This is a genomic window from Bradyrhizobium sp. ARR65, assembly GCF_000472385.1.
Taxonomy (GTDB): Bacteria; Pseudomonadota; Alphaproteobacteria; order Rhizobiales; family Xanthobacteraceae; genus Bradyrhizobium.
In genome coordinates, this window is sequence record NZ_AWZU01000012.1 from 114,711 (window position 1) to 171,933 (window position 57,223).

At 63.2% G+C, this 57,223-nt stretch carries 50 protein-coding genes and 1 pseudogene (2 of these 51 only partly in view); 21 read left to right on the forward strand and 30 right to left on the reverse strand.

Annotation, left to right across the window (positions count from 1 at the left end; translation table 11 throughout):
- The 5 genes from F758_RS0115900 to F758_RS0115920 all read right to left on the reverse strand — a co-directional run.
- Positions 1-411, reverse strand: the 5' portion of a protein-coding gene (locus F758_RS0115900) for a hypothetical protein (protein WP_024508784.1). The gene continues 210 nt to the left of window position 1, outside the view; 411 of the gene's 621 nt are visible here — the first part of the coding sequence; its start codon is at positions 409-411; the stop codon falls past the left edge of the window.
- Positions 408-908 (reverse strand): c-type cytochrome, encoded by a 501-nt coding sequence (locus F758_RS0115905; RefSeq protein WP_024508785.1) that lies wholly within the window; start codon positions 906-908, stop codon positions 408-410. Before F758_RS0115905 ends, F758_RS0115900 begins: the two co-directional genes overlap by 4 nt.
- Before the next feature lie 106 nt (positions 909-1,014).
- A complete protein-coding gene (locus F758_RS0115910; RefSeq protein WP_024508786.1) occupies positions 1,015-2,796 on the reverse strand; it encodes a PQQ-dependent dehydrogenase, methanol/ethanol family in 1,782 nt (593 codons plus the stop codon).
- A gap of 82 nt (positions 2,797-2,878) precedes the next feature.
- The gene (locus F758_RS0115915; protein WP_245286508.1) at positions 2,879-3,613 is read right to left on the reverse strand and encodes a copper chaperone PCu(A)C; all 735 of its coding nucleotides are present in this window, start codon (positions 3,611-3,613) and stop codon (positions 2,879-2,881) included.
- A 663-nt stretch (positions 3,614-4,276) separates the two neighbouring features.
- Positions 4,277-5,338 carry a YncE family protein gene (locus F758_RS0115920; RefSeq protein WP_024508788.1) on the reverse strand — a complete coding sequence of 354 codons (1,062 nt, stop codon included), beginning with the start codon at positions 5,336-5,338 and terminating at the stop codon, positions 4,277-4,279.
- A 361-nt stretch (positions 5,339-5,699) separates the two neighbouring features.
- Here F758_RS0115920 and F758_RS0115925 point away from each other — a divergent pair, with 361 nt between their 5' ends.
- Both F758_RS0115925 and F758_RS46520 read left to right on the forward strand, forming a co-directional pair.
- Entirely contained in the window at positions 5,700-6,995 is a 1,296-nt protein-coding gene (locus tag F758_RS0115925) for a serine hydrolase domain-containing protein (protein ID WP_024508789.1), read from the forward strand.
- 688 nt (positions 6,996-7,683) lie between these two features.
- A complete protein-coding gene (locus F758_RS46520) occupies positions 7,684-8,919 on the forward strand; it encodes a sensor histidine kinase (protein ID WP_198026503.1) in 1,236 nt (411 codons plus the stop codon).
- A 24-nt stretch (positions 8,920-8,943) separates the two neighbouring features.
- Here F758_RS46520 and F758_RS0115935 read toward each other — a convergent pair whose 3' ends face one another.
- Positions 8,944-10,143 (reverse strand): adenylate/guanylate cyclase domain-containing protein, encoded by a 1,200-nt coding sequence (locus F758_RS0115935; RefSeq protein ID WP_024508791.1) that lies wholly within the window; start codon positions 10,141-10,143, stop codon positions 8,944-8,946.
- 310 nt (positions 10,144-10,453) lie between these two features.
- On the opposite strand from F758_RS0115935, the gene F758_RS0115940 reads away from it, so the two are divergent.
- Both F758_RS0115940 and F758_RS0115945 read left to right on the forward strand, forming a co-directional pair.
- Complete coding sequence (locus tag F758_RS0115940; protein WP_024508792.1) at positions 10,454-11,251, forward strand: DUF899 domain-containing protein; 798 nt, start codon at positions 10,454-10,456, stop codon at positions 11,249-11,251.
- Between the two features lie 348 nt (positions 11,252-11,599).
- Entirely contained in the window at positions 11,600-12,190 is a 591-nt protein-coding gene (locus tag F758_RS0115945) for a phasin family protein (RefSeq protein ID WP_024508793.1), read from the forward strand.
- Between the two features lie 253 nt (positions 12,191-12,443).
- On the opposite strand, the gene F758_RS0115955 is transcribed toward F758_RS0115945, so the two are convergent.
- Entirely contained in the window at positions 12,444-12,767 is a 324-nt protein-coding gene (locus F758_RS0115955; protein WP_024508794.1) for a 2Fe-2S iron-sulfur cluster-binding protein, read from the reverse strand.
- A gap of 9 nt (positions 12,768-12,776) precedes the next feature.
- Positions 12,777-14,009, reverse strand: coding sequence for a cytochrome P450 (locus tag F758_RS0115960; RefSeq protein WP_024508795.1), 1,233 nt, complete (start codon positions 14,007-14,009; stop codon positions 12,777-12,779).
- An 83-nt stretch (positions 14,010-14,092) separates the two neighbouring features.
- On the opposite strand from F758_RS0115960, the gene F758_RS0115965 reads away from it, so the two are divergent.
- From F758_RS0115965 to F758_RS0115975, 3 genes are all read left to right on the forward strand, one after another.
- Complete coding sequence (locus F758_RS0115965) at positions 14,093-14,590, forward strand: MarR family winged helix-turn-helix transcriptional regulator (protein WP_024508796.1); 498 nt, start codon at positions 14,093-14,095, stop codon at positions 14,588-14,590.
- 317 nt (positions 14,591-14,907) lie between these two features.
- Positions 14,908-15,915, forward strand: a complete 1,008-nt coding sequence (locus F758_RS0115970; RefSeq protein ID WP_024508797.1) for a ribonuclease Z — start codon at positions 14,908-14,910, stop codon at positions 15,913-15,915.
- 158 nt (positions 15,916-16,073) lie between these two features.
- Positions 16,074-18,446: a mechanosensitive ion channel domain-containing protein gene (locus F758_RS0115975; protein ID WP_024508798.1), complete on the forward strand. Its 2,373-nt coding sequence runs from the start codon at positions 16,074-16,076 to the stop codon at positions 18,444-18,446.
- Positions 18,447-18,938: 492 nt separating this feature from the next.
- On the opposite strand, the gene F758_RS0115985 is transcribed toward F758_RS0115975, so the two are convergent.
- A complete protein-coding gene (locus tag F758_RS0115985; RefSeq protein WP_024508799.1) occupies positions 18,939-19,124 on the reverse strand; it encodes a hypothetical protein in 186 nt (61 codons plus the stop codon).
- 201 nt (positions 19,125-19,325) lie between these two features.
- On the opposite strand from F758_RS0115985, the gene F758_RS47835 reads away from it, so the two are divergent.
- Positions 19,326-19,772 (forward strand): hypothetical protein, encoded by a 447-nt coding sequence (locus F758_RS47835; RefSeq protein ID WP_084305442.1) that lies wholly within the window; start codon positions 19,326-19,328, stop codon positions 19,770-19,772.
- A gap of 84 nt (positions 19,773-19,856) precedes the next feature.
- On the opposite strand, the gene F758_RS0115990 is transcribed toward F758_RS47835, so the two are convergent.
- From F758_RS0115990 to F758_RS0116005, 4 genes and pseudogenes are all read right to left on the reverse strand, one after another.
- A complete protein-coding gene (locus F758_RS0115990; RefSeq protein WP_024508800.1) occupies positions 19,857-21,458 on the reverse strand; it encodes an FAD-binding oxidoreductase in 1,602 nt (533 codons plus the stop codon).
- 125 nt (positions 21,459-21,583) lie between these two features.
- Positions 21,584-21,820: a hypothetical protein gene (locus F758_RS0115995; RefSeq protein ID WP_024508801.1), complete on the reverse strand. Its 237-nt coding sequence runs from the start codon at positions 21,818-21,820 to the stop codon at positions 21,584-21,586.
- Positions 21,821-21,989: 169 nt separating this feature from the next.
- On the reverse strand, positions 21,990-23,612 hold the full coding sequence (locus tag F758_RS0116000) for an inorganic phosphate transporter (protein WP_024508802.1): 1,623 nt from the start codon (positions 23,610-23,612) through the stop codon (positions 21,990-21,992).
- A 273-nt stretch (positions 23,613-23,885) separates the two neighbouring features.
- Positions 23,886-24,518: pseudogene (locus F758_RS0116005) on the reverse strand (UdgX family uracil-DNA binding protein); the annotation flags it as partial.
- 221 nt (positions 24,519-24,739) lie between these two features.
- Between F758_RS0116005 and F758_RS0116010 the strand changes: the two are divergent.
- The 4 genes from F758_RS0116010 (at position 24,740) to F758_RS0116025 (ending at position 32,134) form a co-directional block, all read left to right on the forward strand.
- Positions 24,740-25,546: an ImuA family protein gene (locus tag F758_RS0116010; protein ID WP_024508804.1), complete on the forward strand. Its 807-nt coding sequence runs from the start codon at positions 24,740-24,742 to the stop codon at positions 25,544-25,546.
- Complete coding sequence (locus F758_RS0116015) at positions 25,428-27,041, forward strand: Y-family DNA polymerase (protein ID WP_024508805.1); 1,614 nt, start codon at positions 25,428-25,430, stop codon at positions 27,039-27,041. The genes F758_RS0116010 and F758_RS0116015 overlap by 119 nt, the downstream gene beginning before the upstream one ends.
- Complete coding sequence (locus F758_RS0116020) at positions 27,038-30,535, forward strand: error-prone DNA polymerase (RefSeq protein ID WP_024508806.1); 3,498 nt, start codon at positions 27,038-27,040, stop codon at positions 30,533-30,535. The genes F758_RS0116015 and F758_RS0116020 overlap by 4 nt, the downstream gene beginning before the upstream one ends.
- Before the next feature lie 201 nt (positions 30,536-30,736).
- Complete coding sequence (locus F758_RS0116025; protein ID WP_024508807.1) at positions 30,737-32,134, forward strand: CoA transferase; 1,398 nt, start codon at positions 30,737-30,739, stop codon at positions 32,132-32,134.
- 99 nt (positions 32,135-32,233) lie between these two features.
- On the opposite strand, the gene F758_RS0116030 is transcribed toward F758_RS0116025, so the two are convergent.
- Complete coding sequence (locus F758_RS0116030; protein ID WP_024508808.1) at positions 32,234-32,860, reverse strand: TetR/AcrR family transcriptional regulator; 627 nt, start codon at positions 32,858-32,860, stop codon at positions 32,234-32,236.
- 91 nt (positions 32,861-32,951) lie between these two features.
- Here F758_RS0116030 and F758_RS0116035 point away from each other — a divergent pair, with 91 nt between their 5' ends.
- Positions 32,952-33,743 carry a crotonase/enoyl-CoA hydratase family protein gene (locus tag F758_RS0116035; RefSeq protein ID WP_024508809.1) on the forward strand — a complete coding sequence of 264 codons (792 nt, stop codon included), beginning with the start codon at positions 32,952-32,954 and terminating at the stop codon, positions 33,741-33,743.
- Between the two features lie 77 nt (positions 33,744-33,820).
- Here the strand turns inward: F758_RS0116035 and F758_RS0116040 are convergent, their stop codons facing one another.
- The 4 genes from F758_RS0116040 to F758_RS53000 all read right to left on the reverse strand — a co-directional run bounded on the left by F758_RS0116040 (position 33,821) and on the right by F758_RS53000 (position 37,100).
- Positions 33,821-34,786 carry an amidohydrolase family protein gene (locus F758_RS0116040; protein ID WP_024508810.1) on the reverse strand — a complete coding sequence of 322 codons (966 nt, stop codon included), beginning with the start codon at positions 34,784-34,786 and terminating at the stop codon, positions 33,821-33,823.
- Between the two features lie 222 nt (positions 34,787-35,008).
- A complete protein-coding gene (locus F758_RS0116045) occupies positions 35,009-35,557 on the reverse strand; it encodes an AAA family ATPase (RefSeq protein ID WP_024508811.1) in 549 nt (182 codons plus the stop codon).
- A 203-nt stretch (positions 35,558-35,760) separates the two neighbouring features.
- Entirely contained in the window at positions 35,761-36,540 is a 780-nt protein-coding gene (locus tag F758_RS0116050; protein ID WP_024508812.1) for an enoyl-CoA hydratase, read from the reverse strand.
- A gap of 125 nt (positions 36,541-36,665) precedes the next feature.
- Positions 36,666-37,100: a hypothetical protein gene (locus F758_RS53000; RefSeq protein WP_024508813.1), complete on the reverse strand. Its 435-nt coding sequence runs from the start codon at positions 37,098-37,100 to the stop codon at positions 36,666-36,668.
- Positions 37,101-37,403: 303 nt separating this feature from the next.
- On the opposite strand from F758_RS53000, the gene F758_RS0116060 reads away from it, so the two are divergent.
- Positions 37,404-37,949 carry a sigma-70 family RNA polymerase sigma factor gene (locus F758_RS0116060; RefSeq protein WP_024508814.1) on the forward strand — a complete coding sequence of 182 codons (546 nt, stop codon included), beginning with the start codon at positions 37,404-37,406 and terminating at the stop codon, positions 37,947-37,949.
- A 2-nt stretch (positions 37,950-37,951) separates the two neighbouring features.
- The gene (locus F758_RS0116065; protein WP_024508815.1) at positions 37,952-38,590 is read left to right on the forward strand and encodes an NrsF family protein; all 639 of its coding nucleotides are present in this window, start codon (positions 37,952-37,954) and stop codon (positions 38,588-38,590) included.
- A gap of 35 nt (positions 38,591-38,625) precedes the next feature.
- Here the strand turns inward: F758_RS0116065 and F758_RS0116070 are convergent, their stop codons facing one another.
- Entirely contained in the window at positions 38,626-39,738 is a 1,113-nt protein-coding gene (locus F758_RS0116070; protein WP_024508816.1) for a DUF2336 domain-containing protein, read from the reverse strand.
- Positions 39,739-40,239: 501 nt separating this feature from the next.
- Here F758_RS0116070 and F758_RS0116075 point away from each other — a divergent pair.
- The 3 genes from F758_RS0116075 (at position 40,240) to F758_RS0116095 (ending at position 42,625) form a co-directional block, all read left to right on the forward strand.
- A complete protein-coding gene (locus F758_RS0116075; protein WP_024508817.1) occupies positions 40,240-40,809 on the forward strand; it encodes a sigma-70 family RNA polymerase sigma factor in 570 nt (189 codons plus the stop codon).
- Complete coding sequence (locus tag F758_RS0116080) at positions 40,806-41,504, forward strand: zf-HC2 domain-containing protein (RefSeq protein WP_024508818.1); 699 nt, start codon at positions 40,806-40,808, stop codon at positions 41,502-41,504. Before F758_RS0116075 ends, F758_RS0116080 begins: the two co-directional genes overlap by 4 nt.
- 728 nt (positions 41,505-42,232) lie before the next feature.
- Entirely contained in the window at positions 42,233-42,625 is a 393-nt protein-coding gene (locus F758_RS0116095; RefSeq protein ID WP_245286509.1) for a TIGR03809 family protein, read from the forward strand.
- 4 nt (positions 42,626-42,629) lie between these two features.
- Here the strand turns inward: F758_RS0116095 and F758_RS0116100 are convergent, their stop codons facing one another.
- The 11 genes from F758_RS0116100 to F758_RS0116150 all read right to left on the reverse strand — a co-directional run bounded on the left by F758_RS0116100 (position 42,630) and on the right by F758_RS0116150 (position 53,413).
- Complete coding sequence (locus tag F758_RS0116100; protein WP_024508820.1) at positions 42,630-43,994, reverse strand: TIGR03808 family TAT-translocated repetitive protein; 1,365 nt, start codon at positions 43,992-43,994, stop codon at positions 42,630-42,632.
- Between the two features lie 213 nt (positions 43,995-44,207).
- Positions 44,208-44,873 carry a pyroglutamyl-peptidase I gene (locus tag F758_RS0116105; RefSeq protein ID WP_024508821.1) on the reverse strand — a complete coding sequence of 222 codons (666 nt, stop codon included), beginning with the start codon at positions 44,871-44,873 and terminating at the stop codon, positions 44,208-44,210.
- Complete coding sequence (gene meaB, locus F758_RS0116110) at positions 44,870-45,862, reverse strand: methylmalonyl Co-A mutase-associated GTPase MeaB (RefSeq protein ID WP_024508822.1); 993 nt, start codon at positions 45,860-45,862, stop codon at positions 44,870-44,872. Before meaB ends, F758_RS0116105 begins: the two co-directional genes overlap by 4 nt.
- A 177-nt stretch (positions 45,863-46,039) precedes the next feature.
- Positions 46,040-48,193, reverse strand: coding sequence for a methylmalonyl-CoA mutase (gene scpA, locus F758_RS0116115; RefSeq protein ID WP_024508823.1), 2,154 nt, complete (start codon positions 48,191-48,193; stop codon positions 46,040-46,042).
- A gap of 27 nt (positions 48,194-48,220) precedes the next feature.
- Positions 48,221-48,685, reverse strand: a complete 465-nt coding sequence (locus F758_RS0116120) for a GFA family protein (protein ID WP_024508824.1) — start codon at positions 48,683-48,685, stop codon at positions 48,221-48,223.
- Positions 48,682-50,544, reverse strand: coding sequence for a methylmalonyl-CoA mutase family protein (locus tag F758_RS0116125; protein ID WP_024508825.1), 1,863 nt, complete (start codon positions 50,542-50,544; stop codon positions 48,682-48,684). Before F758_RS0116125 ends, F758_RS0116120 begins: the two co-directional genes overlap by 4 nt.
- Before the next feature lie 62 nt (positions 50,545-50,606).
- Positions 50,607-51,146 carry a 2-amino-4-hydroxy-6-hydroxymethyldihydropteridine diphosphokinase gene (gene folK, locus F758_RS0116130; protein ID WP_024508826.1) on the reverse strand — a complete coding sequence of 180 codons (540 nt, stop codon included), beginning with the start codon at positions 51,144-51,146 and terminating at the stop codon, positions 50,607-50,609.
- 131 nt (positions 51,147-51,277) lie between these two features.
- Positions 51,278-51,652 carry a dihydroneopterin aldolase gene (folB, locus tag F758_RS0116135; protein WP_024508827.1) on the reverse strand — a complete coding sequence of 125 codons (375 nt, stop codon included), beginning with the start codon at positions 51,650-51,652 and terminating at the stop codon, positions 51,278-51,280.
- On the reverse strand, positions 51,649-52,509 hold the full coding sequence (gene folP, locus F758_RS0116140) for a dihydropteroate synthase (protein ID WP_024508828.1): 861 nt from the start codon (positions 52,507-52,509) through the stop codon (positions 51,649-51,651). Before folP ends, folB begins: the two co-directional genes overlap by 4 nt.
- A gap of 110 nt (positions 52,510-52,619) precedes the next feature.
- On the reverse strand, positions 52,620-53,027 hold the full coding sequence (locus F758_RS0116145) for a DUF4332 domain-containing protein (RefSeq protein ID WP_024508829.1): 408 nt from the start codon (positions 53,025-53,027) through the stop codon (positions 52,620-52,622).
- Between the two features lie 23 nt (positions 53,028-53,050).
- Entirely contained in the window at positions 53,051-53,413 is a 363-nt protein-coding gene (locus F758_RS0116150) for a hypothetical protein (protein WP_024508830.1), read from the reverse strand.
- Between the two features lie 351 nt (positions 53,414-53,764).
- Between F758_RS0116150 and F758_RS0116155 the strand changes: the two genes are divergently transcribed.
- The 3 genes in view from F758_RS0116155 to F758_RS0116165 are tightly spaced (at most 46 nt apart) and all read left to right on the forward strand, a layout consistent with a single transcriptional unit that may run on beyond the window.
- A complete protein-coding gene (locus tag F758_RS0116155; RefSeq protein WP_024508831.1) occupies positions 53,765-55,375 on the forward strand; it encodes a helicase HerA-like domain-containing protein in 1,611 nt (536 codons plus the stop codon).
- A gap of 46 nt (positions 55,376-55,421) precedes the next feature.
- The gene (locus F758_RS0116160; protein WP_245286510.1) at positions 55,422-56,732 is read left to right on the forward strand and encodes a glycosyltransferase family 87 protein; all 1,311 of its coding nucleotides are present in this window, start codon (positions 55,422-55,424) and stop codon (positions 56,730-56,732) included.
- Between the two features lie 15 nt (positions 56,733-56,747).
- Positions 56,748-57,223: the 5' portion of a M20/M25/M40 family metallo-hydrolase gene (locus F758_RS0116165; RefSeq protein WP_024508833.1), read on the forward strand. The gene runs 937 nt beyond the window's last position; 476 of the gene's 1,413 nt are visible here — the first part of the coding sequence; the start codon lies at positions 56,748-56,750; its stop codon lies beyond the right edge, outside the window.

A 57,223-nucleotide genomic window follows, 5' to 3' on the forward strand; every position in this document is an offset into this window, starting at 1 on the left:
CGCCTTCACCTGGGGACCGAACAGGAAGGCCTTCTTGCGCAGATAGAGCCTTGCCTTTGGATCGGTCTCGATCTTCAGGCCGGCAACGGTGCCGGCGTCGTCGATCAGCGCTGTCAGGTTAGCCGGATGGCCGGCTACGATGGTGCCGTCCTTGCTCGTCGCGGGGTCGTAGCCAAAGCGTAGCGACCGCAATTGATCCGTGCCGACCGGACAACTACGCCAGTCGGACCAGCCTGAAAGCTTGCGGCTGGCATCGGTCGCGCAAGCAAAATCCGTATAGCCAGTACCAGGAAGATCGGCGACGGCCATTCCGATCCTGATGTCGCGCAGATCGTTGCCGGAGAAGTCCTCGGCCGCTGCTTGCTGCAATGTCAGCACAATAGCTATCGCCAATGGGGTCCACGGCTTCATTTCGACTGCCCCGATGTGGCTGTATTCGTATCGGTCGATTGCTGCGCCTTGTAGACGTCGCAGACGCGAGATCCCTCGCCGAAAAACGCGATGCATTCGCCGTAGTTCGGTTCGCCTTTACCTTTGATATGGGAAATGACGTAATCCGCCACGGCTTCGATGTCCTTGGGACGTAAGAAGGTGTTGGCCTCCGGCGGCATCCGGCCGCCGACGTCCTGGCGCGTCATCTCGTAGCATTTGACGGTGTCATAGGCGCCGCGGGTGAAGAACGGCATGCCGGTTCCCGGCCTGCCGCATCCCACGGTTTCGATGATCTGTTCACGCGTCAGCTCGGTCTTTCGTAACGAGAGTGCATCGCCGCCATAGCCGCCGCCACCGTTACCGTGCCATTTGTGGCAGCCAACGCAATTGGCTCGCTTGAAGATGGCCTTGCCGGCGTCGGTGGGATCCGCCGACTGCGCCGCTGCCCCTGTCGTCATCGCCGCCGCTGCGACCATGACGAACGCCGCAGCAGCCCTGTTAAGTCCAATCATTTTCTCTTGCCGATCCGTTCTTGCGAAGAGGAGCGGGCGAAAGGACATCCAATCGCCCGCTCGCGATTGCCTAGAGCGAGAACACGTAGAGCATCGATCCCGGCTGCATCTTTTTCAGTTCAGGCGTGGCATCGATGAACCACTTGTCCCAGGCGCCGCCCAGCCCGACGAGGATCGCAACATATTGCTTGCCGTCGACGGAGAACGTGATCGGAGGCGCATTCACGCCGCCGCCCGTGTTGAACTCCCAGAGCTTCGCCAGCGTCTTGCCGTCCAGTGCCATCACCTCGCCGGAGGGCTGACCGGAGAAGACCAGATCCGGGGTTGCGAGAATGCCGCCCAGATTCGGGAACGGCGTCTCGAACTTGCCCGCGATCTTGCCGCTCGTCACGTCGATCGCGGTGACGCTGCCGGTGATGCGAACCGGCTGGCTCGGGCCACCGCCGGTCCAGAACTCGCGTTTTTTCAGCTTCGCCGGCGTTTCTTCCTCGACCGTGATGCGGTTGCAGCTTTCGATCACCGGGATGTACCAGAGTTTCAGCTCCGGATTGTAGGCCGTGGGCGGCCAGTTCTTGCCGCCCATATTGCCGGGGCAGATGTCGGTGACCTTGTTTTGCCGACTCGGCGTGACCGCGGCATTGTAGAGCTGCACCTGCTTGCTGGGGTCGTATTCGGCCGGCTTGCCGGTCTCGGGATCAAGGCCCTTGGTCCAGGTCACCTTCTTCACGAAGGGTAGGCCCCAGACGAACTTGCCGTTGGTGCGGTCGACCGCATAGGCAAAGCCGTTGCGGTCGGCCTCCAGCGCGAGCTTCTCGGTCGAGCCGTTGGGGCCGGGAACATCGACCAGTACGTTCTCAGCCACGCTGTCGTAGTCGTAAGGGTCGTTTGGCGTGTGCTGATAGTGCCATTTGATCTTGCCGGTATCGGCATCGAGCCCCAGCGAACTGTCCGTGTAGAGATTGTCGCCGGGCCGATATTCATTGTCCCAGTCCGGCCCGGGATTGCCGACACCCCAGACGATGGTGTTGCTTGCCGGATCATAGCTGCCGGTCACCCACGTTGAACCGCCGCCGCTCGCGGCTGCGTTCTGGTCGTCCTTCCAAGTCTCGTGCCCGGGCTGATCCTTGCCGGGGATCGTGTAGGTGCGCCACACCTCCTTCTGCGTGGTCAGATCGGTCGCCGCGATCCAGCCGCGGATGCCATATTCCGCGCCGGCGACGCCCGTGATCGCCATGTTCTTGACGATCAATGGCGCGCCGGTGACGACCTCGCCCTTGTCGGGATCGGCGACCTGCCGTTGCCAGGCGACTTGGCCGGTCTCCTTGTCGGTCGCGATCAGCCGGCCGTCGAGCGTATGCGAAATCACGAGATTGCCCCACAGCGCGACGCCGCGGTTGTCAACGCCGCAACAGGCCACCGCGCCCGCCCAGTCGTGGTCGGTCTTTGGATCCATCTTCCAGAGCAACGTGCCTTTGCCGCCATGGGTGTCGATCTTGTAGACCGAGCCCCATCCGTCGGTGACATACATCATGCCATTCTCGACGATCGGCGTCCCTTCGAGACCGCCATGGGTCCAGATGCCGCCGCCCTCGACGCCGCCAAGCTGCATGGTCCATGCAACCTTGAGGTCTTTCACATTGCCCTTGTTGATCTCGGAAAGGTTGGAGAAGCGGGTGGCGGAAAAATCCTTATGATGAAGAAGCCAGTTGCCGGGCTCCTTGTCTGCATTCAGCAGCCGCTCGGGCGTGACCTCATCCGCCTTGCCTGGCAGCGCGGCGATGGTCGCGACCGCCGCGACGGTTGCGAGCAATGCGGCCCGCAACGACAGCCTGTGCCTTGTGAAGTCCTTCATGTCGTTTCCTCCTTCTTTGTTCATCGACCATTTGCTTCATTGACCTCGTGCAGAGGTATCGCTGTTGCGCTTGCGAACGATCTTAGGGAAGTTGGCGGACGTTCACCTCCGTTTCGATTGTTCCTGCCTTCTGGAACGCGATTGAGCAAGTGAACCGTTCGCCCGTCACGAGCGGCTGCCGGGTCTGGAGAAGCATCACGTGATAGCCGTCCGGCTTGAGCACCGTGGTGCTGCCAGCGGCAAGCGGGATTTGCGGGATCATTCGCATCGCGGGCGCACCTTCGCCGCGATCTACTGTATGCCTTTCGGAGAAATTTGCGACGGGGCATCTGACGCGCAGAAGCGCATCTGCGGCATCGGCTTCGTTGCGGATGGTCAGCAGCAGCGGCACATCGCTGCCGATCCGATCTGTCGCCGGAACCCACGCATCGACGATCCGCAGCGCCTCGTCGCCGGCGAGTAAGATCGAATGGCTCGCTATCAAACCGACTGCAACGATGAGCAGCCCGCGTGCCGCAGCGGCAAGTGCCTTGCGCTTCACGATCGGCCACGTTGCCGACATTGGTTTGTCCTCAGCCTTTCCAAACGCGTCACGGGCGGACGTTGTGTCACAACAATCCTCGCGTCGCACGCCTGGACGTTTCCCCAAATACGCTTTGCTGAAGTTGAGTTGAAGTGACAATTGTGGCGGCACGTCGATGACGCACTGCGAAGCATGATCGCCGATCCGACATTTCTGCCTTGTCCGTCTCGCATCGTTAAATCCTCTGCATCCGTGATGCCAGTGGTGCGAACGGCGCTCGGGCTGGGATGCCAAGGCCCGGCATCGCAGGACCCGGCTGACATGCCTTCGTGTTCTCGCGGCGCGTGGCGTCCGAGCTGTGCCAGGAGCTTCGCCCTCTTAAGATCAGAGGGCGCAGGGAAGGCCGGGTGGCCGCTGCACCCGGGGCCCCCGCGCAAAGAAGGTTGCGCGAGCGCGCGTTGACCACAGGTACAGGCGGTGATCACACCGGCCTTCCCTGCGCGAGTGGTTTACGGCTTACTTCGTGCTCTTCCCGGTGAACCAGGCTGATTGCCACCGTCGCCGGCGCGATGCGTCAGCATCGTCCGCCAGCTTGACGCCTGCAAGGGCGCGTCAGAACCACACGACTTCGCCGTCCGCGAGAGAGGCCGCTCGTCCATCGGCCCCCCGCGTCCACCGCATTCCGCACCACGTTCGTGACGACGCGTAACGCCCCTCATGTCGGCGCGGAACGGAGAGGAGTAATCATCAATTTCTGAAAAAGCGAAAGGGGAATATTTTTGCGCTGGGATCTGGACGGCCCAAATCGGATTGAATTGCCTCGGCAAATTCGATTTTTCGCGCACGTGAAATTCGCAGGCTTTCGCGCCGTTCAGCGGGTGCGACAATCGAAAATTCAACTGGTTTGGCTGCCCGACGGGCGAATCGAGGGATCGCCGAGCGATATCCCCGCATCGATCAGTTCGTCGAACTGCGCATGATGCGTCCGACGCCATACTGATCTCCAACGCGGCTGACCTTGCCATCGGCAAAATCGATCTCGATCATGTCCTCCGACGAACCGATCAGGCCCACGGACTTGTGTGTGTGAGCGTCGAATATCTCGGTCGGATCATCGCTGCTCTTGTTGGGCGCGACATAAGCGTAGTTGCCTTCGATGTCGAAGGTAAGCCAATGTGCCCCGCGATGACTTTTCATGCTGATCCGCTCCACCAGGACCGGGGCCATCGGATCGCGCATGCTCCATACATAGATGTGCGGATCGCCCGCGCTGCTGCTCTGCCACACCTCGCGCTCATCGGGCGTCCAGCCAATCCCGTGCAGCAGCCCGGGCTCGCCGTGCGGATGCTCCGCAAGACCGGCGGTGACGATGCGGCCGCTCTTGAGGTCGGCGACCTGCATCCCCCACAGGCCGGTCACGTTGTTCACCACGTAGCGGCTCGTGCCATCAACCGCGTAGGGGCCGAGAATGCCCGCGTAAGGGCCGGTGCGTGAGACCGCGTAGCTCTGCGGATCGATCAAATAGAGGTATTTCCCGCTTCCGTCCTCGGCCTTGGTCTCCTGAAAGAGCGGCCCGGAAACCGGGAAGAGGGTGTCGTGCGATCGATTAGAGAAATACACCTTGCGAACGGCATCACCCGTGCTGGCGTCCAGGACATTGATAAAGGGGGCCGAGCCGTCTTCCGAAGTCGGAACGTACAAGAGCTGCCCGCCCGGATGAATCGCCAGCCGATCGACGTCGGGATCGATGGCGCGATTCCAGAGCACTCCATCCTTGTAGACATCGAGGCAGTAGATCATCCCGACGCCCGAGCGGTTGCGGTAGGCCACGTAGAGCCGGCCGGTCGCCGTGCTGGCGGCGACCCCTCTCACGTCGTCCACCTCGCGAACGGTCTCGATGGTCTTAACAAGGCGATGCCCGGCGCTGATGTCGTAGACCGATATCGAGCCCCGTGTGGTCGCCGCCTGATTGACTGCGTAGAGGAAACGCCCGGTGCGCGGTTCGTGTGCGGCAAGCATTGGGCTCTCCGTCGACGTGCTGCTCGTTGATGCAGCGAGAGGTGTGGCCGCGGCGCTGCCGACCCTAGACCCGATCATTACGGTCGCCATGGCAACCGCGCAGGCAAGTCGAATCCGGTGCTGTCCAGCTGTCATCCGCCCGTCTCCCGAAGCGCGAACGCGATCAATAACCGTAAGGCATTTTGCGCAATGCCGGTATCCTCCTTCCGGCATCAGTGCGATCGTTGAGCGCGTAGGCGCAATCGCGCCAGCGTAACGCGGATAAACCGCTTGTTGCCTGCCTTGCCAGCCAACAATCGATGGAACATCATCGCCGCCTACCCGCAGCCATTAGGCAAAACAACGAACAAGGGAGGAAAGCATGAAAGCTGCGCTGAGACTGCTGCTTGTCACGACGACCTTGGTTCTCGCCGGTCACGCCTTTGCAGAGGTACTACCAACCGCGGAGCCCGTAACCGTCGATGTTTCGCCGGACCGGCTCTCCCGCATTCGGACGGTATTGCAAAAGGAGATCGACGCTGATCGCATGCCCGGCGCAGTCGTGATGATCGCTCGCCGAGGCCAGTTGATTTATTCCGAAGCGATCGGGTTCCAGGACAAGGCGGCCAGCAAGCCAATGACCAAGGATGCGATCTTCCGCATCTATTCCATGACGAAACCCCTGACTTCGGTTGCCGCCATGATGCTGGTCGAGGAAGGCAGGATGCAGCTCACTGATCCGGTCGCGAAGTTCCTGCCGCAGTTCGCCAAGATGGAGGTGCTTGTCACGGACAAGGATGGCAAGACCACGCGGGAGACCGCCAAGCATCAAATGACCATTCAGGATCTCTTCAGGCATACGGCAGGCTTCACGTACGGAGAATTCTCGAATGTCCCGGAAATCAAAGCGGCCTACGCAGAAGCAAAGCTTTACCGGCCCGACATCACCGCAGAATCCCGCATGATCACGCCGGATCAATTCGTCACCGGCATCGCCAAAGCGCCACTGGTGCACGAGCCGGGCACGACATGGGAGTACAGCATGGCCGTCGATGTGCTCGGGCGCGTCGTCGAAGCGATCTCGGGTCAGCGGCTCTCGGCATTTCTCGATGAGCGGCTGTTCCGCCCCCTCAACATGGCCGACACAGGCTTCAAGGTTCCTGAGGCGCAATGGAGCCGCATCGCTGAGCCGTTGCCGAAAAATCCGCTCACGGGCGCCCCTAATGACGTCATGCTCGATGTGAAGATCGACCCCTTGAATGACTCCGGCGGTGGCGGCGCGGTGTCGACTGCCGCCGACTATTTGCGCTTCTGTCAAATGATGCTGAATGGTGGCTCGCTGGATGGCCGCAGGTACCTGAGCCCAACCAGCGTGAAGCTGATGACCTCAGATCACTTGGGCAATCGCCCTGGATCACCTCTTACACCTGGCGCTCTTCTAATGGGTGTGGATGGCTATACGTTCGGACTCGGCTTTATGGTTCGACAAGGACCAGGGCTTGCCGGTGTACCCGGCTCTGAGGGCGAGTACATGTGGGCTGGTGCCGGTGGAACATTCTTCTGGATAGATCCGAAAGAGCAACTCGCCGTTGTTTACATGGCGCAAACACCAGGTGCCATCCGGCCGTACTACCGCCGGATGATCAAAGCGCTGGTGGCTCAGGCGTTGGATAAGTGACGTAGCGATAGCCGCAGGCGGACCATCACGTGCGCCTGTGGCCCTGATAGGCGGCGAGCGGCCTGTGAGAACCAAAAGTCCAACCGATTTGCGCACCCGGCGGGCGAATCGGTTGTGCCGCCCACCGGATGCGATTGTTACGAATGTAACTGGTGATCGCTGATGCGGCTGAAATCCGCCAGCGCGGCCGATCACAAAGGGGCCTTCATCGCGTGAATGATTTGGCTCTTCGTCCACGATCTCAACTTTGTGAGACAGTTTGACGGCTCGATTGAGCTAACGCTGGCAAAAAGCTGCGACGCGATGGCGTCACCATAGCGCGGCCGCGCAGCGCTGGCCTCCGCATGTCACCGATCCGCTCCGAGCAGATGTTGGAGGATGTGCGACGAAGATCAATTTTGAAATAACTGCAGGGCAATTGAGGGCGGCCCTAACGAGCCTCACTGAATTGTCACGCTGGGGAGATATCGCGCCTGCTTTCTATCACTGGCGCGAATTGTCACCCGGCGTATAAGATCACCAACAGCGGACCAGAGGTCCAAGACCGAACCAATGGGAGCCAGCGAGGGCAATGAGACGAGCAGCTCGGACGAGAAGCATGGCCGGCCGGCGCACGCCGCGCCCGCGCCTTCCATCTCGGTTGGAGCTGCGAGAGCAGGTTGCCGAATTGGTTGCGCAGCAGGCGGCGATGTCTGAAGTGCTCCGCGCAATCGCCAGCTCGCCGCACGACCTGCAGCCGGTCTTCGAGACAATCCTCGACAGCGCCACGCGGCTCTGCCGGGTCGAGTCGGCTGCCTTGCGCCTCTCCGAAGAGGGGGGAGCGCGCCGCGTCGCACAGCGACTCGCTCCGGATGCTGCCGCGCGGTGGACAGGACCGCCGACCCTGGCGCCGCGAGGCACCTTTCTCGGCGATCTCGCTACCAGAAAGACGGCCCTCCACATTCCCGATATCGCGCAGCATGAAAGCTATCTTCGGGGTGACCCCACCGTCGTGGCCGGCGTCGATTTGGCTGGACTTCGAACACAGCTCTCCGTGCCGCTGTTAAAGGACGATCATGTCATCGGATATATCGGCCTTGCACGGCGCCGCCGGCAGCCGTTCACGGACCGAGAGATCGCGCTCGTCACTGACTTCGCGAGGCAAGCGACCATTGCGCTGGACATAACTCGTCGCGAGCGCGAACTTCGTAAGGTCCAGAGTGAGCTGGCACGCGCGAACCGCGTTGCCATCCTTGGCCAACTCGCCGCCTCGATCGCTCATGAGCTCAGGCAGCCATTGACCAGCCTGGCCGCGAACGGCGACGCCGGCCTGAACTGGCTTGCAATGCAGCCGCCCAATCTTGGACAGGCAAAACGCTCTTTCGAAGCCATCGTCGCCGACAGCCGCCGTGCAAACAGCATCGTAAATGGCTTGATGGGTCTTACGAAGAAGAAGGCTCCGCGCAAGGAGTGTCTGGACATCAACCACGCGATCATGGAGGTCGCTGCACTGATCCAAAGCGAAGCCCTCAAGAATGGCGTGTCGATAGACACGCGGCTCGCGCCCCGCCTGCCACCCCTGCGGGGCGACCGGGTGCAACTGCAGCAGGTGATTCTAAATCTGACCGTCAATGCCATTCAGGCGATGAGCAGCCTCTCGGGGAGCAAGCGAGAGCTGGAGATCAGCACCGAGAGAACGGAGAACGGCGTGCGAGTTGCGTGCCGGGACACCGGTCCAGGGTTGACGCCGGAGAGCCTGGACCGGCTCTTTGAGCCATTCTACACGACAAGGCCTGACGGCGTCGGCTTGGGATTATCGATCTGCCGCTCCATCGTCCAAGCACACGGAGGACGACTGTGGGCGACCGCGGCCGAGCCGAACGGCGCTTTGTTTCAGTTCACGATCCCTGCCGATCAAGGCCCAGGTGCCGATCAGGAACCATGAGCTATCGGCAACGTGGCCCCGGCCTCAGCCATCATACGCAAACAGTTCGATTGGTTCACTGAAGCCCCGCACCGGATATTCGCCGACGCGCTCGAGATCGAAATCGCTTTGCACGAAGTCGGCGAACGCGCGGGACAGCAGCACCTTTCGACCGAGTTGTTTGGTCAGGGCTTCGAGACGCGAAGCCATATTCACCGCGGGACCGATCACCGTGAAGTCGAGCCGGCTGCGCGAGCCGATATTGCCGTACATGACGTCTCCGACGTGGACGCCGATACCGTAGTTCAGCGGCACACGACCGGTTTCGCTGTTCTTTTGGTTCAGGGCAATCATGGACTGACGGGCCTCGGTAACCGCGTGCAACAGATTTGCGCAGGCCGAGGGCTGGCTGAGCGGAAAAATGGCCAGAAGACCGTCACCCATAAATTTCAGTATTTCCCCGCCATGTCGCGCGATCGGCTCCGAGATCGCGTCAAAATAGTCGTTCAGAAGATCGATGACGTCATCGCGCGGCCAGTTATCGGAGATCGCAGTGAAATCGCGCAGATCGCAGATCATGATGGCGGCGCGTACGGTTGTCCCGCTTCCGCGCCTGGTGGCGCCAGCCAGAATGAGTTCGCCGGCATGGGACCCGACATACGTTTCGAGCAGCGTTCGCGCCAGCCGGTTCTTGACACGGATTTCGCTGACCAGCGCCAGAAGCGGCAACAGTCTCGACAGGCTGGCGATCTGCGTGTCGTCGAAACCACCTGGCCGGTCGGTTGCAAAGGTCACCATGTGGCGCTTGCCTAGGGTATGATACAGCGGCCACGCCACATAGTCGGTCAAGCCCTTGGCCCGCATCTCATCATAGACGGCGTGCTTACGGCCCACCGACGGATCGCGTTCGAGATTTTCGCGCACCTCGGCGGCACCCTCATGGATTTCGTTTGCGGGACTGCCGATGTATTCGGATCGTCCCCTGACGTCGTAATCGACTCTCGCAATCTCGGCCTCGCGCATTCCGTCGGCCCACATGATCCGGGCGCCAAGCCATTGCGGGTGGTGGATCAGGAAATGAAGCGACGCCCGCTTGACGGGAATGCCGGCTCGCTGAAGACGGATACATAGCTCGGCGAAAATATTGTCGATGAAGCGTTCATCGCGCGTGTGGTTTGTCAACCACTGCACAACGTCGTTCTCGGAATAGTCAGCGCCGGCATCGATGTTTGGCGGCGAGTTCATATCCTGCTCCTCAGTGGTGACCTGGATTGATGGTATACGACATCTCGCGTCCGCGCTCGACGGAGAAGTCCGCCCGCAATTTGCTTGCGCCAGCGGGGCTGCCGGTCGCGGGGCTTTGGCGGATGGAGCGCACGGGCCGCGGCCGCAGTCGGCCATTGGATCGGAATAGCGCCACACTTGTTACTCCCGGCGTTCGATTTCCGGTGCCAAAACCATCTCGCCACTAACAACGCGCGATGAGCGGCGAATGGTGCCGCGCCTGCAACCTGGCGACGCGGGCATTCGCCCAAATCAGGAGGTTTGAGGAGCCATGACTACATCAGCCGAGAACGGACGGAAGGGCGGACAGCCTGCCATGCAAACACCACCTGTCGTGTCGCCGCAGGCCTGGGAGGCGGCCCGCCAGCAGTTGCTCGTGAAGGAAAAGGCCCTGACGAAGGCCCGCGACGCTTTGGCCGCCGAACGACGGCGGATGCCGTGGATGGCCGTGGAGAAAGCGTATGCGTTCGAGGGTCCTGCGGGAAAGGTCAGCCTGCTCGACCTGTTCGACGGCCGGCGTCAGTTGATCGTCTACCGGGCATTCTTCGAGCCGGGGGTATATGGCTGGCCCGACCACGCCTGCCGCGGCTGCTCCATGGTGGCCGATCAGGTCGCCCACGTCGCCCATCTGAACGCCCGCGATACGACCCTCGTCTTCGTCTCCCGTGCGCCGCAGGCGGACATCGCGCGGTTGAAGTCGCGGATGGGCTGGCAGATACCGTGGTTCACCATCACAGACGGCTTCGACGCCGACTTCGGCGTGGGCGAGTGGCACGGTACGAACGTGTTCTATCGCGACGGCGACCGCGTGTTCCGCACCTACTTTATCGACAACCGCGGCGACGAACAGATGGGGAGCACCTGGAACTACCTCGATATCACGCCGCTGGGCCGGCAGGAGGTCTGGGAGGATTCGCCCGAGGGTTATCCTCAGACTCCGACCTACAAATGGTGGAACTGGCACGACGCTTACGTGGCGGACGCACCGCCCGACAAGAAGTGGGTCGAGGTGTCGGACGCCGGAGAGGCGGCATTCCGGAATAAGAACCAGCAGGGCCAAAGCTCCTGATGTCCAAGGCAACCTGTCTTACCTTCCGCAAACCGCGAGGACCCCACCGAAGGACGATCACATCGGTATAGTCCATCCGCAACTTTCAATCGCTCCCGAGATGCTGCCGATTTTATTCATCGGCAGCACAACCACGATTGGGTTCCAGCGTTATCGTCGCTGAGCTTGCGAGGCAGGCTCACGCATAACCTGCAGCGGAGGTCGCGAGGCGCTGCTTGAGCGCAGGTGATCGACGAAATCAGAAACGCAAGAACGTCAAAAAGTGACCACGTTCGTGCTTCGGATTGAACCCGTGAGAACGGATGCGCAGGATCCGGGACTCACCAAGAACGCAGCGGAGGAAATCGAATGGCACGCCAGGAGGACAAATCGACCCAGGATCCAGAGGGTGTAGCTCGTGCAACAAGCGAGCAAATTGCCGAGCAGCCGAGGCGAATGGTGCGCGCTGCTGCTGAGGCGACCGAGGAGGTGGCGAAGGCCAGCGCCAATCTGCTCCAGCAGAATGCGGAACTCCTACGCAATAGTTGGCGCTTCGGTCTGGACACAACAACGGCGATCATGGGCCGTTCGACCGAACAGGTCAGCCGCACCCTTGGTTTATCGGGCAATGAAGCGCAACAGGCGACCGAGCGCTCAGCCCGGAACACAGAGACTCTCCTTTACTCTGCCACGGCGGCGAGCAAGTGCATGAGTGGATTGTCGCAAGAGTATTTCGAGTTCGTTCGCCGTCAACTCGAGACGAGCATGGAGCGCATAAACGAACTGTGGCGCTGCCGCAGTCCCCAGGACGTTGCGGCCGTTCAGAGCGATCTTATGCGCGATACGCTCGGCAGCGTGCTGGAGAGCAGTCGCCGGATGGCCGACATATCGCTCAAGCTGACGGACGATGCGGCGACACATATGACACAAAATCTGGAGCGCATGAAGCGAGCCGCCTAAGGCTTTCCGGTTTCGTCGGTCACGGACAAAAGAGCGGCCGCGTGCGCGACCGCTCTCTCGACCTTGGAGGAACGGATGCCGCTCATCCTATTTCGATGTCCTGTTAAAGCGTTGAACGTTCAGTGGGTGGACTGCGAAGGCCAGCGGCCGGGCGACAGCACCGCTGTTTATAAAGCGATTGTTTGTCCCGCGTGTGCCCGGCTGCATTTCGTAAATCAGTCGTCAGGCGAGCTGTTGCGAGAGAGCTGAAAATTCACGTCTGCCGGTCGGGCAGGCGCAGCATGAGGCCGTCGAGTTCGGGCGTGATCTTGATCTGGCAGGAAAGGCGGCTGTTGGGCTGGCGCTCGGCCGCGGTGCCATCCAGCAATGCATCTTCCTCGTTGCTGCGCGGTGGAAGCTTATCGAGCCAGGCCGCGTCGACATAGACGTGGCAGGTGGCGCACATGGCGTTGCCGCCGCATTCGGCGAGTATGCCGTCGAGCCCGCGGGTGAGCGCGGTAGCCATGGCGGTCGCGCCGGTGTCTGCCTCGGCGGTCTCGCTGCGGCCATCGGGATGAATGAAGGTGATGCTCGGCATGGTTCTCGCTCAGGCAGGCGTTAACGTGATGGGCAGGCTTTCGAGCCCGCGCAGCGTGTTGTTGTAGCGGCGTTTCACGGGGCCTGTGATCTCGATCGCCGCGACCCTGCGGGCGAGCGCTGAAAGCAAGACCTCGCCCTCCAGCCGCGCCACCAATTGCCCGACGCACATGTGGATGCCGGCGCCGAAGCCGACATGGCCCGACGTCTTGCGGGTGATGTCGTAACGGTCGGGATCGGCCCAGCGCCGCGGATCACGGTTGGCCGCGCCCAAGAACATCAGGATCTTTTCGCCTTCTCCGATCCGAAAGCCTGAGACCTCGACCTCGCGGGTCGTGGTTCGGAAGAAGGTCTGCACCGGGCTTTCGAAGCGGACCGCCTCCTCGAACGCGTTGCGCGCGAGCGACGGATCGCGCCGCAGCCGCGCGAGGTCTTCCGGAAAACGCGCCAGGCAATAGATGGCGGCGCCGATCCCGTTCACGGTGGTATCGAGGCCGGCCGAGAGCAGCGAGCGCACCAAGAGCGGCGCTTCGCTCTCATTGATCTCGCCGCTATCGACGAAGCCATGGACGGCCGCGCCGAATCCACCCGGGGCGAGATTGTGGCGCTGGCATTGCTCGGCGACATAGGCCTGATGCGGCGCCGAGCGCTCGATCGCGGTCTGGCGCAGCTCGTTTGGAGGGCCGAAGGCGTTGAAGACGACGCCGGCATAGGGCAGCAAGTGCTCGCGTCCCTCCGGTTTCAGGCCCATCGCCTCGGGAAACACCGAAAGAGGATAGGCCTCCGCCAGATCGGCGATGGCATCAAAACTCTTGCGCTGCAGGAGTTGGTCGATCTTGGCGTCGGCAACTGCTGCGAAATGATCGCGGATCCGCTTCATCGCGGCCGGCGACAAGACTTTGCTCAACACCGCGCGCGTACGCGTGTGCGCGGGCGGGTCGGCCTCGAGAATGAGGCTCGGCGGCCGCCAGGGCGTCTCCCTCTTGAAGTCGCTGAGGCCGACGCCTCTGCTGGAGCAGAAGGTGAGGGGATCGTTGAGCACGGCATGGACCTCGGCATAGCGCGCCACGCCATGGACCTGCCACTTGTCGAGATAGACCACGGCAGCGCTCTCACGGAGCTTCTCATGCGCGGGGTAGGGATCGTCGAAGAAATCGATCGCGAACGGATCGATGTCGAGATGCGGCATCGCCGCCGGACCAGCACCGGCACCGCTCGACGCAGGGGAGTTGAACGCACTCATTCCGTCCTCCCGAATTTTGATCTTGTGAAGTTCCGCCCCATGTCCTTATGTCCAGGACATTCGCGCCGAGCCACGACCCAGAGATGACCAGCAGCCCGCCATCGACCAAGCCCCGCAGGACGCCTGACGGTCCGACGCTCGATCTTCAACGCTATGTTCCGGCGTTCATCACGTTTATCGCCAACAAGCTCTCGAACAGTGCGACCACGTTCTACCAGCGCAATTTCGGCGTCAACGTCACGGAATGGCGGATCATGTCGCTGCTCGCGATCGAGCCGGGCATTCCGGCATCGCGCATCTGCCAGGTCATCGGCTTCGACAAGGGACCGGTGAGCCGCACGCTCTCCGTGATGCAGAAGCGCGGCCTGATCGCCATCCGGCCCGATCCGAGGGACGGGCGGACGCACTCGATTTCGCTGACAGCGAGGGGTCGCGCGACGCACGACAAAGTGATTGTCGCCGCGCTCGAGCGCGAACGCCGGTTGCTGTCCTGTCTCGACAAAGACGAGCAGGAAATGCTGATCGGCCTGTTGCGGCGGCTGCACGACAATCTTGGTGCGGTCACCGGCAACGGAACGTGAGGCGGCGACTTCTGTCGCGAACCGTCGCGTCATTCTGCCGGCCTTCGTTGCGGCGGCCGAAGCGCGGCCGGTGCCCGCGGCTCGTTTACCGAACATGAGTTCCTCCCGGATCCCGCGCGGCGATTGGCTCGCTCTTTGCGGTGGTTGGAAGCTCGCACAAGATAGTTGCCTTGGCAACAAGATTTTCGTGAGCCTCCAGAGCCAGTGCAGGGGAGGACGATCAACCGATTGCACGTCAGGCCAATCAATCCTAATGCGAAAGAGAGTTGATCTCCGACGTGCATCGGCCGCGAAACTGGCTTGGGCGACATTCCATCATGCGACCGCTTTTTCATCCCAGCCTAGTCAATGGCCGCTACGGCGATCCCACTGTTTATGTCGATACGCTGTTCGAGAAGCGCAGCGTGTTGTTCGACATCGGCGACATTGCCACGCTGGCCCCGCGCAAGATCCAGCGCATCGACCAGATCTTCGTCTCGCACGCGCATATCGATCACTTCGTCGGCTTCGATCACCTGCTGCGGCTATCGGTCGGACGCGAGAAGACCGTGCGGCTTTACGGGCCGTCCGGCTTTGCCCAGCGCGTCTATCACAAGCTCCAGGGCTATCGGTGGGACCTCGTCGACACCTACGAGTCCGATCTCGTCTTCATCGTGAGCGAGTTCGCACCGCCGCACGCGATCTCGGCCACGCAGTTCCGGCTGAAGACGGGCTTTGCCGCCGAGCCCGTCGCAGCGCGCGCGGCTTGCCATGGCACGCTCCACACCGAGGCGACATTTCGCGTGTCAGCAGCGGTGCTCGAGCATCACACCGCTTGCCTTGGCTTTGCGCTGCAGGAGGCCGCGCATATCAACATCTGGAAGAACCGGTTGCAGGAGCGGGGCCTGCCGGTCGGCGCCTGGCTGAAGTCGCTCAAGCGGGCGGTCGCGGAAGATCGTCCGGATGACCATTTGATTGGCATTGACGGACCGGTAGGTTCGGATGCGCGCCTGGAGCCATTGGGCCGCTTGCGCGATGTGCTGACGGTCACGCCGGGGCAGAAAATCGGTTACGTGACCGATGTCGCCGACACGCCGGCCAACCGCGCCGCCATCATCGCCCTGGTCGAGAATGCGGACATTCTCTTCATAGAGGCGGCGTTTGCTGAAGCAGATGCCGCGCTGGCGCGCCAGCGCGCGCACCTGACCACCACGGCGGCGGGGGAGATCGCGCGGCAAGCCAAAGTGCGCCGCATCGAGCCGTTTCACTTCTCGCCCCGCTATGCCGGCGGGGAGGAGCATATGTTGAACGAAGTGATGACCGCCTTCGGTGGCTCGCATGGCTGACATGACAAAGCATGTGCAGCAAATGCCAAAAGAAAGCCGTCCGAGTGGCAAATTTCCGACACAGGATCGCGGCGAAAAGGGCTAATCCGACATGACGCAGGCGCGAAGGTGATTCCGGGTTTCGGATTTGCCGTCGCGCATATTCATAAGGGGTCTTCGTGTCGTTCAAACATCTTCCCGCGATCCTGCTCACTTGCGTGCTGTTTGCCTTCCCGGCCTTTGCTCAGCCTCGCGCGACGCCGGCGTCCCCGGCGGCTCCAACTGCGCCGGCCGCGGACAAAGCCGATGCGCTGACGCCGGACCAGGCGAAGCGGGCACTCGATACGCTGCAGGACGACAAGAAGCGCGCCCAGATGATCGACACGCTGCGCGCGATCGCCAATGCCTCGCCGCAGCCGCAAGCCGCGCCGGCCGCCGCTGCGCCTGAGACCGAGCGGAAGTCGCCGATCCCGCTCACTGCGGACAGCCTCGGCGCGCAACTCCTTTTGACGGTCTCGGAGCAGATCGGCGACATCTCGCATGAGGTCGCCGACATGGCGCGGACGCTGACGCATTTTCCAGCGTTCTATTACTGGATCGTGCGCACGGCCAACGACCCCTATTCCTACGATCTCCTGCTCGACATCGCCTGGAAGCTGGCATTGGTGTTCGGCTGCGCGTTTGCCGCCGAATGGCTGATCTTCCGTATCCTGAAGCGGCCCCTGGCATTCCTCGAGGCGCATGTTCCTCAAACCGTGCGTGTCACCGTGCCGGCGTCGGCCGTCGCCGGCGCGCCGTCCTCCGCGATCGACCTCGCTCCGGAGGTGGATCTGCAGCGACGCCGTCTCAGCCTGGCGCGCGTCTGGCAGTCGATGATCAGGCTGCCTTTCGTCGTGGGGCGGCTTGTGCTGGAATTATTACCGGTGCTCGTCTTTATCGGCGTTGCCTCGGCGGTGCTGGGGACCGGGATCGGCGAGCTCACGACGACGCGGCTGGTGATTCTGGCGGTGGTGAATGCCTACGCGCTGTCGCGCGCGCTGATCTGCGTGGTGCGCGCGCTGGCCGGGCCTTTCGGGCTGTTTCGCGTTCGCGCCGAGACGGCGGCCTACATCGAGATCTGGGCGCGCCGCATCGTCACCGTCGCCGTTTCAGGCATCGCTTTTGCCAACGTCGCGCTTCTGCTTGGTCTGCATCGCGCCGGCTATGGCGCGTTGCTGCGCATGGTGATGCTGGTCGTGCACCTGTTTGTCGTCGTGATCATCCTGCAGTGCCGCAGGCAGGTCGCCGACGCCATTCGCGCGCCGGCCGGAAGGCAGGGGCTGGCGGCACGCGCACGCAATCGCCTCGCCGGCCTCTGGCATTATCTTGCGATCGTCCTGGACCTTGCGCTGTGGGCGGTCTGGGCGCTGAACATCCGCAACGGCTATTCGCTGCTGCTGCAGTATTTTGTCGGCACCATCGCGGTGGCGTTGATCACGCGTCTTGTCACGATCGTGGTGCTCAGCCTGATCGATCGCGGTTTCCGGATTCGCCCGGAGATCCTGCAGCGCTTTCCCGGCCTTGAGACGCGCGCCAATCGCTATCTGCCGCTGCTCCGCAAGATCGTCTCGACCATCATCGGCTTCATCGGCTTCGTTGCCGTGCTCGAGGTTTGGGGCGTGGATGCCATCGTCTGGTTCTATGGCGGCCAGATCGGCAGCCGGCTCTTGGAGGCGGTCGTGACCATCGGCATCGCCGCGCTTGCAGCGGCGGTGATCTGGGAAGTGGCGAACGCGCTGATGGACCGGCAGGTCAATATGCTGTCGCGCGAGGGGCAGTATGCGCGCGCGGCGCGGCTGCGCACGTTCCAGCCGATGCTGCGAACCGCGCTGCTTTGCCTGATCGTGACCGTGGTCGGTCTCACCGCGCTGAGCGAAATCGGCGTCAACGTCGCTCCGCTCCTGGCCGGCGCCGGCATCGTCGGCATCGCCATCGGCTTCGGCTCGCAGAAGCTGGTGCAAGACCTCATCACGGGATTGTTTCTGCTGCTGGAGAATACCGTGCAGGTCGGCGACAATGTCACCGTGTCCGGCCTGTCCGGGATCGTGGAGAACGTTTCGATCCGCACCATCCGTCTGCGCGCCGGCGACGGCGCGGTGCACATTGTCCCCTTCAGCGCAGTGACGACTCTGACTAACGCCAGCCGCGGCGTCGGCAACGCCGCAGTCAGCGTCAATGTCGCCTACAAGGAAGATACCGACCGCGCCGGTCAGATTCTCAAGGAGATCGTCGCCGAAATGCGCCGTGAGCCCGAGTACCGGCACGCTATGCTTGGCGATCTCGAATTGTGGGGCGTCGACAAGGTCGACGGCGCGATGGCCTCGATCGTCGGGCAGATTCGCTGCACGGATAGCGGGCGCTGGCCGGTGCAACGCGAATTCAACCGCCGCATGAAGCGGCGATTCCAGGAGTGCGGAATCGAGATCGTGCCCGCGAGCCAGACCATCCTGATGCAGATCCCCGCGCCGGCTGATGTCGCCGCAAATGCGCTGCCGCGCCGGGCGCACGGCTAAATCTGCAGAGTATGCATTGAGCGAAGTGAAACCCATCACGCTTCCACCATGTCGTGATGGGTTTCGCTTTCGCTCGACCCATCCTGCAGCTCAAAATGTACGGTCGCGGCGAATGGGAGATCGGCCTTTTTCGCGTCGCATTGATTCAGTTCAATGAGGTCGCAGGGAAATCCAATCATCGTTCTCCCATGAAAATATCCGATACGACCTGTCCGTCCTGCCTGGCGTCTTACGAAGTCGCGGAGTCCACATCCGCCAAAGGAAATCCCGGACGCGCGCAATGCGCCATCTGCGGTGCGGTGTTGGCGTCCTGGAAAGAACCGAAATTGAGGGCCTATCGGCTGGCGTCGCCGCCAGGGCACAAATATCCTCGCGTGCCGACACCGCCGCCTCCAGCGGAATGAGTGTTGCTGCCTCGGCCTGGCGGGCGATCGATGCAACCGGAGGTCCGGAAAAGCCGGCACCTGTGTGAGCACTTGGTGGTGCCCGGCATCAGCCGATCGGGGCCGGGTGCCGTTTCGCCAATTCATCCAGCGATAGTTCCGCTTCGCGCTCGGTGAGCGGAAACCGGACGATGACGTCCTGCCGGCCAAGCTGGCCCCAAAGCCCGTTCGAAGACCACTTCTGCGGCTCAGGTCCGCGCGGACCCTCGACCCACACCAGGTACCACTCCGTCATGGAACGCGTCACCCAAACACTGATGATCAGACGGGTCGAAACAAGATAGGTTCGGCGCCGCTGCAGGGCAAATAGGAGCCGTTCTAGGGCCGCCGTCGGCTGACGGACGGACGCCGGCTGGCTTCAAATTTTTGCAGGGTGAGCAACAAAACGCGCCTGCGCATGTTGAAGCGACGATCAACTCAGCAGGTAAGGTTTGCCATGAGTACCTCAAAGATTGCCACAGCGGTTGCTGTGATCGGTTCGTTATCCCTTATCCCCTGCGTCCCGGCGCAATCTGCTCCCCTCACTTCGGTTTCCGCAGTAGCGAAGGCCGCCGACCAGGGGAACATCGTTCAAGCCCGTTTCGGTGGTTGGCGTGGAGGCTGGGGCGGCTGGCGCGGTGGTGGTTGGGGCTGGCGTCGTGGTGGTTGGGGTTGGGGCGGAGCGGCTCTGGCCGGCGCGGTAATTGGAGGGACCCTCGCTGCCGCGGCCACGGCACCTTATTACGGTGGATACTATGGTCCTTACGACTACGGCTATGCGTATCCCTATGACAGCTACGCCGCTGTTTACCCGGCCTACACTGTGGGCGTCGGACCAGCCGTTGGCCCGTTCTGGGGTCCCAGATGGGGTTGGGGCTGGCGCCGCTGGGGCTGGGGCTGGTAAGGGCAACCGCTAGGCGGCGGGCCGCTCCTTCGTGTTTGAGGTCGGCCCGTTCATTCCGATCCAAGGATTCCGATCCCTGCCGCCTCATGAGGGATCGATCAGCACGCCCGGATTGAGAAGGCCGTGCGGATCGAGTTCGCGCTTGGCGGCGCGTAGCGCGGTCGCGAACAGTTCCGGGCGCTGGCGGTCATACCATGGCCTGTGATCGCGCCCGACGGCGTGATGGTGGGTGATCGTGCCGCCCGCCGCGATCAGCGCGTCGCTCGCCGCACTCTTGATCGCCTGCCACTGCTCGAGCAGCGCGCCGTGGCGCCCCAGCGCATGGAACGAGAAATAGGGCGCCGGGCCATCCGGATAGGCGTGAGTGAAACGGCAGGTGACCTCGCCTTTGACGCCGGTCGCATCGAGGATAGCGCGTTCGGTCGCCATTTTCACCGCATCATGAAAACTCTCAAAGCGATCCCACGTGATCGCGGTTTCGAACGTATCGTTGATGATGCCGGCGGGATTTAAGAACTCGCGCGCATAGGGCATGCGGATGAAGGCGTTGCGCCAGATGCCGGCCGCGCCTTCCAGATGCGCATCGCCGGCGTTCGCTGGCTCCGGCGTTCCCCCGTGGTCGGCGCAGCATTCCAATGCGCGCGCCATCCAGGCATCCAGCGGATGATCGCCGGACTCGAATGCCAGCACCATGATCGCGACGCTGCCGTCGGCCGCACCGGTGTTGAAGGCTTCCTGCGGGTCGAGGATGCGGCAGTTCGAGGGATAGAGGCCCGCCTGTGCAATGGCGCGCACGGCCCGCGCCGCGGCGAAGAACGAGCGAAAACGAACCGAGGCGCCGGCACGGAATTTCGGGCGCGACTGCAGGCGCATCCAGGCGCGCGAAATCACGCCCAAAATTCCCTCCGAGCCGATGAACATCCGATCGGGACTGGGGCCCGCGCCTGAGCCCGGCAGCCGGCGCGTCTCGACGACCCCGCGCGGTGTGACGACACGCAAGCTTTCGACGAAATCGTCGATGTGGGTGTAGAGCGTCGCAAAGTGGCCGCCCGATCGCGTTGCGATCCAGCCGCCCAACGTCGAATACTCAAAGCTCTGTGGAAAATGCCGCAAGGTGAAACCATGCGGCTTGAGCTGGCTTTCCAGCGCAGGACCAAAGCTACCGGCCTCGATCAAGGCCGCGCGCGAGGTCGCGTCCACTTCGACGACTTTCTCGAGGTTGCGCAGATCGAGGGTAACAGCGGCTTTGTATTTGATGCCATCGACGTGCGGCTCGACGCCGCCGCAGACGCTGGAGCCGCCACCGAACGGCGTCAGCGAGGCGCCGACGGAGCCCGCCCAATCCATGACCGCGGAAATCTCCGCCTCGCTACGGGGATAGGCGACGACATCAGGCGCGCAATCATAATCGCCGAGCATGGCCCTGAGGTAATCGGGATAGGATTTGCCGTAGGTGTGTGCGGCGCGGTCGTAGCGTTCGCTGCTGCAGAAGGCGGCCAGGGAAGCCGGCGGCGTGATCCGCGGCGCCCGCAAGGAGAGATCTTCGAGGCGCGGAACGGTGATGTTGTCGAAGGCGTCACGTGCGAATTTCTGGCGGTAGCGGCCGAGCACAAAATTCCGTTCTTCCGCGCTCATGCCTTCGCCTTCGCGCCCCCAGCCGTAATGTTTCAGCCTTGCGCCTGTCATCAGCATTCCCTCGCGTTTTGTTTTCGAAGTTTCTTGATCGCTATTCGCGACGACGGTCTCATTGCGAGCGACATCGATCGACCGCACGATAGGCCGGCCGTGAGTCCGGCGCTAGCTGGGCGTCGTTAGACCAGACCGGCACCGATGCGATGGGCGAGCTTGGCGAGCATTTCGGCCGTCCAGGCCGGTCCATGCGTATGCACCATGCGGGGGAGCGCCTCGCTCATGAGAGCGAACGCCAATGTCTCGCTGGAAATGCCTTCGCGCTCTGCGTGCCGGAGGGCGCCTTGGACATGGGTGCGAGCTTCCGCGAAGCCAGAGGCAAGCTTGTTCTCGTCAGGCTCGTTCGGAGCTGAAAACATTGAATCGCGCCTCCGTGCACGGGCGGCAGCACCGCATTGTGCCGCTATGTTATAACGTAACATATGGCGCGACAATGGCCGTTCGTAAACCGCGTCCGGGTTCCGCCGCGAAACGAGAAAGCCCGCGCGGTGAGGCGCGGGCTTTTTTAAAGACGCGATTGGACACGTCTCAGAACACGTTGGCGAAAATGAAGTAGAGAAAGCCGGACAACATCATCGCAATGGGCAGCGTCAGCACCCAGGCCATGGCGATATTGCGGATGGTCGACCATTGCAGCCCCGAGCCGTTCGCCGCCATGGTGCCGGCGATGCCGGAGGAGAGCACATGGGTGGTCGAGACCGGCAGGCCATAGCCGTCGGCCGCTGCGATCGTCGCCGCCGCGGTGATTTCGGCGCAGGCACCTTGCGCATAGGTGAGGTGGGTCTTGCCGATCTTTTCGCCGACAGTCACCACGATGCGCTTCCAGCCGACCATGGTTCCAAGGCCGAGCGCGATCGCGACCGCGATCTTCACCCAGCCCGGAATGAACTTGGTGGCCGCGTCCAGCGAGGCTTTGTAGGCGTTCAGCGTCGCGATGTCGGCGGCCGACAGTTCGGCCTCCTTGTCTTTCATCAGGAAGCGCAGCGCTTCGGAGACGAGATACATGTCGTTACGGGTATTGCCGACTGCTTCTGCCGGGAATTTTGCCAGCGACCCGTATTCGGTGACCTGCTTTGCGATGTCGCGCACCAACACGGCCAATGACGGGAAGGTGCCTTCATTGAGCTCGCGTTGCGCAACATAGTTGGTCACCGCAGGCCGCGGGTTGCCGAGCACGTTATAGCCGAAGGCCTTCGCTTCGATTACCTTGCTCGCAGCCTCCGAATTGGCGATGAACTTCTGAACCTGGCTCTCGGGCATCGCGCGGTTCAGTGCATAGGCCGTCGGCACGGTACCGATCAGGATCAGCATGATCAGGCCCATGCCCTTCTGCCCGTCGTTTGAGCCGTGGAAGAAGCTGACCAGCGTGCAGGTCAGGATCAGGATGCCGCGGATCCACCAGGGCGGTGGCTGGTTGCCGACCGGCTCGGCGAACAGCGCATCGGCAGCGCGCTGCAGCACCGCCTTTAGCGCAAACAGCAGGATCGCAGCGAGTGCGAAGCCGAACAGCGGCGACAGCAAGAGCGCCTTGCCGATATTAGTGGCCTGCGACCAGTCCACGCCGGAGGTGCCGTCGCGGCCGCGCATCAACGCGTTGGCAATGCCGACGCCGATGATCGAGCCGATCAGGGTGTGCGAGCTCGAAGCGGGCAGGCCGAGATACCAGGTGCCGACGTTCCAGATGATGGCGGCGATCAACAACGCGAACACCATCGCAAAGCCGGCGCTCGAGCCGACCTGCAGGATCAGTTCGACCGGCAGCAGCGACACGATACCGAACGCCACCGCGCCGCTTGAGAGCAGCACGCCGAACAGGTTGAACATGCCCGACCAGACGACGGCGATATGGGCAGGCAGAGAGCGCGTATAGATGACGGTCGCCACGGCATTGGCCGTGTCATGGAAGCCGTTGACGAATTCAAAACTGAGCGCGATCAGAAGCGCGACAAACAACAGGATATACGGCAGGTAGGTCGTGATCCGCGTGCCGGTCGCATCAATATCGACATAAATACTGTAGGCGACGAACAGCAGGCCAGCCGCGACGACGCCGAGATAAATGACACCTGTCAGCGGATGAAAACCGCGGTCAAGGTCCGGGCCCTTTTTCAGTGCGGGCTGTATCGAACCGGGTAATGCAACATCGCTCATGTTTAAGCCTCCTGTCCCCGACGGGTGAGGATTTTGCGCGATGCATGTGACACGCGGTTGAAAAGGGGGAGGGGAAGCGCCGGCCACTCGCGTCTGCGCGCGCCGGCCCGTTGTTCCGTCATTCCGGGGGCGCCTCGAAGGAGCGAACCCGGAATCCAGAGGTTGTGGCGCGAGGGTCTGAGAGTTGCGGCGCGAGATTCCGGGTTCGATGCTTCGCATCGCCCCGGAATGACGTGCAGAACTTGCGCAGTGCTGCGGGCGATGAGCGAGAGTCTACGCCGCGCGCGCCGATTTTCGCATCAATGCGGCCGCGATTTTCAGGTCGTCGACAAAGCGCGCATATTCGCGCCGCCGGGCGTCCTCATCGGGCAACCTGAGCAGATAGGACGGATGAACCGTCACCAGCGCCTTGGGTCCCTCCGGAAGATCGATCACGCGGCCGCGATTTTTATTGATGGGAGTGATCTTGCCGAACACGCATTGCGCGGCGGTGGCGCCCATCGCCACCACGAGCTCAGGCTTGAGCAGGTCCAGTTCGCGTTCATACCATTGCCGGCATGCCTTGATCTCCGGCGTATTCGGCTTCTGATGCAGGCGGATCTTGCCACGGGGGACGAATTTGAAATGTTTGACGGCGTTGGTGACGTAGGTCTTCTTGCGATCGACGCCGGCTTCTTCCAACGCGCGGTCGAGCATTGCGCCGGCCGGTCCGACGAAGGGGTGACCGGCGAGATCTTCCTTGTCGCCGGGCTGTTCGCCGACCAGCACGACTTGCGCGTGCGCAGGTCCCTCGCCGAACACGGTTTGGGTGGCGTGTTTCCACAAATCGCAGGCGCGGCAGCCCGCCGCCTCCTCACGCAGGGCGGAAAGGCTGGCGCTGGAGGTGCGTGAGGTGGGGGTCATGGCGATCTCCGCTTGCTTGTGGTCGCCGCAGAGGCCAATGCGGGCGGGGGTGCAATGTTCCCCAGATCCTATTGGGATACCTGGCGAAAAACTTGGATCAACCCCGATTGACTCTGCGGGCGTTGTTAGCTTTATATTAGAACATAGCATGAACAAATAAGGCAGATCCTGGTTCTCTTAACGAGAGCCAGTGAGGCCAACCCTCTCTTGAAGGAAGCGACGCCATGACAAGCGCACGCACAAGCGCGCTTGCGACTTTGCGCGGCTGTATCGAACGCATCGAGACGCATGGCGGCGTCCATGCGTTGCAGCGAACCATGCTCGGTCATGCTGAGGTGGATGCGGTGCTGCAGGGCGGGCTCGCCAAGGGCGCGGTGCATGAGGTGTTTTGCGAAGGCGGCCGGCAGAGCGCGGCAGCGACGGGATTTGTCGCCGGCCTGGCTGCGCGGGTCGCGCCGCGCCGGCCGCTGGTCTGGGTGCGGCAGGATTTTTCCGAACGCGAGACCGGCGCGCTGTCGATGAGCGGGCTGGCCGAACTCGGCCTCGATCCGCGTCGTCTGGTGACGGTGCGTGCGCCCGATGTCGAGAACGCCTTGCGCACCGCCGCCGATGCGCTCGCCTGCGATGCGGTGGGGGCCGTGGTGCTGGAGGTCTGGGGCGAGACGCGGCAGCTCGATCTTGTGGCCAGCCGCAAGCTGACGCTGGCGGCGCAAGGCGCCGGCGTCACTGGCCTTCTGCTGCGAATGGCGGCTGCGCCCATCCCCTCCACAGCGGAAACACGATGGATCGTGCGCGCAGGGCCCTCGCCGCCCGCATCTCCCTGGCAGGGATGGGGCGCGCCGCTGTTCGACGTGGAACTTGTCCGCAACCGTCATGGCCCACTCGGGCGATGGATCATGGAATGGAAATGTGATGAGTGCCTTTTCAGCGAACCCTCGGCGGATACTCAGCCTGTGGCTGCCGCGCCTGCCCATCGACCGCATCAAACGCGAGCTCGCGTTCAAGGCGCTTTCAAGCGAAGATCCGGTTAAACAACAGGGCGGCGACGAGCCCAGTGTCGTCGTCGCCAAAGAGAATAATGCGATAAAAATCTATTCGCTCGATGATGCCGCCGCGCGTTTCGGCCTGGACATCGGCCAACCGCTGGCGAATGCCCGCGCCATCTGTCCGCATTTGCGCGTGTTCGATGCCGATCTGACGGCCGATGCCAAGATACTCAACGACATCGCCGATTGGTGCGATCGTTTCACGCCGCTGGTGGCGCTGGATCCGCCGCATGGCCTGTTTCTGGATATCACCGGCTGCGCCCACCTGTTCGGCGGCGAGGCCGCGCTGCTCAAGCTGCTCTGCGATCTCCTGACCGCACAGGGCTTCGCGGTGAGCGCGGCGATCGCCTCGACCTCCATTTGCGCGCGCACCCTGACCCGGCATGTCCATGGCATCATCGTGCCCGACAGCGAGGAGGCACGCGCGGTCGCGCCTCTGCCGGTCTCCGCGCTCGGCGCAGAGGAGGCCATCACAACGGGCCTGCGCCGCGCGGGCTTGAAGACCATCGGCGATGTGGCTTCGCGTGCGCGTTATGAAATCACGGCAAGATTCGGCGCGGCGTTCACGACGCGGCTCGAACAGGCGCTGGGGCAGGGCGATCACCCGATCAGCCCGCGCAAACCGCCGCCGGATTACATCGTGGAAAAGCGCTTTGCCGAGCCGATTGCGACCGATACGGCGATTTCCCTGACACTGTCCAGGCTGTCGCAAATGCTCGTGGCCTCGATGGCGCAGCAGGGCAAGGGCGCACGGCGGCTGGAAGCCTGTTTCTTCCGCACCGATGGCGTGATGCGCGGCATCGTGGTCGATACCGGGCAGGCGGTGACGCGCGCAGAGGTGATCGACCGCCTGTTTCGCGAGCGGCTCGATGCCTTAAGCGATCCGCTCGATCCCGGCTTCGGCTTCGACCTGATCCGCCTTTGCGCTGGCCGTACCGAGATCGTGGTGCAGCAGCAGCACGATCTCGACGCCCATGTGCATGACAATGACGAGCTGGCGGCACTGATCGACCGCATCGCGGCGCGGATCGGCTCGCGGCGCGTCGTCGTCCATCTGCCGCAGAACACCCACATTCCCGAACGCGCGGTGCTGCCGGTGCCGGCGCAGCAGCATCTGGCTGCCGCTGCGCAAGCGGCCTGGCAGCCGCGCACCGAGGCCGAGCCTCCCTTGAGGCCTTTGCGGCTGTTCGAACGGCCCGAGGAGATCCAGGTGATCGCACAGGTGCCTGACGGCCCGCCGGCGCGCTTTGTCTGGCGTCGCGCCGCGCACGCTGTGGTGCGCGCCGAAGGGCCCGAGCGCATCGCCATGGAATGGTGGCGCCCGGAAGGGGCGGGGCTGACGCGGGATTATTTCCGCGTCGAGGACGAGGCGGGCTTGCGGTTCTGGGTCTATCGCGACGGCCTCTATGATCGCGAGCTTGATCCGAAAACCGGGCGGCCCGTGCAGCCCGCCTGGTACATGCACGGATTGTTCGCATGAAAACGCAGCCTTACGCGGAGATCGGCGCTACCACCAATTTCTCCTTCCTGCGCGGTGCCTCGCATCCGCAGGAATATATGCATATGGCCGGCGAATATGGCCTCACGGCCATCGGCATTGCCGACCACAATACGCTCGCGGGCATCGTGCGCGCCTATAGCGAATTGGAGAATCCCGAGCTCAAGCACAAGCCAAAATTCCTGGTCGGCGCGCGCATCGTCTTCATGGACGCTACGCCCGATATTCTCGTTTATCCGCGCGACCGCGCCGCTTACGGCCGGCTCTGCCAGTTACTCACCCGTGGCAAGCGCGGCGAGGACGTCGAGAAAGGCGAGTGCCATCTGAGAATGGATGATCTCCTCGACTTTGCCGAAGGCCAGCTTCTGGTGCTGACGCTGCCGCATCGGTTCGAGGCGACTGCCGCTCTAAAGCTTCTGAACCGGTTGAAGGAGACGCGAGCCGAAGGCGTGTGGCTGGCGGCCAGCCTGCTCTATCGCGGCGACGACCGGCGCCGCCTGGCGCGGCTTTCGCGCCTTTCGCAAACGGCACAGGTGCCGCTGCTCGCCACCAACGAGGTGCTGTACCATCACCCTGCGCGCCGGCCGCTGCAGGACGTGCTCACCTGCGTGCGCGAGAAAACCACGATCGAGGCGATCGGCAGGCGTCTTGAGGCTAATGCGGAGCGGCATTTAAAGCCTGGGGAGGAAATGGCGCGGCTGTTTCGCGACTACCCGCAGGCGATTGAGGAAACCATCCGCTTTGCCTGGCGCATCGAATTTTCGCTCGATCAGCTCAAATACCAATATCCCGATGAGCCGGTGCCGCCGGGCAAGACCGCGCAACAGCATCTGGAGGATCTGACCTGGGCCGGTGCGGCCGCACGTTTTCCCGGCGGCATCAATGACGCCTTGCGCGCGACCTTGCGCAAGGAGCTCGATCTCATCGCCGAGCTCAATTACGCGCATTATTTCCTCACCGTGCATGACATCGTGCATTATGCGCGAAGCCAGGGCATTCTGTGCCAGGGCAGGGGATCGGCGGCCAATTCCGCCGTCTGCTATGTGCTCGGCGTCACCTCGGTCGATCCGACGAAGATCGATCTCTTGTTCGAGCGCTTCATTTCCAAGGAACGGCTGGAGCCGCCCGATATCGATGTCGATTTCGAGCATTCGCGGCGCGAGGAGGTGATGCAATATGTCTACCGCCGCTACGGCCGTCACCGCGCGGCCGTGATCGCGACCGTCATTCATTACCGCCCGCGCAGCGCCATTCGCGACGTCGGCAAGGCGCTGGGACTGACCGAGGACGTCACCTCGCTGCTCGCCGATACCGTCTGGGGAAGCTGGGGCGATGGCTTATCTGAAGGGCAGGTGCGGCAGGCGGGGCTCCAGCCTGATAATCCGATGATCGAGCGCGCAGTGAAGCTTGCGGCCGAGCTGATCGATTTCCCGCGTCATCTCTCGCAACATGTCGGCGGTTATGTGCTGACGCAGGATCGACTCGACACCTACGTGCCGATCGGCAATGCCGCGATGGAGGGCCGCACCTTCATCGAATGGGACAAGGACGATGTCGACGCGCTGCATATGATGAAGGTCGATGTGCTGGCGCTGGGCATGCTGACCTGCATCCGCAAGTGTTTTCATTTGATCGAGCAGCACAAGGGCGAACATTACGAGCTCGCCACCATCCCGCGTGAGGACGCGCGCGTCTACGACATGCTGTGCAAGGGCGAGTCGCTCGGTGTGTTCCAGGTCGAAAGCCGCGCCCAGATGAACATGCTGCCGCGCTTGAGGCCACGTGAATTTTACGATCTCGTCATCGAGGTCGCAATCGTGCGGCCCGGACCGATCCAGGGCGACATGGTCCATCCCTATTTGCGCCGCCGAAACGGGCAGGAGAAGGTGAGCTATCCTTCGCCTGCGCCGGATCGGGGACCGGCGGATGAGCTTTACCGGGTGCTGCACAAGACGCTTGGTGTGCCGCTGTTCCAGGAACAGGCGATGCGGATCGCGATCGAGGCCGCGAAATTCTCAGCCGAAGAGGCTAACGGCCTGCGCCGGTCGATGGCGACCTTTCGCAATCTCGGAACCATCGGCAAATACGAGTCGAAACTGATCGGCAACATGGTCGCGCGCGGCTATTCGGAGGAATTCGCCAAGAGCTGCTTCGACCAGATCAAGGGCTTTGGCTCCTATGGTTTTCCGGAGAGCCATGCCGCAAGTTTCGCGCAGCTCGTCTATGTCTCCTCCTGGCTGAAACGCTTTCATCCCGACGCGTTCTGCTGTGGGCTGTTGAATTCGCAGCCGATGGGATTTTACGCGCCGGCGCAGATCGTCGGCGATGCCCGCAAGAACGGCGTCGAGGTGCGCGAGGTCGATGTCTCCTACAGTTTCGCGCAGAACACGCTGGAGGAGAGCGACGGCCAATATTGCGCCGTGCGGCTCGGCTTCCGCCAGATCGACGGCTTCCACTGGATCGATCCGGATGAGCGAAGGTTGAAGGAGATACGATCGTCGTTGCGAGACGGTGCGATGGAAATTTTTTCTCCGTCATTCCGGGACGATGCGATTGGCTCCCCACCGTCGTTCCGGGGCTCGCGAAGCGAGAACCCGGAACCTCGAGATTCCGGGTTCGATGCTGTCGCATCGTCCCGGAATGACGAAGAGGAGGAAGCAGACGACTGGGCCGACCGCATCGTCAAGGCCCGCGCGCGCCGGCCTTTCACCTCGCTGGAAGATTTCGCCCGCGACACCGGCCTGCCCAAGCGCGCGCTGATCCTGCTTGCGGATGCCGATGCGTTCCGTTCGCTCGGGCTCGATCGCCGCGCGGCGCTGTGGGCGGTGCGGCGGCTGCCCGACGACGTGCCGCTGCCGCTGTTCGAAAGCGCTGCCGCGCGCGAGCAGCCGGATGAGAGGACGGAAGCCTTGCCGCTGATGCCGCTGCCGGAGCAGGTGGTCGCCGACTATCAGACCATCCGCCTGTCGCTGAAGGGCCATCCGATGCAGTTCCTGCGTGCAATGTTTTCGCGCGAAAACGTCATCGTCTGCAAAGTGGTGTCGCATGCCAATGACAGGCAATATGTCCGCTGCGCCGGCGTCGTGCTGGTGCGGCAGCGTCCGGGCAGCGCCAAGGGCGTCGTTTTCATGACGCTGGAGGACGAAACCGGCATCGCCAATATCGTGGTCTGGCCCAAGGTGATGGAACGTTTCCGGAAAGAAGTGATGGGCGCCCGCCTGGTGCTGGTCGAGGGACGAATCCAGAGCAGCCCGGAAAAGGTCGTGCATCTCGTCGCCGAGCGCCTGATCGACCGCTCAGCCGATCTGATTGGTCTCGCCAACGATGCGCTCATCCACAAGCCGCCGGTGCCGGCCGGCCCCGCGCTGATCGAGCCCCTCAACGACGACCGGCGCGACCACCCGGAGACGCCTGCGCAAAAACTCCGCCACCCCCGCAATGTCCGCATCCTGCCGGCCTCGCGGGATTTTCATTGAAGTACCCCCGTCATTCCGGGGCGGTCCGAAAGGACCGAACCCGGAATCTCGAGATTCTCAGATGTGCAATTGCACATCAGAGTTCGCCTCGGCGCCCAGGAATGACGCCGGGTGTTGCTCCGAGGTTGACTCTCTCGCGTCCCGGAATACTGGATCATCCGCCTTCGCGGATGATGACAGAAGTGGCTTGAGGCTCCCAACATGCAAACACCCTACGAAATCCTCTCCGACCTCTGGCGGCTCGCGGGCGGCGAGCCGGATGCGCTCGCCGCGGTCACGCTCACCGGCGAAGAGCCGCAACTGGCGTCGTCGTTTCGGGTGGCCGCCGCAGCGCAAGCGAGCATTGCGGCGAGCGGCCTTGCCGCGGCTCGGATCTGGCAGATGCGCAACGGACAAGCGCAGGACGTCGCCGTCGACATGCGCCACGCCGTGGTCGAATGTCGCTCCGAGCGCTATTTGCGTGTCGACGACAAGACACCACCGCCAGCCTGGGACCCGACCGCCGGCATCTACAAGACGGGCGACGGCCGCTTCGTCCGGCTGCACACCAATTTTCCGCATCATCGCGCGGCCGTCTGCAAAGTCCTGAACTGCGCCGAAGAGCGCGAGGCGATCCAGGCCGCGCTCAAGCAATGGGAGGGCGAAGCGTTCGAGACCGCCGCCTATGCCGGTGGCGCCGTGGTGGCGATGATGCGGTCGCACGACGAATGGTCGGCTCATCCGCAAGGAAGGGCGCTGGCGGAACTGCCGTTATTCACGATCGAGAAAATCGGCGAGGCTCAGCCAAAGCCGTGGCCGGCGGGCGACCGGCCGCTGGCAGGCGTTCGCGTGCTCGACCTGTCGCGTGTCATTGCAGGACCCGTTGCAGGCCGAACGCTCGCCGCGCATGGCGCCGACGTGATGCTGATCTCCGGGCCCGACCTGCCGACGATTCCCTGGCTCGTGATCGATACCGGCCGCGGCAAGCTGACGAGCTTTGTCGAGCTGAAGCGCGAGGAGGGGCGGGCGACCTTGCGCCGGCTTCTCGCGCAGGCCGATATTTTCTCGCAAGGCTATCGCCCGCGCTCCATCGCCTCGCTCGGCTTCTCGCCGGAGGAGGCGGCGCATATCAGCCCCGGCGTCGTCTATGTCTCGCTCTCGGCCTATGGCCATGCCGGCCCGTGGTCGGAGCGTCGCGGCTTCGACTCGCTGGTGCAGACGGCGACCGGCTTCAATCACGCCGAAGGGCAGGCGGCCGGCGTCGATGGCCCGAAGGAATTGCCGGCACAGATGCTCGACCATGCCACCGGCTATCTGATGGCGTTCGGCGCCATGGTGGCCAAAGCGCGCCAGGCGCGCGAAGGCGGTAGCTGGCTGGTCCGCGTCTCGCTGGCGCAGACCGGGCGCTGGTTGTGGAATTTGGGGCGTCTTGCGGAGGGGCTGAAGACCGAGGATTTGAAGGCCGAGGCGATCAAGCCGCTGCTCGAAGAGCTGCCGTCCGGCTTCGGTCGGCTCAGCTCGGTCAGCCACGCGGCAAAGCTCGCAAAGAGCCCGGCGTTCTGGGCGCGCTCGGCGATGCCGCTCGGCAGCCATCAGCCGGAGTGGCCCGCGCGGGACTGAGGTCCTGCGCCAGCCGCTTCTTGCGGCGAATTGCGCAAGCTGTGCAACCAGTTATACGCCTATCTTGAAGATGCGGTTGCGCTAAAGCGCAACATGACTTCAACTGCTTCGCACAGCCCGTAAAACCGCGCCGGGCGGTCGATCAGCCTTTCGCCGCGATGCGGCCTCGACCAGCGTGCCCGCGAGATCGCCGGCCGCTTTGACGTAGGCGGCATCATGATGGATCAGCATGACGGTGGCCGCGCCGTCAAGCAGCAGCATGATTTCGCGCGCCAGTTCGACCCGGTCGTCGATGCCGTGCTCGGCGAAGATGCCGCCGAGCCATTGTTCGAATCGCTTCTTGTGCGCGGCGCCGGCCTTGACGGCGGGATGGCCGGGCGCATTGGCAAGCTCGGCGACGGTGCGCAGGAAACCGCAGCCGCGCCAGCGCGGGTGGCTCGCCGCTTCGCCGAATTTCGCAAATAAGCCACGCACCTTGTCGGCCAGTGATCCCTGCGTCTCGGCGAACCACCGCGCATAGAGATCGAGCGTCGGCTGGTCACGCGATTGCAGATAGGCGGCAATCAGTTCGTCCTTGCCGCGGAAGTGATAGTAGAGCGTCTTCTTGGTCACGCCGGCCTTCTCGGCGACGGCATCGACGCTCACGGCACGGATCCCCTCGTCATAGAACAGGCGCGTGGCGGCCGTGATGATGCGGATGCGGGTGGAATCGGCTGATCTCGGCATGGCGACAAAGTATACCGCCTAGTGAGTGTACACAATCGGCCGCGGCGACCTAGGCTGTCGTCGTCCACGTTCTGCAATGAGAGGTCAATGCATGTGCGATTTGGTGCTCCACGAGAGGCAGGGAGCCGTGGCGGTGCTCACGCTTAACCGGCCCGAGAAGCTCAATGCCCTCAACTATGCCCTGGTTGACCGGGTCATGCAGCTTCTCGACGAGATCGAGGATGATCCTGCGGCGCGCGCGGTGATCATCACCGGCGCGGGCCATCGCGCGTTTTCGGCAGGCGCAGACATTGCCGAGTTCTCCGGCAGCATCAATGACGGGCCCGATGCGGCGGTGAAAGCCTTCGTGCGCCGCGGCCAGGCGATGACCGCGCGCATGGAGGCCTTCCCCAAGCCGATCATCGCCGCGGTCAACGGCCTTGCCTTCGGTGGCGGCTGCGAGATCATCGAAGCGGTGCACCTCGCGGTCGCGAGCGAGCAGGCGAGCTTTGCCAAACCAGAGATCAACATCGGCATTCCCCCGACATTCGGCGGCACGCAGCGGCTGCCGCGGCTCGCCGGGAGGAAGCGTGCGCTGGAATATCTGCTCACGGGAGACAGCTTCTCGGTGCAGCGCGCCTACGAGATGGGGTTGATCAACCGCATCGTTCCGCACGGACGCGTGCTTTCCGAAGCGCTCGCATTGGCCGACCGCATCTTAAGGCATTCCCCTCTGACAGCGGCGCGCATCATCGCGGCCGTGTCGCGCGGCCTGAACGCCTCGATCGCTGAAGGCCTGGCGATCGAGAGCGAGCAGTTCGCGCGCATGGTGCCGACCCATGATCTCAGCGAGGCGCTCGACGCCTGGCTGAACCGCCGCAGGCCGGCCTACCAGGGACGGTAGCGTCCGGCCGCCCGGCACACATCTCAAACCGTCGGGGCCAATCGAGCAGCTCGTTTCAAGTTAATGCAATCACGCTGCTAGAACCCGTAAAGCCGCGCTGGATTGTCGACCAGGATCTTCTTGCGGATCGCCGCATCCGGTGCCCAGACCGGAAGCTGGTTCAGCAGCCTGCCGTCATCAATCTGGAACAGCGGCGTCACGTCGGTGACCTTGTGTCCGGGCGGGGTCACCGAATCCGGGTGCGGCCAGTCGGTGCCCCAGACGATGCGGTCCGGATTGGCTGATATCAGCGCCTTCGCGAGCGGCACCACGTCGGGATAGTCAGGCGCGAGCTTGGAGGCCCGGTAGGCGCCGGAGATCTTCACATAGGCCTTGCCGCTCTTGACCAGGTCCACCAGGTCGGAAAAGCCCGGCTGGTCGACGCCAAGTTCGGCCTGCGCGCCGCCGAAATGGTCGAACACGGCGGGCACCGGAGAAGAGGTGACGAGGTCCTTGATCGCCGTGATCATCGGAAGCGTCGTGTAAAGCTGCACATGCCAGCCGCGCGCCTTCATGCGATCGACGGCGGCCTGGAAGCGGCTGCGCCCGACATTGGGATCGTTAATGCCGCCGGTCGCGAGATTGAGGCGAATGCCGCGAAAGCCGGCCTGCTGGAGCGCGTCCAGATCGTTCTCGGAGGTCTTGTCGTCGATCACGGCAACGCCGCGGGCGGTCGGTCCGCGCGCCTTGATGCCGAACAGGGTGGCGGAATTGTCCGGCCCGTAGACGCTGGGCGTGACGATCACCACCCGCTCGATGTGCAGTGCCTTGTGCAGCGCGCTCATTTCCTCTGGGCTTGCGGGTTCGGGCGTATAGACGCGGCCCGGATAAAACGGGAATTTTGCCGGGTCCGCGTGGATGTGGGTGTGGCAATCGCAGGCGCCGGCGGGCACGTCGAAATTCACTGATGTGGACGGCTGCGAGGCTTTGGCGCGGGCTGATTGATTTTGCATGGTGACTCCGGCGGCAATCGAGGCAAGCAGGATGGTTCGTCTGGTGAGCATGGTTGTTTCCTCTCTTGGGCGCACGTGAATGTTGTTTGTTGATCGCGCGCTATAGTTGAGTCCGCCATTTCCGGGGCGCCTCGAAGGGGCGAACTCTGATGTGCAATTGCACATCTGAGAATCTCGAGATTCCGGGTTCGGTGCCAACGCATCACCCCGGAATGACGGTGGCCTGGGATCCTCCGTCGTTCCTCCTCCTTGCACAAGGGCGCTTCGCGCCGTTCAGCCATTCAGTGCGCGCCGAACTTCGGCGACCAGCTCTGCGATCGGCCGCGATCCGTCCAGCCGTAACACCGGGCAGGGCAATTTGGCGAGCCAGGCTTCCTGCCGCGCCAAGCTGCGGCCCTCGCGTGTGCCGTCTTCATAGTGCGACGCCCATTCGATGAAAGCGGCGGTCTCTTCGCAGCGCCAGCCGCCGGGTCCGACCGCGTCTTCGCCGAAATGCGTGGCTTCGCGTGCGCGCAGGCGCCGCATGCGCAATTCGCGCGGTGTCCTGAGAAAGACGACGAGATCGAAGCTTGGGATGAGTTCGTCGCCCCAGCGGCCGAGGCCGCCACTCAAAACCCAGTCCGCCCGCGGCAGAAACATCTCCCGCATCAACCGCAGGCGTTCGCCGACCTCGCGCTGCTCCCGATAGGGCGGCGTGGTCGGCTTCCAGAAATAGTCGTCGGTGTCGTGATGCGGCAGCGCCAGTGCGTCCGCGAGCGCGCGCCCTAGCGTGGTGGCGCCCGACCCCGATGCGCCCGTGACGTGAATGCGGCGGCTTCTCATGGAGGCTTTCTCTGTCTCCGGAAAAGGATAAGGCTGTAGCCCCAAGCACAACCGTCATGGCCGGGCTTGTCCCGGCCATCCACGTCTTGCCGGCTGCCAAGAACCTGGGCGCCGGGCCTTCGCCTCGCCAAAGGGGCCTCGGCCCGCCGGCGCGACAAGGTCGGGCATGACCATGGCGTGGATCGTGCCAGCGTCGCAGAAAACTACCTGTTCTTGTTCACCGGCTTGCGCTTTTCGATGAAGGCGGCCATGCCTTCGGCGCGGTCTTCCAGCGCAAAGGTCGCGTGGAACAGGTTGCGCTCGACATTGAGGCCTTCCGAGAGCGGCGTCTCGAAGGCGCGGTTGACGGCCTCTTTGGCCATTATCGCCGCGGGCCGCGACATCGCGGCGATCTTCTCCGCGGCAGCGAGCGCCTCGTCCATCAATTTGTCCGCGGGCACGATGCGGCTGACAAGGCCGCTGCGCTCGGCCTCCTCGGCGTCCATCATCCGTCCGGTGAGGCAGAGATCCATTGCCTTGGCCTTGCCGACCGCGCGCGTCAGCCGCTGCGTGCCGCCGATCCCGGGAATGGTGCCGAGGGTGATCTCGGGCTGACCGAATTTGGCCGTATCGGCGGCGATGATGATGTCGCACATCATCGCAAGCTCGCAACCGCCGCCCAGCGCATAACCGGCCACCGCCGCAATGGTCGGTTTGCGGCACTTCGCGACGCGGTCGCCGCCGATTGCGGCAAAGTCGCTGGAGAACATGTCGATGAAGCCTTTCGGCTGCATCTCCTTGATATCGGCGCCGGCGGCAAAGGCCTTGTCGCTGCCGGTCACGATGATGCAGCCGATATTCTCATCGGCCTCGAGATCGTCGATCGCCGCGGCGATCTCGCGAAACACGCCGAAGGACAGGGCGTTGAGCATTTTCGGCCGGTTGAGCTTGAGGATGCCAACCGCGCCCTTGCTTTCGACAATGATGTGCTCGAACGTGCTCATGGTTCACCCGCGAAGTTGATGTGTTGCGGGCGAATGTGCCTGCTGCGCGGGTGCGCTTCAAGTGCAACGATCGTCGCGCAATCCGGGTGGCGGGGAGCACCCGGTGCGGATTGCAACTGCCGGAGTTACGCCATGAACATGCGCGCGGCGGAGGCGACGGTCAGCAGCGCGCCGAAGCCGATGAAGATCTTGCCGATCAGGGAGGTCTCGTCCCAAACCGAATGCTCGCCGCTGGCGGCCGCGACGGAAGCGGAGCGGGCGGCGGGCGCGTCGGTGGAGGCGGCAGGCGTACTTGGCTGGGCGGTCGGCACGGGAGGAGCGCTCGTCTGGGCCGCCGCATTGTTTTGCAGCGTGCGGTCGACATCGTTGAGCTGATCGGGAGCAACCACCTGGTTCGGGGTGGCCGGCTGCGTGGAGGTGCTGGGCTGCGCCGCATTTTCGGCCGGCGTCACGAACACGGGAGAGTTGAGTTCGTCGCTTGCAGCGGGCGGGACGACCGCAAAACCCATCATCATTCCGAGCGCGAGTATCAACGCCGAATGCGCATTGGCCCTGCTCATTGGCAATCTCCACTTTTCCAGTCCCCAGAACGTGAACAGAGAAGACCCCCAGGCATGACAGCAGCGCGGCAGAAAAAGGGAATCTTCGCGCTATACCGGGCGAAAGCGGGGCAGCGATTGATGCTCAATTGGCGCGGTGTCTTCACAAGTTGCAGCGACGAACTGACGGCCCGTGCCAGCGGCGAAGATCGGTGTTAATGAGCCGCCAAATCGTCGCCCGGAAATCCCGATCACGGCTTCGTGATTTTAATTTTCCGGCGTAACAAATTGATAGATCGGCCGAATTGAACGGTTGGAGCGTGCGTGCGCGAACGTGAAGACGAATGGACCGGCCTGATGCGGTCGGCCATGGCTGGCGACGACGCGGCATATCATCGTCTGCTCAGGGCCATTACGCCGGTCTTGAGGGCCGCGGCGCGTCGCGGGCTCGCGCGTGCAGGGCAGCCTCCCGATCAGGCCGAGGATATCGTGCAGGACATCTTGTTGGCGGTGCATCTGAAGCGACATACCTGGGATGCGAACGCGCCGTTCGCGCCCTGGCTGTTTGCCGTCGCGCGCAACAAGCTGATCGACGCGCTGCGCCGCCGGGGCAGGCGGGTGTTCGTCAATATCGATGATTTCGCCGAAACCCTGCCGGAGGGGCCCAGGGCGGAAACAGCCGCGCCCGCCGAGGTCGAGGCCCAGCTCAAGACATTACCGGCGCGCCAGCGCGAGGTGCTGCAATCGATCGCGGTCGAGAGCGCCTCGATCAGGGACACCGCGCGAAAATTTGCGATGAGCGAGGGCGCGGTGCGCGTGGCGCTGCATCGCGCCCTGGCCAGTCTCACGGCAAGGCTACGAGAACAATGAGCATGGATACCGATCAGCTAATCCGGACGCTCGCCGCCGACAATTCCTATCGCGCGCGCCCCGTCGGCTTTGTGCTGGCGCTGGCGCTGCTTGCCGCAGCACCAGTCTCGCTTCTGATGTTTTTTTCCGCGCTCGGTGTTCGGCCCGACGTCATGACGGCGATGCATAATCCATTCTTCGACCTGAAATTCGCCGTGACGCTGGCGTTGGCGGTGGCGGGAATAATTGCCGGCCTGCATTTGTCGCGCCCCGAAGTTTCGCTGGGCGGCTTCGGTTGGCTGTTCGTGATCCCCGCCGGGATTCTGGCCGCCGGGATTGCCGGGGAGGCCATGCTGCCGCAAAGATTGCCGATGATGACGCGGCTGGTCGGCAACAATTCTCGGGTCTGCATGACCGCGATCCCGCTGATGTCGCTGCCGCTGCTCGCAGCGGCGCTTGTCGGCCTGCGCCACGGCGCGCCGACGCGCCCCGCGCTCACCGGCGCCGTGGCTGGATTGATGTCCTCGGGCCTCGCCGCGACGTTCTACGCCTCACACTGCACCGACGACTCGCCGCTGTTCGTCGCGACCTGGTACACGGTGGCAACCGCGCTGGTGACCGCGATCGGCGCGCTGGCGGGGACGAAGGTGCTGAGATTTTAGAGGCGACAACTCGGCGACTGCGCCAGACGCCGGACTTAAGCCGCCGGTGCGTCCGCGTTCTGCTGCATGCGATGGAAGCGCAGCACCTGTTGCGCGGTCGAGGGGCGCAGCCGCTCATAGGTTGCCTTGCAGGAGGCAATGTCGGTGGGCGTTCCGCCCGAGAGCTCCTCGCGCATATTGATGATCGCCCTCACGGTCGACCATGACATGCCCGACACTTTGCACAGGATCATCACTCCTTCGGCGCGGCTCTCGATCATCATGTTTTCCGCTGTAGACACCGGCACGTTGGCAAGGGCCGCGATCGCGGCGTTGGCTTCGTCGAATTTTCCGTCTTCCGCAAACTGCACCACCTGCTGCTCGTCAAGCCGTCCGTCCTCGTAGAGCGATTTGACCAGGGCATGCGCGATCTCGGTCTGCTGGGTTAGCCCAGAGGGAGCCGAGCGCGCGCGCCGGGTTGCCTCGCGCACCGCGCCCGGCACATCGCCGGCCAGTTTCGGATTGGCCGCCTCCAAGCGCTGCCGCACGGTCGCGGAAGCCTTGGCGAGCAGTTTCAGATAAACATGCCGCGGCAGATCGGGACGCAGGCCGATGCAAGTCGTCAGATTGTCGTCACCCTCGGCGCGGCTGACCAGCCGGGTGAAGCCGCGCTCGTTAAATTCGGCGCCGGGATTGTTGACCGTATTCTGCACCACTTCGTCGTTGCCGCGCAGCACCAGCACCTCGGTCACCGCGCCGCTCAGGGCGCGGCGATTGGAAATCGCGAGCAGATGTGCCTGACTTTTGTTGTGCGCCGCCTCGATCAGCGTCTCGTCGTCGAGCCGTTCGGAGCGCGACAGCACCGGCCCTGCGACCTCAATTGCCTCGTCGAGGGCCAGCGTGCGGACGGTCTGCGGTGGCGCAACATCGATGGGCGCCAGACGATTGGCAAGGAGCGCCTTGGCGGAAATCTCGATCTGCTCGATCAGACATTGGAAGACGTCGTCGAAGAGTTCGATCTGTTGGTCGGAATAGTCGACCGCGCCTTCGATGAACAGGTCCGCGACGCGGCGGAGCGTCTCGACCCGCCGCGCCACTGTGCCGTGCGCGAGCGCGGCCTGCAATTCGTCGAGCAAGCTATCGGTACTGGCGGCAGACTTTGAACCCATGTCTCTGTCCTAGAGCAGATACGAACCGCCGATTCGTCGTCCGTTGAAAATGTCTTCGTGTTTTGAAAACGGCGCCCGTCAGATCTCCGAGAGCGAAAGAGCAGGATTCTCGCCACATAGGCGAGCCCGAAAGGTCGGGCCCATGATTTCGCCATCGGTGGAACTGAAGGCAAAATCTACGCGGGAAAGCCTTTAGTTTTGGTATCTTTTGGAGCCGAATAGGAGTGCACGAAGGCTCCGTTACCGTTATTTCGACAAATGAATTTTCATGCGGCGGACGACGGCTTGCGGACCGCCGACGCTGGCTTGGCGGAAGCCTTGCCGAGCTCGTTTCAAATCACTGTATTATGATACCTGAATTTTCGAGGCGCTCTCCTGAGCATCTGCTGGCTTGTGGGATAGGTCACAGATGCGATCGCGCAGCCGTGCCATACTCAAGAATCTTGGCTCCACGATCGAACCACTCGCCAACCCCATCCGACAAATCCTGCGAGACGGCACTTGAGTGCAACACAGGCGGCTTCGGACGAAATTCTGATCGCCCGGATCGCTCAAGGCGACCGGCTCGCCATGCAGGTGCTGTACGGGCGGCACCATGTCAGGGTGTTTCGTTTCGGGCTTCGGCTCGTCCGCGACGAACAGGTCGCGGAAGACCTCATCAACGAGGTCTTCCTCGACGTATGGCGTCAGGCCGTTAAGTTTGAAGGCCGATCCGCCGTTCCCACCTGGCTTTTGGCAATCACACGTTTCAAGGCCCTGTCTGCGTTGCGGCGCAGGAAGGACCTTGAACTAGAGGATGAGGTTGCCGACGCGCTTCCGGATACGTCCGACGATCCGGAGGTGGTCGCCACCAAGAAGGACGCCAGTGAAGCGTTGCGTAAGTGCCTGGCGGGACTTTCGCGCGAACATCGGGAGATCGTCGATCTCGTCTACTACCACGAGAAATCGGTGGAAGAGGTCGCTGACATCGTCAGGATTCCCGAAAACACCGTGAAGACGCGGCTGTTCTATGCGCGCAAAAAATTGGCCGAACTGCTCAAAGCAGCCGGCGTGGAGCGAGGCTGGCCATGATGGCACTGAGCAAGAAGATGCTGGAAGACGGGCCCAGTGACATTGAGCTGCTGCTGCCATGGTACGCGGCCGGCACTCTGACTGCGCGCGACGCACGGCGCGTCGAGGAGGCGCTGGCGCGCGATCCCGATCTTGCGCGGCAATTCGCCGTGATCCGTGAAGAATATGCCGAAACCATCGTCGTCAACGAGAGCCTCGGTGCGCCGTCGGGACGGCCGCTGCAGAAGCTGTTTGCGGCGATCGACGCCGAACCGGAACGCCGCCGGCGGGCGAGGGTCGGCCTGGTGGCGCGCGTGTCCGGCTTTTTCGCGAGTCTTTCGCTGCGGACACTCGCCTGGTGTGTGAGCCTCGGTGCGTTGGTGCTGGTGTTGCAGGCCGGCGTGATCGCCACCGTGCTGATCGGTAACCAGTCCGCGCCCTATCAGACGGCCTCGCTCGGCATGAACGAGCCCGTCGTCCACTATTTGGGCGGCGCCGCGCCGCCGCGTGCGCTGGTGCGGTTTGCGCCGGAAGCTCGTATCGCCGATATCACGGCGCTGCTCGACAAATATCAGGCCTCCATCATCGGCAGGGCGAGGGACGACATGTTCCGCCTGCAGTTCGGCGATCAGGCCATGAGCAAGGAAGATCGATCAAGCGTGATCAACAAGCTCTCCGGCGAGAAGAGCGTCAGCCTCGCCGTGCCGGCGCAGTGAGGGCTGTTCGCGAACTCCGGGTCCCGTGCTTCACGCTCCTCCTCACTGCGCGCGATCTCGGCTCACCAGGACGTGATGATCTCTGCGGCCGACATCTATGCGGCCGTGACGGCTGTGGTTGCCGCCGCGCCCGCGCCTTGATCGCACGGGAACTTGCCAGATCCGGTGAAAGCGTGCCGGAACAGAGCGAAAAGCCGCCAGTTGCGACCGCCGCCGGCGAAAAATCCGCAGCCACCGGGACCAACGGCGCAGCCGAGCAATGATCAATTTGCGTCCGGAACCGCGTCCCCCAAAGATTAAAAAAATCACTCATCGATTGAACGTGCCCCGGGTGCTTGGCGACCAAAGGGTGTGGGAGCGGAAATCCCTCCCCGCCAGTCATATCAGGCGCGAGCGCCCATCCACCCCAAGCGCCATATGACTTTGACCCGTCCGGTTGTCCCCCCGGACGGGTCTTTCATTTTCGCGCTGTTTTGCCGCGTCCCTAAGGCGACATGGCCGCGATGACGCGCGCGTGGCTTGACCGCGAAACCTGCGGAACGCCGCCCGGCGCGGCGAAATGTTGGCGTCCGCTGGACAACAAAAATGTTTTCCACAAAAATAATGCGGTCACGTCAGGGTGATTCGCGTCCGTTGCGTCTGCGTCCGTTATCTTCCTTACGGGCTGGGGTTCAATGACACATCACTTGGACGTGGCTTTGCGCCACGATCTGATCGTGCGCTGGTGCATGCTTGCCGAGCAGCGGCTGCAGCATCTCACTGAATTGTTCGAGAGCGGCCGGTGGCGCCGCTATCACAGCGAACGTGCTTTTCTCGAGAACATCCGGGAAGCCAAAAGGGCGGTGGAGACCTGGCGCACTTTGTCCGGGCGGTCGAGCCCGCGCAAGGACGAGGCGCCGCGCTTCGTCCGTCAGGAGCGCGGGTATGAGGCGCTTCCGCTCGCGAGCGCGCCCTCCATCGCATCCGCCACCGCCGCCGACTTCGTTCCCGCGGAGGAGGTGCCCGCCGCGCCGATAATCGATCTCGTCGCGCTGGAGCGGGCGCTGATCGCCCCTTCACCGCCACGGGTCGACCTCGCCGCGATCGAGCAGCGCTATCCGCTGCTGCGCAATGCGCTCTAAAGAACTATCTCCGCACCGCGTTGCTGCCGATCACGAGCTGCGCATAGCGCTGCGCACTGTCGCTTGTCAGGTCCGCGGTGACGGGACGGGCGTGATCGAGCCCGACGATGGCGCCCCGCGCCGTCTCCGAAATCACGTTGTCGTTGATCAGTGCGGTGCCGGCGCCCGGCACGACCGATACGCCGATGCCGGCAAAAGCGTTGCGGATCACGTTGCCGGAGATGGTGACGTCGCGCAGATATTTGCCCCAGCCGGCAACGATGCCGAAAGCTGGTGCGTTCTCGATTACGTTGCCGGTGACGGTGCTATCTGCCTCCACGTAGATACCGATGCCGGCGTCATCGTCCGGCGCGGTGCCGATCGGCCGTTTCGGCAACAGGTTGCGGATGATGTTGCCCTGGACGACCGCAATGCGTCCGCCTTCGTTGAAGTTGCACACGGAGACGCCGAGCGCCGCGCCATCGACCGTATTGTTGGCGATGACGGCGCCCTCGAAGGAGAATTCGGAATAGAGCGCGACCTCACGGACATTGCTGACGCTGTTGCCGGTGATCTGGATATTCGACGCCGAATTGCCGCGCACCGCGGAGTAATCGCAGTTCTTGATGCGGTTGCCACGCACGATCACATTGCCGGCGCGAAACGCGTTGATGGCATTGCCGTACTGGCCCGAGCCGCCGGGGCCGGCCTTGATGTCCTCGATGCGGTTGTCGGCGACGAGGGTGCCGTCATCGCCGATCGCGGTGCGCAGGATCTCGATGCCGTTGTCGCTCGTGCCGAAAATCGTGTTGCGCGAGACGATCAGGCCCAGCGCATCGAAGGAAACGACGGCCGTGGACGCGATGTTCATAAAGACGTTGCCGGTGATCTCGCCGGAGACTTGCTCGATCCAGATGCCGGCGCCGCCGCTGCTCACGATCTCGCAATCGATAATGCGGATGGCACGCCCGCCGAGAAGATGGATCAGGCCACGCCGGGGCGGCAGCGGGATGTCGCCACCGTCAAGCGTGATGCCGGTCAGGCCGATGTGGCCGGCGCCTTCGCCGAGGACCAGCGACGCGCCGCCGCTGAAGACGAATTTGGTGGCGCCGCGCACGCCGACGAGCTGGGTGCCGTCCTGCAGATTCAGAAGGCCGGTGCGGTAGACGCCCGGCGGCAGCACCAGCGGCGTTTGCACGCGTGCAGCCTCGTCGATGGCACGCTGCAGAGCTCTGGTCTGGTCGTCGGGGCTGCCGGGCCGCACGCCATATTGCGTGGCATCGCGCCCGAGCGAGGCGAGCGCCGCCGCGCGCGCCGTATCGGGCGATGCCAACGCGCCCACGGCGCCCGCGGCGGAAGCACCCAGCAAATGACGTCGATTGAGATTCATGGCCCGCAGTTCTCGCGAATGCACGCGTGGCGAGAGTTACTCCAGAAATGCGGTGTCGTGCCGCAACCGCGAGGGGCGGGAAGGATGTTTCTTCGAGGTAGGGTTAAAATCTTTACCCGCGGTGATGGGTAGGATGGATGGGGTTTAACGAAGTGAAACCCATCGTGCCTGCCGCCAGTGAAGTTGATGGGGTTCGCTTGCGCTCGATCCACCCTACAACCGTGCGGGCGCAGCCTCGCGCGCGGCCCGCCTTGCGAGCTTGATTAGCTCCATCAGCAGGGCTTCGCCGGCATCGACCAGTTGATCAAGCGTGATGCCCGACGGGCCATGGTAGGACGCGCCATCGCGCGCGACCAGGGGCACATGAATGAAGGCGGCGTGCGATGGACCATCGGGCCGCCGGCAGGCTTCGATCGCGCGCCAGCTCAAGTAATTGCAGAGATAACTGCCGGCATCGCGCGAGGGGCGGGCATCAATTCCTGTTGCGAGCGCTGCACGCAGCAGGCTTGCGGTGTGTGGGCCGAACGGCATGGAGTCGGCTCCGCTGACGATCGACCCTTGCCGGGCGAGCGTGCCGTCCGCGTCCGGCAGCAGCGTAGTGACGGCGTTGCGTGCGCGCGTTTCCACCCGCAGATAAGGCGTGCGGTCGGCAAGGCCGAACATGAGCAAGGCCTGCGGCGCGACCTCTTTGATCAGCTCCGGCAGTTCGCGATCGACCGTCTGGTAGGTGACATGGAAGATGTGACCGGTCAGTTCGACGTCGTCGAGCGCGGGGCGGCGCAGTTGCGTCAGGCGCGCGACCAGCGGCATGGTCGGATTGAAGGGCGCGCCGGGAAACGGGCCAAAACCGGTGAGGAGGATGCGCAGCTTCCCGCTCATTTCAGCATCTCCGCGATCTCCTCCGCACCCAGCGCCGGCGTGATGTGGCCTCCCGCGACCTCGGCCTCGATCTTTTTCACCTTTCCGCGCAGTGAGGCATCCGAGCGCAGCCGCGCCATCATCCGCTGCTCCAGGATCGACCACATCCATTTCACCTGCTGCTCGCGGCGTCGTGCGGCGAAATCGCCTGACGCGGTCATCGCGCTGCGGTGCTCGAGGACCTTTTGCCAGAGCTCGGCGATACCCGCGCCGGTCAGCGCCGAATAGGTCTCAACCGGCGGCTGCCAATGCTCGGAACGCGATGCAAGGATGTGCAGGGCGCTGCGATATTCGCCCGCCGCGGCGTTGGCTCGCTTGATGTTGTCGCCATCGGCCTTGTTGATGGCGATCATGTCGGCGAGCTCGACCAGGCCCTTCTTGATACCCTGCAATTCGTCGCCGGCGCCCGGCAGCATCAAGGCGAGGAAAAAGTCGGTCATGTCGCAGACCACTGTCTCCGACTGGCCGATGCCGACCGTCTCCACCAGCATCACGTCGAAACCGGCGGCCTCGCATAGCAGCATGGCCTCGCGGGTTTTGGCCGCGACGCCGCCGAGCGTGCCGGAGGAAGGCGAGGGGCGGATAAAGGCGTGATCGGAGGCGGCAAGGCGCGCCATCCGCGTCTTGTCGCCGAGGATCGAGCCGCCGGAGCGCGCCGACGAGGGATCGACCGCAAGCACAGCGACCTTGTGGCCGCGTTCGATCAGGAACATGCCAAGCGCGTCGATGGTGGTCGATTTGCCGACGCCCGGCGAGCCGGTGATGCCGACGCGGATCGCCTTGCCCGTGTCGGGCAACAGCATCTGCACCAGCTCGCGCGCGGCGGCCTGATGATCGCCGCGCCGGCTCTCGATCAGCGTGATCGCCCGTGCTAGCGCCGCACGCCGGCCGGCGCGCAGCTCCATTGCCAAGGTCTCGATGTCGAAGCGGGGATTGGTCGGCGTGGCCATGCCCTGCTTTACAACGGCACGTTCGGACAGGCGAGGGGGCAGACGTCGATCTGCACCGCTCAACGTCTACGGCTGATCGTCCGAGTCACCCTGGGGGCGGGCCAAAGATACGCGCTCCCTCCATCGGGCCGTGTCGGGCGGCATGTCAGTGAGTAGCGATAATGGGTGCAGCGAACGCTACTCCGCCGCCTCGCTATGGCCGAGCCGCGCATTGAGCTTGTGGATCAGCTCCTCGGCGGCATCTGCGATCACGGTGCCCGGCGGATAGATCGCCTCCGCGCCGGCCTTGTACAGCGCATCATAATCCTGCGGCGGAACCACGCCGCCGACGATGATCATGATGTCGTCGCGGCCCTGCTTCTTGAGCGCGGCCTTCAGCTCGGGGACCGCAGTGAGGTGCGCGGCCGCGAGCGAGGAGACGCCGAGAATGTGGACGTCGTTCTCGACCGCCTGGCGCGCGGCTTCCTCGGCGGTGGCAAACAACGGCCCGATATCGACGTCGAAGCCGATATCGGCAAAGGCCGACGCAATCACCTTCTGGCCGCGGTCGTGGCCGTCCTGACCGATCTTGGCGACCAGGATGCGCGGCCTGCGCCCTTCCGCCTCCTCAAAGGCCTCGATCAGCGCCTGCACCTTTGCGACCCGGTTCGACATGCTGGAGGCCTCACGCTTGTAGACGCCGGTGATGGATTTGATCTCGGCACGGTGGCGGCCGAACACTTTTTCCATGGCATCGGAAATTTCGCCAACGGTGGCCTTGGCGCGCGCTGCGTCGATCGCGAGCGCCAGCAGGTTGCCGTTGCCCTCGGCCCCGCGCGTCAGTGCCGCGAGCGCGCTATCTACATCCTTCTGGTTACGCTCGGCACGCAGCCGCTTGAGTTTGTCGATCTGCAGGCGGCGGACGTTGGAATTGTCGACCTTGAGAATGTCGATCGGCGCTTCGTCGATGGGCTTATACTTGTTGACGCCGATCACGGCCTGCTTGCCGGCGTCGATCCGCGCCTGCGTCTTGGCCGAGGCTTCCTCAATGTGAAGCTTGGGCAGGCCGGCCTCAATTGCTTTTGCCATGCCGCCGAGCGCTTCGACCTCCTGGATGTGATCCCAGGCCTTGAGCGCGAGATCGTGCGTCAGCCGCTCCACATAATAGGACCCGCCCCAGGGATCGATGATTCGGTTGATGCCGCTCTCCTGCTGCAGGAAGAGCTGCGTGTTGCGGGCGATGCGAGCGGAAAAATCGGTCGGCAGTGCCAACGCCTCATCCAGCGCATTCGTATGCAGCGACTGGGTGTGGCCCTGGGTCGCCGCCATTGCCTCGATGGTGGTGCGCATCACGTTATTGAACACGTCCCGCGCGGTCAGCGACCAGCCAGAGGTCTGGCAATGCGTGCGCAAGGACAGCGAGCGCGGATCCTTCGGGTTGAACGGCTTGAGCAGCTTCGCCCAGAGCAAGCGTGCGGCGCGCATCTTGGCGACTTCCATGAAGAAGTTCATGCCGATCGCCCAGAAGAACGACAGCCGCGGTGCGAAGCGGTCGACATCGAGGCCGGCGGCAAGCCCTGCGCGCAAATATTCGACGCCGTCGGCGAGCGTATAGGCAAGCTCGAGATCCTGCGTCGCGCCGGCCTCCTGCATGTGATAGCCGGAGATCGAGATCGAGTTGAATTTCGGCATCCGCTGCGAGGTGAAGGCGAAGATGTCGGAGATGATCCGCATCGAAGGGCTAGGTGGATAGATATAGGTGTTGCGCACCATGAACTCTTTTAAGATGTCGTTCTGAATGGTGCCCGACAGTTTCTCCGGCGGCACGCCCTGTTCCTCGGCAGCGACCACGAACAGCGCCAGGATCGGCAGCACCGCGCCGTTCATGGTCATCGACACGCTCATCTGGTCGAGCGGGATCCCGGCAAACAGCGTGCGCATGTCGTAGATGGAATCGATCGCGACACCGGCCATGCCGACGTCGCCGGAGACGCGCGGATGATCACTGTCATAGCCGCGATGAGTGGCGAGATCGAAGGCGACGGATAGGCCTTTTTGCCCGGCCGCGAGGTTGCGGCGATAAAAGGCGTTGGAATCTTCCGCCGTGGAGAAGCCGGCATATTGCCTGATCGTCCAGGGCTGGTTCACGTACATCGTCGGGTAGGGGCCGCGTAAGTAAGGGGCGATGCCCGGCCAGGTCTCGAGGAAATCGATGCCAGCGAGATCCGCCTCGCCGTAGGCCGGCTTGACCGGAATGCCCTCGGGCGTGAGCCAAGACTCGGCATTGCCGGTGGTTTGAAGGGCGGGCGCCTTTTCGAACGCGACGCTGGCAAAGTTCGGGATGCGGCTCATGGAACTATCCTAACACAGCTCGTCATCTCAATCATGGTCCGGATGCTGGTAGCTGACGATGCTGCCAAGCTTCTCCGCGCCGTAACTCTCCAGCGTGGTGTGGCTCGGCAGGTTGGCGATCCCGACCACCCAACCGAGGCGGGATTCGGTGCCGTATTGTCGGGTCGGGACCACGCGATCGGGCCGGTCGAAGGCGCCGGTCATGATCTCGATGCGGTCCCCGTCGATGCGGCGGAAGCTCAACGGCGTGCCGCATTGGGCGCAGAAGTCGCGCTCCGCGATCGAGGAGGAGCGGAAGGACGCCGGCCGGCCGCGGGTCCACGCGAAATCCTCTTTCTGAATGTCGGCGAAGGACGCGAACGGCGCGCCGGAGGCTTTCTGGCACATCCGGCAGTGACAGATGCTGATCTTGAGCGGCGCGGCCTTCACTGCGAAGCGGATGGCACCGCATTGGCAGCCGCCGGTAAGCAAAAGTTTTGTGTCGACCGTCATGGTTGCTCCATTCGCCGATAAGCGTCCTGCAGCACCGCGAGTGCATCGTCGCCGGCAAAGATGAAGCTGTCGACGCCGGCCGTCTTCAACGAAGCTTCCTGCTCGGGCACGCGACCTGCCAGATAGATATGTTTGGCGCCCGCGATTTGCAGGACCCGGGCCGTATCCGCCGCCTGCTCGGCATAGCCCTTGTCCGAGGAGCAGAGGCAGGCGAGGTCCGCCCCCGAGGCCTTGTAGGCGGCGGCAAGGGATGAGGTGTCGGAAAAGCCTTCGCTGTCGATGGCCTCGATGCCGCCGCTCTCGAAAAAGCTCTTTGCAAAAGTTGCCCGCGCGGTGAAATCGGACGGGCGGCCCAGATTGGCGAGAAACACGCCCGGCCGTTTGCCGGTCGTGCGGAGAATATCGTCAGAACGGTCGCGCAGCGCCTCGAATGGCCGCGCAAGCCGGATCGGGGCCAACGGTGCAAAGGTGATGGCGTCACTTGTGGCCGCAGGCGTCACCGGCTTCACATCCTCCACCGCGACCTGCTCTTCGCGCAGATTGGGAAATTCGCTGGCACCGGTCAGAACATCCTTCCGGCGGGCGATGCTGGCCTCGCGTGCATTGCGCGTCGCCGCCACCTTGCCCTGGATCAGGCCCTGTTGAAGGGCAGTAAAAATGCCGCCGGCAGCTTCAATCTCCTGGAACAGGGCCCAGGCCGCGGCACAAAGCTGTTGCGTCAGCATCTCGATGCCGCCCGCGCCGGCGGCGGGATCCGATACCTTCGCGAGGTTGGATTCCTCAAGGAGGATGAGTTGTGTGTTGCGCGCCACGCGCCGCGCGAAGGCATCGGGCAAGCCGAGCGCCAGCGTGTGCGGCAGCACCGTGATGGCGTTGGCACCGGCAAGACCGGCCGCGAACGTCGCCATGGTGGCGCGCAGCATGTTCACGTAGGGGTCGCGCTGGGTCAGCATCCGCCACGCCGTCTCCGCGGCGACAAAGGCAGGCTTGGGTGCAAGGCCGCACGCCTGTTCGATGCGGGCCCAGAGCAGGCGAAGCGCACGGAACTTGGCCATAGTCAGGAACTGATCGGCGTCCGCCACCAGGCGGAACGACAGCCCCTCGCGCGCGGCATCCAGTTCGACGCCGCCGGCCTCGAGCATGCGCAAATAGGCCGCCGCAAGCGACAGCGCGAAAGCGAGTTCCTGCACTTCCGATCCGCCGGCATCATGGATCGGGCGGCCATCGGCGAGAACGAACGGCCCCTTGAAACCGCGCCTCATCAATCCCGCGACGACCTTCGCAAATGGCGGCTCCATCTCGCGCCAGGCAGACGGCGCGGCTCCCCGCACGGCCATGGTCGACAGCGCCTGATAGTTGAAGCGCAGATTGAGCCTCGCCGGATCCATGCCCCTTGCCTCGATCAGCGCGGCGAGATTTTCGCCGGCATTTTCCCGGCCCAGTACAGGGTTGAGCGCAATCGAAATCCCGGCATCGAGGACAATGCCGTCGAAGAGTTTTTGCAGCGTCTCCGGCCCCGCGTCGATCACGCCGAAGCCACGCGCGCCGGCGCCGCCGGCGAACTCGATTTCGAGGCCGGTCGCTCCGTTCTCGAGCTCGTGCAGGGCGATCTTGTTAGCCTTGATAGGATCGGGATGATCGATCCGCTGCATGACTTCCCAGGGCATGGCCGCGGGCCGCGCACCGACGAGCGTGGCGTTTTTCGCGCGCGTGTAGATCGGCTCGATTGTCAGGCCGTCATAGGTCTTGCTGACCAGCTTCTCGAACGAGGCGCCCTTGAGCGCGTCATCCACCAGCTTGCGCCAGTCCTCATAGGTGGCTTGCGGAAAATCGGAAGCCAATGGCAGATCGGTGGTCATGCGGTAGTTTGCTCCCGGCGCAATGTCTCAACTTTGGGCCGGAAATTGCCACGGCCGGGCGGTCAAGCCAAACGGTTGTTTTGGGGTCGATCCATTGCTGGAAGCCGCTCGATCCCCTCGGTCGACAACTCTGCCAGCGCGGCCTTGACCGTGTGTCCGCCGATTTGGCGGTCAGGGGCGATCTCGGCGAGCGGGACCAGCACGAAAGCGCGCTCGAGGACCCTCGGGTGGGGAAGCGTAAGTTCCGCCGTTTGCAGCGAAACGTCGTCATACGCGATCAGGTCGAGATCGAGCGTGCGCGGTCCCCAGCGCCGCTGCTTGCTGCGGTGGCGGCCGAATTTGCGCTCGACCCTTTGCAGGGCCGCGAGCAGGGCGTGTGGGTCGAGGCCGGTCTCGATTTCGATGCAGGCATTGATGAAGCGCGCTTGCTGCTCGTCGCCCCAGGGCGGCGTGGCATAATCGGAGGAGCGCGCCACCAGGCGCGCCTGCGCAAGGCTGCAGATGTCCACGATCGCTTGCCTGAACGTCGCACGGACGTCGCCGACATTTCCGCCCAGCGCGATGATCGCGCTAGTGGAACGGATTTGACGTTCGCTGCTCATTCGCCGCGCTTCCCTCATGCGAACGTCAAATCCAAAGCCCCACTAGCAACAATATCTTTGCTTGTGGTCCTTTGATCCTGACATTCGCAAAGGTGCCTCCGCGAAGGAGTGCGAATGTCAGGATCGGACCACTAGCCGTGCGGATGCCGCACGCGCGTGAGCACCACGCCGACATCTTCGAAAATCTCGGCAATTGGCGCATGCGGCTTGTGCACGGTGATCTTGACCCCGCGCACCCTGGGAAACGCGGCCAGGATCGCGTCGATCACGGCGCCGGCTGCGCGCTCCAGGAGCTTGTAATTGGTGTTTCTGAAGGCGTCGGTTGCAGTCTCCACCACGCTGGAATAGGACACGGTATCGGCGAGCCGGTCAGTGCGCGAGGACTCCGAGAGATCGGCGAAAAGCTCGAGGTCGATGACAAAGCGTTGCCCGACCTCGGTCTCATGCTTCATGACGCCGTGACGGGCATGCACGACGACGCCCTTGATGAAAATGGTATCCGTCATCGCTTCTCCTCGATCGCCGCCGCGATACGCAGCGCCTGCACGGTCTCCGCGACGTCATGCGCGCGAATGATGCCGGCACCGCGCTGGGCGGCAATAAGATGCGCTGCGATCGAGCCGCCAAGCCGCTCTTCCGGTTCGGCCGGCCCGACGGAGGCGATGAAGCGCTTGCGCGAGGCACCGACCAGGATCGGCAGGTCGAAGCTCTGCAATTCATCGAGCCGCGCCAGCGCGGTCATGCTCTGCTCCTGCGTCTTGCCGAAGCCGATGCCGGGATCCAGCACGATGTTCCCGCGGGCAATGCCGGCCTTGGCCGCGATCTCCAGCGAGCGCGCAAAGAACGCCGAAATATCCTTCATGATATCGATTGACGGATCGGCCTTGTCGCGGTTGTGCATGACGATAACAGGTGCATTGCGCGCGGCCACCAGGTCCGCGATGCCGCTATCCCGTTGCAGGCCCCAGACGTCATTGGCGATCGCGACGCCTGCGTCCAGCGCAAACGCAACGACCGCCGATTTCATGCTGTCGATCGAGACGGGAACGCCGAGGGCGACGATGTGGCGCAGCACGGGTTCGAGACGCGCGATCTCCACCTCCGCCGTCACCGGCTGGGCGCCGCCATAGGGACGGGTGGATTCCGCGCCGACATCGAGAATGTCGGCGCCTTCGGCAATCAGGCGTTGTGCATGCGCAAGCGCCCGCTCGGGCCTGAAGAATTGTCCGCCGTCGGAGAAGGAATCCGGCGTTACGTTCAAGACGCCCATCACGGCCGGGTATGGCTTTGACAGCAGCTTCCGCAGTAGCGGATGCAGGCCGGCCACAGCCGTTTCGGCAAGTCTGGACGGGATCGCGCTCATGTGGTGGCTTTGCGCGGTTGCCGCCCTCAAGTCAAGACGCGGGCGAGGGCGGCCTGTGCGTCAATAACAAATGATAAGATTCTAGAATGTTCGCCGCGGCAGCAGATCTTTTAGTAGGTGATCTTGGGTTGCAGCTTGCGTGCCTGCGCGATCAGTTGCTCGACCGATTTTTCGGAAGGCAGAATGCGGACCAGTTTGCGCTTGGTGTTCACTTCCTTCATGTTCTGTGCAAGCCGCGTCGGATTGCGATGGGCAAGCTCGCGCACCGTGGTGGCGCCGGCGGCGCGAACCAGCCCCACCTTGGCCTTGCCCATTCCGGGAATCCGCATGTAATCGGCGACATTCGCCCATTCCAGCAATTGCTGCTCGCTGATGCCGGTCTTTGCAGCCAGCGACTTGCGTCCCTTCACGGTGCGGGCGGCCTCGAGCAATGCTTCGGTGGTGCGAATACCATGCGATTTGAGCTTTTGAGCGGAGAAGGCTGTCATGCCCTCCAGTTCGGAGAGAGGATATGTCATGGCAATAAATGTGAAAGTGTGATTTAGGCGAATTGGCTGAGCCCCGGTGTCTCGGCGATGATCTCGCCCATCTGATCCGCTCCGAGTTTGTCGCGGCCGAACTGCAGCAGTTCACGCGCGACGTTTTGAATTTCCACCATGCCAAGACCCAGGCCCATGAGCTTGGTACCAGCGGCCACAAGGCCGCCGCCCATCAATCTCGAGAGACCGCCGCTGCTCGATGCAGCAATCGCCGCTTCCGCGCCTGGAATCTTGTCGATCAGAGCCTGAACCTTGTCGGAAGGACCTTCGCTGCGCAGGAACCCGAGGATGATACCAACGGTTCTTTCAGCGATAGACCGGTCGATGCCGGCCTTGGTCACCAGCTCGCCAACCAATTCGTCCATATTGCCCCGCCTCAACCGGTTGTGCACCGGCTCCTTTTATTTTGGGAAATCATTTTGAGCTTGCGAACGGCGAAATACAAGCGATCACCGCGCTGCAATGCGCGATTCGTCTTCAATCGCGGCGCGAGTGTTGCAGGCGTGCAAGAGCAGGTGTGAGATTCAAAGGAAATCGTCAGGCGAGAAACGCTTGGCTTGCTCTTGCAATTGGCTGAAAGCACGGATCGAGGCGTATCGCCTGCGTTTGACGGCCTTTTGCTCCCGCGAAGGGCCAGTTGACCGGCTTAAATCGACTTGCCAGATGCAGTATGATCCGAGTTAAAGAGTGGGATGCAGCTGCGAGACCAAAGAACGATGGCGACTTCCGACGACAAGCTCGGTGACAGCGAAACGAAGATCTTCGTCGGCAAAGGCGAAGAGCCCGCCTTCCTCACGCTCGCGCTTGCAAACCGCCACGGGCTTGTGACCGGCGCCACGGGAACCGGAAAGACCGTGACATTGCAGGTCATGGCGGAGGGGTTTGCGCGTGCTGGCGTTCCCGTTTTCGCGGCCGATATCAAGGGCGACCTCTCCGGCATTTCCGAAGTCGGGCAGCCAAAGGATTTTATCACGAAGCGAGCTGCCGAGATCGGATTGACGTATCAGCCCGACCAGTTTTCCACGATATTCTGGGACGTTTTCGGCGAGCAGGGCCATCCTGTTCGTGCCACCGTCACCGAGATGGGGCCGCTTCTCCTGTCACGCATGCTCGATCTCAACGACGTGCAGGAGGGCGTGCTGAACGTCGCGTTTCGCGTGGCCGATGAGAACGGGCTTCCGCTCGTCGACATGAAGGATCTGCGGACGCTCCTGGATGCAATCGTCCCCGATCCGAGCAAGAAGAGCGGCGATGGCGAGGACGATCCGCTGGCGACCATCCGCAAAGCCGCGCTGGCATTCGGCAATGTGACGCGAGCCACGGTTGGAACGATTCAACGCCAGCTTCTGGTGCTTGAGAACCAGGGCGGCACAAAATTCTTTGGTGAGCCGGCGCTGTCGCTGCAGGATTTCATGCGTACCGACCGTGACGGCCGGGGCATGATCAACATCCTCGTCGCCGACAAGCTGATGCAGAACCCGCGGCTTTATGCCACCTTCCTGTTGTGGATGCTGTCGGAGCTGTTCGAGCAGTTGCCGGAGGTCGGCGACCCCGAGAAGCCGAAGCTCGTGTTCTTCTTCGACGAGGCACATCTTCTCTTCAACGATGCGCCCAAGGCGCTGATGGAGAAGATCGAGCAGGTGGTGCGGCTGATCCGCTCCAAGGGCGTTGGCGTTTATTTCGTCACCCAAAATCCGATCGACGTGCCTGATCGGGTGCTCGGCCAGCTCGGCAACCGCGTACAGCATGCGCTGCGGGCCTATACCCCGCGCGACCAGAAGGCGGTGGCGGCCGCCGCGCAGACATTCCGGCCCAATCCCAAGCTGGACACTGCCAAGGTGATCATGGAACTCGGCAAGGGCGAAGCGCTGGTGTCCTTCCTCGAAGGCAATGGCGTGCCGGCGATGGTCGAGCGCGCCCTGATCCGCCCGCCATCGGCGCGCATCGGACCGGTCACGCCGGAGGAGCGCAAAGCGATCATGGATGCAAGCCCGGTGAAGGGAAAATACGATACCGCCATCGACTCCGAGTCCGCTTACGAGATATTGCAGAAGCGCGTCGCAGACAGCGCTGCCACCGCGGACGGATCCGGCGGCAGCGTATGGGGAGAGATCGGTTCGCTCGTGAGCAGTATTTTCGGCACCAATGTAAAGCGCGGGCGGCTCTCGACCGGGCAGTTGATCGCGCGCAAGGTGACGCGCTCGGTGACGGATCAGGTGGTCGGCGGCATGGCCGCCAACATCGGTAAATCGGTCGCGGGCTCGATGGGCGGCTCAGTCGGCCGCGCGGTGGTGCGCGGCGTGCTCGGCGGATTGTTGCGGCGATGATCTCCAAGTTCCGGGTCAAAGTCGCGTGACCTCAGAAAAAGCGAGCTTGCCGAGACTTCCGTCGCTGCGGAGCCCGGTCGATATCCTGTTCCTGTTCTGCTGCATCGTGCTGACGGCCGACGTCCTGGTGCCGGAAATCTGGGGCACGCTCGGCAAGACCAAGGACTATCCGCTCTGGTATTGGGCCGGCCAGCAGGTGCTGCAGGGCAAGCCTCTCTATCCGAACGATCCCAACGCGATTTTCGATTTCATCTATCCGCCGTTGTCGGCGGTGCTGCTGGCGATCCCCGCCTGGTTCGGCAAGATCCCGCTTTACATCTGCCTGTCGCTCCTCAATGCGGCGGCGTGGTGGATGACGGCCCAGCTTTCTCACGCCATGGCAGGATCGGGCAGGGTGCCCGGGCAATGGCTGTATTTCTTCTCCGGCTTCGTCACCATTGGCTTCGTGTTCGACATGTTCGATCTCGGTCAGCCCAATCTCGTGCTGCTGGCGATGATGATGTACGGCTTTTGGACGCTGCAGCATCAGCGGCCATGGATGGCGGGAAGCATGTTTGCGCTCGCCACCGCGCTCAAGGTGTTCCCGATCGCGGTGCTTCCCTATCTCGTCTGGCGGCGGCAATGGACGTCGCTCGCAAGCATGCTGGTTTTTCTCCTCGTGTTCCTGTTCGTGGTGCCGGCGCCGGTGCGCGGCTTCCAGCACAATATCGCGGAGCTGAAGACCTGGTATCAGGGCATGGTCGGGTCGAGCTCGGAGAAGGGCTTTGGCCAGCGTGACGAGCAGAACTGGTCGTGGGTCAATCAATCGATCATTGCGGTGACACACCGCTTGACGCGTCCGATCAATTACAACCAGGACGATCCTGGCAAGCCCGTCCGCACCATGAACGTGGTCGATATCTCGTTCAAGGCGGCGAACCTGGTGGTGCTCGCGGTCTCGGTCTTGATCGGGCTTGGCTTCATCGCGGTGATGCCGCCGGCGTCGCGGCGGACCGAACGATCGGATGCGGAAGAACTGGGCATCCTGTTTTGCCTGATGACCGTCGCATCCCCCTTGGCTCGGCAATATTACTTCATGTGGCTGTTCTTCCCGATCACGATCCTGATGCATCGCGGCGCCTATGATCCGAGGCCCAGGGTCCGGCTGTGGAGCTGGCTGACGCTTGCGCTGGCGGGCGCGCTGATGTTCCTGTCGTTCCCGATTTTCCCAAAGGATTTGCAGGCCTATGGCAATAATCTCGCGGCGACTGCCGTGATCGCCGCAGGCCTGGTCTGGCATATCCTGCACCCGCTGAAGAAGGAGGCGGCTGGCTCGAAGGCGCAAGCGGCGCTAAAACCGAAGCCGGACGGCAGCTAGGCAAAGGAACAAGAGATGTCCAACGCGTCGCAGCTCAACTCAGTCCTCGATCGCATCGATGCCGATTTCGACAACAGTCTTGAACGGCTGTTTGCACTGTTGCGGATCAAATCGATTTCGGCCGACCCGGCCTTTGCGGAGGACTGCAAGAGGGCGGCCGAGCATCTCGCCAAGGACATCGCGAGCATCGGCTTTGCCACCGAGGTGCGGCCGACCGCCGGCCATCCGGCGATCGTGGGCAAGAGCAGCAATGGCGGCGGCAGCTCGCGCCCGCATGTGCTGTTCTACGGCCATTACGACGTGCAGCCGGTCGATCCGCTCGAGCTCTGGCACCGGCCGCCTTTCGAGCCGGTCGTGACCGACCACGCCGACGGGCGCAAGATCATCGTCGCGCGCGGCGCCGAGGACGACAAGGGCCAGCTCATGACCTTCGTCGAGGCCTGCCGGGCCTGGAAATCGGTGACCGGCTCGTTGCCGGTCGGCATCACCGT

Bases quoted from the DNA above. Each gene is read 5' to 3' on its own strand.
- F758_RS0115905 (WP_024508785.1), bottom strand. From the start codon at position 908: ATGGTCGCAGCGGCGGCGATGACGACAGGGGCAGCGGCGCAGTCGGCG.
- F758_RS0115910 (WP_024508786.1), bottom strand. From the start codon at position 2,796: ATGAAGGACTTCACAAGGCACAGGCTGTCGTTGCGGGCCGCATTGCTC.
- F758_RS0115920 (WP_024508788.1), bottom strand. From the start codon at position 5,338: ATGCTTGCCGCACACGAACCGCGCACCGGGCGTTTCCTCTACGCAGTC.
- F758_RS0115925 (WP_024508789.1), top strand. From the start codon at position 5,700: ATGAAAGCTGCGCTGAGACTGCTGCTTGTCACGACGACCTTGGTTCTC.
- F758_RS46520 (WP_198026503.1), top strand. From the start codon at position 7,684: ATGTCTGAAGTGCTCCGCGCAATCGCCAGCTCGCCGCACGACCTGCAG.
- F758_RS0115935 (WP_024508791.1), bottom strand. From the start codon at position 10,143: ATGAACTCGCCGCCAAACATCGATGCCGGCGCTGACTATTCCGAGAAC.
- F758_RS0115940 (WP_024508792.1), top strand. From the start codon at position 10,454: ATGACTACATCAGCCGAGAACGGACGGAAGGGCGGACAGCCTGCCATG.
- F758_RS0115945 (WP_024508793.1), top strand. From the start codon at position 11,600: ATGGCACGCCAGGAGGACAAATCGACCCAGGATCCAGAGGGTGTAGCT.
- F758_RS0115955 (WP_024508794.1), bottom strand. From the start codon at position 12,767: ATGCCGAGCATCACCTTCATTCATCCCGATGGCCGCAGCGAGACCGCC.
- F758_RS0115960 (WP_024508795.1), bottom strand. From the start codon at position 14,009: ATGAGTGCGTTCAACTCCCCTGCGTCGAGCGGTGCCGGTGCTGGTCCG.
- F758_RS0115965 (WP_024508796.1), top strand. From the start codon at position 14,093: ATGACCAGCAGCCCGCCATCGACCAAGCCCCGCAGGACGCCTGACGGT.
- F758_RS0115970 (WP_024508797.1), top strand. From the start codon at position 14,908: ATGCGACCGCTTTTTCATCCCAGCCTAGTCAATGGCCGCTACGGCGAT.
- F758_RS0115985 (WP_024508799.1), bottom strand. From the start codon at position 19,124: ATGACGGAGTGGTACCTGGTGTGGGTCGAGGGTCCGCGCGGACCTGAG.
- F758_RS47835 (WP_084305442.1), top strand. From the start codon at position 19,326: ATGAGTACCTCAAAGATTGCCACAGCGGTTGCTGTGATCGGTTCGTTA.
- F758_RS0115990 (WP_024508800.1), bottom strand. From the start codon at position 21,458: ATGACAGGCGCAAGGCTGAAACATTACGGCTGGGGGCGCGAAGGCGAA.
- F758_RS0115995 (WP_024508801.1), bottom strand. From the start codon at position 21,820: ATGTTTTCAGCTCCGAACGAGCCTGACGAGAACAAGCTTGCCTCTGGC.
- F758_RS0116000 (WP_024508802.1), bottom strand. From the start codon at position 23,612: ATGAGCGATGTTGCATTACCCGGTTCGATACAGCCCGCACTGAAAAAG.
- F758_RS0116010 (WP_024508804.1), top strand. From the start codon at position 24,740: ATGACAAGCGCACGCACAAGCGCGCTTGCGACTTTGCGCGGCTGTATC.
- F758_RS0116015 (WP_024508805.1), top strand. From the start codon at position 25,428: ATGAGTGCCTTTTCAGCGAACCCTCGGCGGATACTCAGCCTGTGGCTG.
- F758_RS0116020 (WP_024508806.1), top strand. From the start codon at position 27,038: ATGAAAACGCAGCCTTACGCGGAGATCGGCGCTACCACCAATTTCTCC.
- F758_RS0116025 (WP_024508807.1), top strand. From the start codon at position 30,737: ATGCAAACACCCTACGAAATCCTCTCCGACCTCTGGCGGCTCGCGGGC.
- F758_RS0116030 (WP_024508808.1), bottom strand. From the start codon at position 32,860: ATGCCGAGATCAGCCGATTCCACCCGCATCCGCATCATCACGGCCGCC.
- F758_RS0116035 (WP_024508809.1), top strand. From the start codon at position 32,952: ATGTGCGATTTGGTGCTCCACGAGAGGCAGGGAGCCGTGGCGGTGCTC.
- F758_RS0116040 (WP_024508810.1), bottom strand. From the start codon at position 34,786: ATGCTCACCAGACGAACCATCCTGCTTGCCTCGATTGCCGCCGGAGTC.
- F758_RS0116045 (WP_024508811.1), bottom strand. From the start codon at position 35,557: ATGAGAAGCCGCCGCATTCACGTCACGGGCGCATCGGGGTCGGGCGCC.
- F758_RS0116050 (WP_024508812.1), bottom strand. From the start codon at position 36,540: ATGAGCACGTTCGAGCACATCATTGTCGAAAGCAAGGGCGCGGTTGGC.
- F758_RS53000 (WP_024508813.1), bottom strand. From the start codon at position 37,100: ATGAGCAGGGCCAATGCGCATTCGGCGTTGATACTCGCGCTCGGAATG.
- F758_RS0116065 (WP_024508815.1), top strand. From the start codon at position 37,952: ATGGATACCGATCAGCTAATCCGGACGCTCGCCGCCGACAATTCCTAT.
- F758_RS0116070 (WP_024508816.1), bottom strand. From the start codon at position 39,738: ATGGGTTCAAAGTCTGCCGCCAGTACCGATAGCTTGCTCGACGAATTG.
- F758_RS0116080 (WP_024508818.1), top strand. From the start codon at position 40,806: ATGATGGCACTGAGCAAGAAGATGCTGGAAGACGGGCCCAGTGACATT.
- F758_RS0116095 (WP_245286509.1), top strand. From the start codon at position 42,233: ATGCTTGCCGAGCAGCGGCTGCAGCATCTCACTGAATTGTTCGAGAGC.
- F758_RS0116100 (WP_024508820.1), bottom strand. From the start codon at position 43,994: ATGAATCTCAATCGACGTCATTTGCTGGGTGCTTCCGCCGCGGGCGCC.
- F758_RS0116105 (WP_024508821.1), bottom strand. From the start codon at position 44,873: ATGAGCGGGAAGCTGCGCATCCTCCTCACCGGTTTTGGCCCGTTTCCC.
- meaB (WP_024508822.1), bottom strand. From the start codon at position 45,862: ATGGCCACGCCGACCAATCCCCGCTTCGACATCGAGACCTTGGCAATG.
- scpA (WP_024508823.1), bottom strand. From the start codon at position 48,193: ATGAGCCGCATCCCGAACTTTGCCAGCGTCGCGTTCGAAAAGGCGCCC.
- F758_RS0116120 (WP_024508824.1), bottom strand. From the start codon at position 48,685: ATGACGGTCGACACAAAACTTTTGCTTACCGGCGGCTGCCAATGCGGT.
- F758_RS0116125 (WP_024508825.1), bottom strand. From the start codon at position 50,544: ATGACCACCGATCTGCCATTGGCTTCCGATTTTCCGCAAGCCACCTAT.
- folK (WP_024508826.1), bottom strand. From the start codon at position 51,146: ATGAGCAGCGAACGTCAAATCCGTTCCACTAGCGCGATCATCGCGCTG.
- folB (WP_024508827.1), bottom strand. From the start codon at position 51,652: ATGACGGATACCATTTTCATCAAGGGCGTCGTCGTGCATGCCCGTCAC.
- folP (WP_024508828.1), bottom strand. From the start codon at position 52,509: ATGAGCGCGATCCCGTCCAGACTTGCCGAAACGGCTGTGGCCGGCCTG.
- F758_RS0116145 (WP_024508829.1), bottom strand. From the start codon at position 53,027: ATGACATATCCTCTCTCCGAACTGGAGGGCATGACAGCCTTCTCCGCT.
- F758_RS0116150 (WP_024508830.1), bottom strand. From the start codon at position 53,413: ATGGACGAATTGGTTGGCGAGCTGGTGACCAAGGCCGGCATCGACCGG.
- F758_RS0116155 (WP_024508831.1), top strand. From the start codon at position 53,765: ATGGCGACTTCCGACGACAAGCTCGGTGACAGCGAAACGAAGATCTTC.